Here is a 56,365-nt window from a genome sequence, read left to right on the forward strand (position 1 = left end):
ATGCTCCCCGCCCCTGAAATCATCGCACGGTCACAACGAGACACCTCGTAACACTGGGTGTCGCCTTAGCTCGTAACACTGGGTGTCCATTGACACATGGCCGCCAGCGCCTTGACCAGCCCGGTAAAGCGATGCCGCACTACGCGGTTGGCGGCCAGCTTGCGACGGTTGATCAGTTCGAAAGAATGGCTGACGAGCGTGAAAGTCTCCTGTCCGGCATCACGCGCGTGGCGGATGGCGGCCAGCATCTCGCCCAGCGAAAGCGCGGTGATCTGGGCATGGCGCTGTCCGCCGCCCATCGCGCCGATGCTGCCGACGGGGACTTCGATCACGCCCATATGCACCAGCGGGTCGCGGATGTGCGGGCCAAGGCTGATGCGGCAGGCACCGGTGCCCGCCATCGCCGGGCAATGGCTCGAATCGTAAGCAATACCGAGGCTGGCCAGCGCGCGCAGGGTATCATCATTCGCGCCGTAATTGCCCGCCCGGAACGCGACCGGCGCAGGCGCGCCTGCCGCCATCAGCACGGTGCGGGCATAATCGAGGATCTGGCATTGCTCCTCGAACGGAAAGTCGGCGAGGTTCTGGCCGGTGCGTTTGGAGGTGAGCGGATTGGCCTCGCCCGCCAGCCGCAGCCATTCGGAATGGCAATGCAGCTGCACATCCTGTCCGGCGGCCATGATGGGGCCGACAATATCTTCAATCGCGGCCACGCCCCACACCAGCGCGGGCATGGGATCGACGAAGAACACCGCTTTCTGGCCATGGCGGGCCAGCAGATCGAGCTTGTGCGCGATGCCGGCCGGGCCTTGCGGGGTATTGCACGCGATCGAGCGGGCGAAATTGTCCGCCCGGTCTGCCGCGCCCGGCCCGGTGTAAAGCCCTGAGGAATACTCGGTATCAATCGTGATGAAGGCCCGCGTCATGACCCGGGCGGTGTAGCGCAAGAGAGTTAAGACCGGGTGATGATGTCTCTTGGGACGTCAGATCCCGCCCGGCGTCACCGCATGGCCGTTGCTCGTGAGCCCCTGTGTCAGGTTGTCTGCGCAGGCCTTGAGATCGTCGGCGCTGACCGAGCGGATCACGAAATTGGCCCCGACCCGGCCTTCGCGGAAGAACGGGTAGGAGCCGATCTGGCAAGTGGCGTGTGCCGCTTCGGTCTGGCGCAGCAGGTCGGCGACTTCGCTTTCGGCGACCCAGCAGCCGAGCGTTTCGGAGAGCAGCGGCGCGCCGCCTTCCAGCTGGCCGGTCAGCGCGTCGAGCATCCCTGCCGTGATATGCGGCACGCCCGCCATCAGGAACAGGTTGCCGCGCCGGATGCCCGGCGCGCCCGACATGCGGTTGGGGATCAATTCCGACCCTTCCGGCACCCGCGCCATGCGCAAGCGGCCCTCGTTGAGGCCCCCGCGGGTTTCGTAATAGCGCTCCAGCAGCGCGCGGGCTTCGGGATGGATGACCACCGGCACGCCGAGCGCCGCCGCGACCGCGTCCACGGTGATGTCGTCATGCGTCGGCCCGATCCCGCCGGTGGTGAACAGGTAATCATAGGCAAGGGTGAGCGCGTTGACTGCCTCGACAATCCGCGCTTCCACATCCGGCACCACCCGCACTTCGGCAAGGCGGATGCCCTGCACCTGCAACCAGGTCGCGACCTGCGCGATGTTCTTGTCCTGCGTGCGGCCGGAGAGGATTTCGTCACCGATGACGATGAGTCCGGCGGTCCAGATTTTTTCGGGAGAAGTCATGGCGAAGGATTAGGGGAGAATGGCCCGCAGCAAAAGACTTTCGTCATTGCGAGCCGAAGGCGCGGCAATCCTTGGTCTGACCGTTCAGCACCCGCGCCGTCTGGTGATGGATTGCCGGGTCGCCTTCGGCTCCTCGCAATGAGGACAATCGCCTACTCCGCAGCCTCCAGCTGTTCCTCGCCGCGCTGCGCATTTGCGCCAGCCTTGGTAAAGGTCAGGATGCCATCGGTCAGCGGATCGTCCTTCATCCGCTTGCGATCGACCACATATTCCTGATTGAGCCGCCACGGATAGCTGACCGAATTGCGCGGCATGATATGCTTGCCGCGCTGGATATAGCCGGACGAGAAATCGAACACGTCATCCTCGGTGATCGCCGCCTCGCCCGCGGGCGTCAGCACCGGGGTGGCGATGGTCGTGCCGGTCTTGCGCATATGTTCGAGCACACGGCAGACGTAGTCCGAATTGATGTCGGCGCGCAAAGTCCAGCTGGCGTTCAAATAGCCGAACACCACCGCCAGATTGGGCAGGTTGGAGAACATGCAGCCCTTGTAATAGAACCGCTGGTTGAAGGCGACCGGATCACCATCAACGCTGATCGCGATCTTGCCGGCGACCGCCAGTTTCAGGCCCGTCGCCGTCACCACGATATCTGCTGGCAGGAAAGTGCCATCGGCCAGCCGCACGCCGCCCTTTTCGAATTTGGCGATCCGGCCGGTCACGACGTCCGCCTTGCCCGCCTTCATCGCGGTGAACAGGTCCTGATCGGGCACCAGACACAGGCGCTGTTCCCACGGGTTATAAGGCGGGGTGAAGGTCGCCTTGTCGTAATCGGGGCCCAGCGCCTCTTCGATCTTCTTGTAAAGCGCGTCCTTCACCTTCTGCGGGTTGTCGCGCGCCAGTTTGAAGCTGAAGTCCTGCATCTTGATGTTCTTGAACCGGGTCAGCCGGTAGGCGAGTTTTTCAGGCAGGATCGCCCGCAGGAAATTGGCGATGGCATCCTTGGCCGGGCGCGAGAACATCCACGTCGGCGTGCGCTGGAGCATGGTCACATGCGCCGCCTCGCGCGCCATCGACGGCACGATGGTCACCGCAGTCGCACCCGATCCGATGACGACGACATTCTTGCCCTTGTAATCCAGATCGTCGGGCCAGAACTGCGGGTGGAGCACTTGCCCCTCAAACTCGCCGAAGTCGAAGCCGGGATCATAGGCTTCATCGTAATCGTAATAGCCTGCGCCCAGATAGACGAAATTCGCCGTCATCTGCGTGCGCGAACCATCGGCCTTTTCCAGTTCGACATGCCAGCGCGCGTCATCATGCCGGAAATCGGCCGAGATGACCTTGTGGCCGAAGCGGATGTGCTGGCGGATGCCGCGCTCGTCCACGATCCGGTCAAGGTAATCGAGGATCGCGGGCGCATCGGCGATGCTCTTTTCATGACGCCACGGTTCGAAATCGAAGCCCAGCGTGTGCATGTCACTATCCGAGCGGATGCCGGGGTAGCGGAACAGATCCCACGTGCCGCCCAGGTTATCGCGCCGTTCGACGATGCAATAGGAATGGTGCGGGGCTTTCATCCCCATATGCGCGGCCATGCCGATCCCGGAAATCCCGGCACCAACGATCAGCACATCGAAATCTGCCACAGAGGGGTTTGACGGTGTTGCGAGCATGACGGGGCCTCTCTCCCTATTTTTTGACGATGTAACCACAGCGCCTGCGCAAAAGCGAGTCTTGAATAGCAAAGTGCAACTGAGTTTGAGCCGAGCGCTGTGAGGGGTGACGCATCGCCCGGTAACGTCTAGGCGGCGCATCATGACGATCCGCCATCACCTGCTCGCCTCCGCCCTGCTCCTTCCCGTCGCCGTGCCGCTGACCGCGCAAGACGAGGTGCCGCTGACCGATGACGCGCCGGAGGAGAGCGCCTTGGCCGACGAAATCATCGTCACCGGACGCGGGCTTGATGCGGCGCTGTCAACCGGGATCTATGCGACCACCACCATCGAGCGCGACGTGATTGTCGCCAGTCCCTCGGGCCGGATCGAGGACGTTCTGCGCGGGGTTGCGGGCTTCCAGCAGTTCCGCCGCTCTGACAGCCGGTCGTCCAATCCGAGCGCCCAAGGCGTGACCTTGCGCGCGCTGGGCGGTAACGCCACCAGCCGCGCGTTGGTGCTGCTCGACGGCGTGCCGCTGGCCGATCCGTTTTTCGGCTATATTCCGTTGTCGGCGATTGCGCCCGAGACGCTCGGCTCGATCCGGGTTACCCGCGGCGGCGGATCAGGGCCGTTTGGTGCAGGCGCGCTGGCCGGCACGATCGAGCTGGAAAGCGCCGGGCCCGATAGCATCGCGCCGGTGCTGGGCAGCGCTGCGATCAATGACCGGGGCGAGACTGAACTCTCAGGCGTCCTGACGCAAAGCCTCGGCCGCGGCTTTGCCACCGCCAGCGGGCGCTGGGACCGGGGCCAGGGGTTCTTCACCACGCCCGCCGATCAGCGCGTGCCCGCCACCGCGCGCGCCGCGTTCGACAGCTGGAATGCCGCGCTTCGCGCCGCGGCGCCGCTGACCGACACGGTCGAAGTCCAAGCCCGTATCGCCACCTTCCGCGACGACCGTACGCTGCGCTTTGCAGGTGCGGACTCCACCAGCTCAGGCGAAGAAGCCTCGATCCGCTTTGTCGGGCGGGGCGAATGGGCGTTTGATGCGCTGGCCTATGTCCAGACGCGCGACTTCAGCAACATTGTGATTTCCTCGACCCGCTTCACCCCCACGCTCGACCAGCGGCGCACGCCGTCCACCGGCATCGGCGGCAAGTTCGAGCTGCGCCCGCCGATCCTTGAAGGCCACGACATCCGCATCGGTGCCGACTACCGCCGCGCTGATGGCGAATTGCAGGAAGAAGCGCTGAACGCGGTCTCCGGAGCAATTACCGAGCGGCGGCGCGCGGGCGGGGCCACCAGCAATCTCGGCATTTTCCTTGAAGATGACTGGCAGATCGGTCCGCTGCTCATCAATGGCGGCCTGCGCGCCGACCGCAGCAGCATCACCGATGGTTTCTACCGCGCGATCAGCGCCAATGGCGTGCCGGTCAGCACGATCATCGCACCCGACCGCAGCGACTGGACGGCAAGCTGGCGCGCCGGGGCATCCTTCAATGCCACTCGCCGCCTTGATCTGCGCGCGGCGGCCTATACCGGCCTGCGCCTGCCGACGCTGAACGAACTCTACCGCCCCTTTGTGGTCTTTCCGGTGGTGACCGAAGCCAATGCCGCGCTGGAAAACGAACGGCTGGAAGGCTTCGAGGTGGGGTTCGACTGGCAACCCGTCAATGCGCTGGTGATGTCGGTCACCGCCTTCGACAACAAGGTGAAGAACGCGATCGCCAATGTCACCATCGCGCCCAATCTGCGCCGCCGCGAAAACCTGCCCGCGATTGCAGCGCGCGGGATCGAAGCGAACGCGGCGGCGAAGTTTGGGCAAATGAGCCTCGATGCCGGACTTGCCTGGACCGATGCCGAGGTGCGGGGTGAGGGCGCGTCGCTGGAGCTTGACGGCAATCGTCCCGCGCAAACGCCGGAATTCGCCGCCACGCTGACGCTTGGCTGGCAGCCGGCTGACGGCTGGCGGCTGGCAGGAACGCTGCGCCATGTTTCCACCCAGTTCGAGGATGACCGCGAAGCTGACCGACTCGCGCCGGCGACCACCTTGGACGTGTTTCTGGCCGCTCCGCTACGGGGTAACCTTGCTCTCGTGCTGCGGGCCGAGAATGTAACAGACGAGAAAATCATCACCCGCAACCAGGGTGGATCGATAGATCTTGGCGTGCCGCGCACGCTCTGGGCAGGATTACGCTACGGCTTCTGAGTGGATGGCGATGGCCGGGTAATAATCTTACGGCATTTACTGCAAATGCGAAGTCATGCTGCGTTGCAGCGAGTTATGTGGTATTTTTGCTACTGTCCCGCATAACTTGACTGCGACTCTTGTTAGGCCGCGTGACCCTGATAGGTTTCGGCTCGCTAACCCAAGTCCGGCACAAAGACCGGCTGGTATGTGGAGAGAGGGAAACCATGACGCGCAAGTTCGCAACATTCGCCTGCGGCCTGATGGCCTGCAGCGCTTTGACCACCCCTGCCTTTGCCCAAGATCAAGATAGCGGGGAACAGGCGACCCGCAACACCGACAACGTCATCATCGTGACCGCCACCCGCCGCGCGCAGGATGTGCAGGACATTCCGTTGGCGGTGACAGCCATTTCGCCGCAGCAGCTTGAAGCGCAGCGTGTGGTCAACATCCAGCAGATCGCAGCCCTCGCTCCCAGCTTTACCGCCAGTCAGGCGCAGCTTGCTTCGGGCTCGGTGGTGCTGCGGGTGCGCGGCATCGGGACAACCTCGAACAATATCGGCTTTGAAAGCGCGGTCGGCATCTTCATCGACGGCGCCTACCAGGCCCGTCCGGGCGTGGCGCTCAGCGAATTCGTCGATGTGGAGCGGGTTGAAGTGCTGCGCGGGCCGCAAGGCACGCTGTTTGGCCGCAACACCTCGGCAGGCGCGCTCAACATCACCAACGTCCGGCCTGATGTGACCGAATTCAGCGGCTTCGTGAACGCCGAATACGGCAATTTCGATGAAAAGAGCCTGCAAGGTGCGATCAACGTACCGATCGTCAAGGACACAGTCGCCCTGCGCCTGACAGGGGCCTACCGCGAACGGGACGGTTTCCTTGATGTGGTGAACCGGGCCGGCACCAAGGTCGGCGAGACCAATGATGTCGATCAGTGGCTGGTGCGCGGCCAGATTGGCTGGGATACCGAAAGCGGGCTGCGCGGGCGGATCATCGCTGATTATTCGAAGAGCAAATCAAGCTGCTGCGGTGCCATTGAACTGTATCAGTCGCCGCTGGTCACCGGCGGCGCCTATGCCGCCGTCGGCCTGGGTGCCAATGGCGGCAATGGGCAGCCTTCGGTTTCGCCCAATGCCCGCGATCAGGGTGCGTTCGAACAGGCGCTGGACAATCGCACGGTTTCGGCCAACTTCGCGCCGATCGCCGATATCGATAATTACGGGGTTACGGGCGAGCTTGAATTCCCGATCTCGGAAAACGCCGACCTGATCTTCATCGGTTCGTACCGCAAGTATCAGAGCTTCGAGAATTACGATTCCGACTTCACCGGCCTCGACATTTTCAACGTGCCCGGGCTTGACCTCGAAATCGACAACTGGACCGCTGAACTGCGCCTTCAGGGCGAGGCCGCAGAAGGCAAGCTTAACTATATGGTGGGCGGGTTCTATTCCGATGAAACGATCGATCAGTCGATCACCTTCACGCTGGGTCAGGACTTTGGCGAAAATGTCGGCGCGCTGCTGTTTGTTCCCACACAAGGACAGCTCGGCGCGAACCCGCTGACGGCGTTCACCGGTGTCGATCCGGCCGGAACGCGCACCACCAACCGCTTCCAGCAGGATGCCAAGAGCTACGCTGTCTTCACGCATAACTCCTTCGAGATCACCGACGGTCTCGAACTGACAGTGGGCGCGCGCTATTCGTGGGAAGAAAAGTCGGGCGGCTTCACGCAGACGGCAACCAACAACCGGATCTGTCCGGCAACGCTGGGTGCCCTCGGGATCATCCCTGCGGCGCTGCGCCCGTCGTTCATCGGCCTCGGCTGCTTTGGCTTCACAGCACCTGCCGACCTGCCGCAGGCTGCCGCCTTGCCGCTGGTGCGGACCTTCCAGTCGGACTTTGACGATGAAGAGCTGATCTACACCGTCAAGCTCGGCTACGAGTTCAGCCCGTTTGTGAGCAGCTATGCAAGCTTCACCCACGGTTACAAGGCGGGCGGGATCAACCTTGATACGACCGCAGCTGTCGCCGGCGCTGATCCGACCTTCCTGTCGGAAGAGGTTGATGCCTACGAAATCGGTGTGAAGGGGCAGACCCCCAATGGCGCGCTGACGGTCAATGTCGCGGCGTTCTATGAGGAGTTCAGCAACTTCCAGGTGCTGGAGTTCACCGGCACGGCCTTTGCGACCTTCAACGTGCCTTTGGCTGAAACCAAGGGCATCGAAGTCGAAAGCGTGATCCGGCCCACCGACGAGCTGACCTTCAATCTGGCGGCAACCTTCCTTGAAGCAACCTATCCGGATGATTGCGCCGGGACGCAGACATCGGTGCAGGTGCTGGCGCTGTGCGGCAACACGCTGACCAATGCGCCGCAGGTGGTCGCCTTGGCCGGGGCCATGTGGGAAAAGCCGATCAACGATTCGGTGGAGCTGTTCCTGTCAGGCCAGGTCCGCCTCGAAGGCGATCAGCGCACCTCGACTCAGGCGATTATCCTGCCGGGTGCTGCTGAAGTCGCGGCCAATGGCGGGCTCCAGCAGGCGATCGACAACGCGCCGCCGATCATCGCAGACATTCAGGATGGCAAGGCCTTCGTGAACCTGCGGGCGGGTTTGCGCTTCGGTGACGGCGCCTATGCGATCGAAGGCTGGGTCAACAACCTGACGGACGAAGTGGTGCGCGGGGTGACCTTCAACACCACCCTGCGCGGCAGTGGTGCGGCCAACTCGCGTTCGGCCTTCACCCTGCCGCCGCGCCAGTACGGCGTGACACTGCGCGCCCGGTTCTGAGGCGCGTCACAAGTTAGCTCCGAAAAAGGAGCGGGAGAGGAGGGCGATCCGGGCGACCGGATCGCCCTTTTCTTTTCCCGCAGTCCCTCCCCGTCCCGCGAGGGATGGGGAGGTGGCACCGCGCAGCGGTGACGGAGGGGTGGGACGTGCGGCTTACCCCTCCGTCACGCGCCCGCGGCGCGCGCCACCTCCCCATTCGCGGGGCGAACGGGGAGGGACTTTGGGGCCACGGAAAAGGCGGCCCGTTGCAGGGCCACCTCTTCCAAAAGCGATCATCGCGCCGGAACGGTCGCGCGAGCGACCGCAAGACTACGCGACTGCGCTCACATAGAACGCGCGATCAGCATCTTCATGATCTCGTTCGACCCGCCGTAGATCCGCGCGATGCGCGTATCGCGGTACATGCGGGCGATGGCGTAATCATTGATGTAGCCCGCGCCGCCGTGGAACTGGAGGCACTTGTCGACCACTTCGCTTTGCAGTTCGGTCACCCAGTATTTCGCCATGCTGGCGGTCGCAACGTCGAGCTTCCCTTCAAGCAGCTTGGCGATGCAGTCATTGACGAACACCCGCGCTGCCGTCCCGCGCGCCTTCAAGTCCGCCAGCACGAATTGCGTGTTCTGGAAGTCCCAGATCGTCTTGCCGAACGCCTTGCGGTTCTTGACGTAATCGACCGTGACATCGAGCGCCTTTTCGATCCCCGAAATGGCGTTCATCGCGATTACCAGGCGTTCCTGCGGCAGCTCGCCCATCAGCTGGTAGAACCCGCGCCCTTCCACACCGCCCAGCAGATTGTCGGCCGGGATGAAGACGTTGTCGAAGAACAATTCGCTGGTGTCCTGTGCATCCAGCCCGATCTTGTCCAGCTTCTTGCCGCGCTGGAACCCTTCGGCGCCGTCGGTTTCAAGCAGCAGCAGCGAGATACCCTTGGCGCCTTCCGCCGGATCGGTCTTGGCAACGACGATGATGAAATCGGCGAGCTGGCCGTTCGAGATCCAGGTCTTCGAGCCGTTCAGCCGGTAGCCGTTGCCATCCTTTAGCGCGGTGGTCTTGATCGATTGCAGGTCGCTCCCGGCATCCGGCTCGCTCATTGCGATCGCGCTGACGAGGTCGCCTGCCACCAGACGCGGCAGGTATTTCTGCTTCTGCTCCTCGGTGCCGTGGCGGACCAGATAGGGCAGGATAATGGTGTTGTGCAGCGAGGCACCGAAGCCGTCGACGCCGTGCTTGCCCTGCTGGTCGATCACGACCATGTCATGCCGGAAATCGCCGCCGTGGCCGCCATATTCGGTCGGCACCGAGACGCCGAGCAAGCCCGCTGCGCCCGCCTCGCGCCAGAATTCACGTTCGACCATCCCGTCCTCGCGCCACTTCTCGACCCGCTTTTGGGGCGCGTGTTGCATGTAGAACTTGCCGACCGCGTCGGCAAAAATGGCGATTTCTTCTTCTTCCATGAAGGCCGGCTGGGGCACATCGATGACGGGCATTGTGGATCCTCTCTCTCAAAACAAAGAACCGTTCGTGCCGAGCTTGTCGAAGCGCCGACTTTTTTCTGCGCCGGCGGCAAAGTGAAGTGCAGCCGTTGATCCTACGGATCAGCTTCGCTTCCGACAGGCTCAGGGCGAACGGAGAATTTTGCTACTTGCCCGTCCAGTTGGGCTTGCGCTTTTCGGCAAAGGCGGCTGCGCCTTCGCGGGCATCGTGGCTGACGAAGACCGGGCCGATCAGCGCGCCCTGCTTGGCGTAGCGCTCATCCATCGCCCAGCCTCGCGATTGCTTCATCACCTGCTTGGACACCTTCACCGCCAAAGGCCCGTTGGCAGCGATGCGGGCGGCCAGCGCCTTGGCGGCATCAAGCGCCGGACCATCGGTCACTTCGTTGATGAGGCCGAGGCTGTAGGCGCGGTTCGCATCGATAAAATCGCCGGTCAGCGCCAGTTCCAGTGCGATGCGTTCGGGGATCTGGTCGGGCAGCATCATCACGCCGCCCGCCGCCGCCACAAGGCCGCGCTTCACTTCGGGGATGCCGAACTTCGCGCCCGAATGGGCCACCACGAGATCGCAGGCGATCATCAGTTCAAGACCCCCGGCCAGCGCATAGCCTTCGACCGCGGCGATCAGCGGCTTGGCGGGCGGGGCCTGCACCACGCCGCCGAATCCGCGGCCTTCGACGCTGGGAGATTCGCCGCGCAAAAAGCCCTTGAGGTCCATCCCCGAACAGAAGGTGCCGCCTGCGCCGGTCAGGATGCCGACGCGCAGATCGTCTTCGGCATCCAGCCGGTCCATCGCGGCTGCGATCGCTTCCGACGCCGCCTTCGTCATGGCGTTCTTGGCTTCGGGGCGGTTGATGGTGACGATGAGGACACCGTCCTCGACTTCAGTCAGCACTTCGGGGGCGGTGGTGTCGCTCACGTCACTTCTCTCCTGTCAAAATTGTGATTGCATTTTGAAACGCAATTCTTGTGCGAGTGGTGCAGCCGGTTTACGGAGACGTCAACCGCAATTTCAATATGACGGAAGAGAGGATCATCATGGCTGAGGCTTACATCATCGACGCAGTGCGCACCCCGCGCGGGATCGGCAAGCAGGGCAAGGGCGCGCTGGCCGCTGAACATCCGCAGCATCTGGCAGCAACCGTGCTGAAGGCGATCAAGGATCGCAACGGGCTGGACACTGCGACGGTCGATGATGTGATCTGGTCGGTCAGCACGCAGGACGGAATGCAGGCGGGCGACATGGGGCGCATGGCAGCGCTCGACGCAGGCTTCGACATTACTTCGTCCGGCACGACGCTTGATCGCTTCTGCGGCGGCGGCATCACCAGCGTTGCGCTCGCCTCGGCGCAGGTGATGAGCGGGATGGAAGATTGCGTCATCGCCGGGGGCACCGAGATGATGAGCCTCACCGCCGCGATGAGCCAAGAGAAGATGCGCGCCGGGATCAAGCCGCCGATGATGGGCAGCTATAACGAGCGGCTACAAGCCGTGCACCCGCAGTCGCATCAGGGCATTTGCGGCGATGCGATTGCCAGCATGGAAGGCTTTACCCGCGAAGAGCTGGACGAGGTCGGCTACCGCTCGCAGCAGCGCGCCGCCGAGGCGATGGCCGCGGGCCGCTTCGCCAAGTCGGTGGTGCCGGTGGTGGCCGATGATGGCACGGTGCTGCTCGACCATGACGAGTATCCGCGCCCGCAGACCACCCGCGAAGACCTCGCCAAGCTCGAACCGGCCTTCCCCAAGATCGCCGACGTGCCGCTGGACGCCAATGGCACCACCTTCCGCAAGCTGATCAACCAGAAGTACCCTGATCTGGAGATCCAGCACTTCCACCATGCGGGCAACAGCTCGGGCGTGGTCGATGGCGCGGCGGCGGTGCTGATCACCTCCAAGGACTATGCGCAGAAGCACGGGCTGAAGCCGCGCGCGCGCATCGTCGCCACGGCCAACATGGGCGATGATCCGACGCTGATGCTCAACGCGCCGGTCCCTGCGGCGAAGAAGGTGCTGGCGAAGGCCGGGCTGACCAAGGACGATATCGACCTCTACGAAATCAACGAGGCCTTCGCGGTCGTCGCCGCCAAGTTCGTGCGCGATCTCGAGCTTGATTGGGACAAGGTCAACGTCAACGGCGGCTCGATTGCCTTGGGCCACCCCATCGGCGCGACCGGCTCGATTCTGATCGGCACCGTGATCGACGAGCTGGAGCGTCGCGGTGGGCGCTATGGCCTCGTCACGATGTGCGCGGCGGGCGGCATGGCGCCTGCGATCATCGTCGAGCGGGTGGACGGCTTTGTCGACTAACGTGCCAGATAACACCCCGGTCATCATCGGGGTGGGCCAATATTCGGAAAGGGTGGGCGAGCCGGGCTACGAAGCCCTCTCCTATATGGACCTCGCGGGCCGCGCGCTTGCGGGGGCGATTGCCGATAGCGGAGCGAGTGGGTCGGTGGCGGATGCCATCGACACCCTCGCTGCGATCCGCGCCTTTGAAATGTCGCGCCCGGATCGCAAGCCGCCTTTCGGCGCAGCGGACAATGTGCCTCGCGCGATTGCCAAGCGGGCGGGGGCGAACCCTGCGCGGGCGATTCTGACCACGACGGGCGGGCAGACCAACCAGCAATTGGTGGGCGAATTCGCCACTGCCATCGCGGCGGGAACAAGCCAGTGTGCGGTGATCGTCGGCAGCGAGGTGATCTCGACCGTGCTCGCGCTGTCGGCCAAGGGCGAAATCCCCGACTGGTCTGAAGCCATCGGCGGCGACTTCGAGGATCAGGGCTTCGGCGTCGACGAACTGATGGAGCCCGTCCTATTCATGCACGGCGCAAGCGGGGCGATCCCGCTTTATGCGCTGGCCGAGAACGCGCGGCGGCATAAGCTCGGGATGGGGCTGGAGGAATACCGGCTCGAAATCGGCAAGCTGTTTGCGCCTTTCACCAAGGTCGCGGCGGCGAACCCTCACTCGGCGGCTCCGGTGGAGCGCAGCGCCGAGGAACTCGCCACCGTCACCGACCGCAACCGCATCGTTGCCGAACCCTATCCGCGCATGACGGTGGCCCGCGATCAGGTGAATCAGGCGGCGGCGATCATCGTCGCCAGCGCTGGTCTCGCCCGCGCCTTGGGCGTGCCAGAGGACAAGTGGGTGCACATCCACGCCGTCACCGCCGCGACCGAGCTGAAGCTCTCGCAGCGGCCTGACCTCGCGGGTAACCCCGCCTCGCTCGCCAGCGTCGATGCGGCGCTGGCGCGGGCGGGGAAGTCGATCAGCGACATGCGCTACATCGACTTCTATTCGTGCTTTGCGATCCCCGTCTTCAACCAGTGCGACCACTTCGGACTGTCAGTCGACGACCCGCGCGGGCTGACGCTGACGGGCGGCCTGCCGTTCTTCGGCGGGGCGGGGAACAACTACTCGGCCCACGCCATCGCCGAGGCCGTACAGCGGGTGCGCGGCGACCGGGGCTCCTACGCTTTGGTGGGCGCGAATGGAGGGTGGATGAGCAAATACGCCACCGGCGTATACTCCACCGCGCCCGCCGACTGGTCCGCGAACGACCGCTTCGCCGTGCTCCGCAAGGCGACCGACAAGGTGCCGGTTGCGAAAGGCCCGGTCGATGCCGCAACGGTCGAGACCTACACCATTAACCGTGGCCCCAAGGGCGCCGAGGCGATCTTCATCGGCCGCTCCGACGCAGGCGATCGGGTGGTGGGCAATGCCGATCTGACTGACCCTGCCACGGCGGCGGCTTTCGAGGGTGGCGAGCCTTTCGGCGCACGATTGACCCTGGAGCAGGACGAACGCGGGCGCACGGTGGGGCGGGTCATAACCTAACCCGTTCGCCCTGAGCCTGTCGAAGGGCCGTACTTCACTTCATCTGTCAGCCAAAGAAGAAGTGCGGGGCTTCGACAAGCTCAGCCCGAACGGGATTGGGGAACAGTTCGATTGCCTCTGCCTTGCGCGAATCGTCCCTTTAGGGTAGATGGTTTCAATTGAAACTATCTCGCCAGCGGGGATTGCAGACATGAACGCGCCCACCCAAGACCTGTTCGATAACCCCGCCGGGCTCGACGGGTTTGAATTCGTCGAATTCTGCGCGCCGGAAAAGGGCGTGCTTGAGCCGGTGTTTGAAGCGATGGGCTTTACCCGTATCGCGCAGCATCGGTCCAAGGACGTGCACCTGTGGCGGCAGGGCGGCATCAATCTCATCGCCAATTACGAACCGCGCAGCGCTGCATGGTATTTCGCGCGCGAGCATGGCCCGTCTGCCTGCGGCATGGCTTTCCGCGTGCGCGATGCGGCCAAGGCCTATGACCACCTGATCGCCAAGGGCGCGGAGCCGGTCGCGGTGCAGACCGGCGTGATGGAACTGCGCATCCCCGCGATCCGCGGTATCGGCGGGGCGATCCTCTATCTGGTCGATCGTTATGATGGCGCGAGCGGCGGTAATGGCCTCACCATCTACGACATCGATTTCGAATATCTGCCCGGCGTGGACAAGCACCCCGTTGGCGCGGGCTTCCACACGATCGATCACCTGACCCACAACGTCTACACCGGGCGGATGAAGTACTGGGCCGATTACTACGAGACCCTGTTCAACTTCCGAGAGATCCGCTTCTTCGACATCAAGGGCGAATATACCGGCCTCACCTCGCAGGCGCTGACCGCGCCCGACGGCAAGATCCGCATTCCGCTCAATGAAGAAGGTGAAGGCGGCAAGGGCCAGATCGACGAGTTCCTGAAGGCGTTCAACGGCGAGGGCATCCAGCATATCGCACTGATCTGCGACGATCTGCTGGCCTGCTGGGACCGTCTCCAGAAACTCGGCGTCCCCTTCATGACCGCGCCGCCTGCGACCTATTATGCGATGCTTGACGAACGCCTGCCGGGCCACGGTGAGGATGTAGAGGCATTGAAGATGCGCGGCATCCTGCTCGACGGGGCCACGGAAGGGGGCCAGCCTCGCCTGCTGCTGCAAATCTTCGCGCAGGCGCAAGTCGGGCCGGTGTTTTTCGAGTTCATCCAGCGCAAGGGCGACGAAGGCTTCGGCGAGGGCAACTTCAAGGCCCTGTTCGAAAGCCTCGAACGCGACCAGATCATCCGCGGTGTGCTCAACGTCGAGGAACTGGCGGAGTAAACCTTTCTCGTCACCCTGAACTTGTTTCAGGGTCCATCCCTCGGCATCGAGCAGGGCTCACGGCGGCGCGATGGATGCTGAAACAAGTTCAGCATGACGAATATTTGGAGTGAAGGACCATGACCCACCCTGTTAACCTCGCCGGCATCCACCACGCCGCCTACCGCTGCAAGGATGCCAAGGAGACGGTGGAATGGTACGCCCGCGTGCTGGGCATGACCTACACCACCGCCTTTGCCGAGGATCACGTGCCATCCACGGGCGAATATGATCCTTACATGCACATCTTCCTCGATGCGGGGAACGGCAACATCCTCGCCTTCTTCGAACTACCGAACCAGCCGGCGATGGGCAAGGACCCGAACACGCCGGCATGGGTGCAGCATCTGGCGCTGAAGGTACCTTCGGAGGAAGCGCTGCTGGCGGCCAAGGCGCATATCGAGGCGCAGGGCATCGATGTGCTCGGCCCGACGCATCATGGCATCTTCAAGTCGATCTACTTCTTCGATCCCAACGGGCACCGGGTGGAACTGGCCGCCGATATCGGCACGGCCGAGCAATATGCCGAACTTGCCCGCGTCGCGCCTGTCATGCTGGAGGAGTGGTCGCAGACCAAACAGGCCCCGCGCCATGCCGATTGGCTGCATGAATTGGCCCGGGCGGAGCACGCGGCCAAGGCGTAAGCAGCGCTTTTGCCCGCGCTTATTGCTGCGCCGCTACTCGGGCGCGGGGCCGCAGCTCAAGCGGATTTCGCTCAGAGCAAGGTCATAGGTGATGCGCGAACATTGCGCGATCTGATCGCGGCCGATCCGGGTCAGCAGATCGGGTTTGCCGCGGCCCTTGCGCGCACTGACCAGGATCTGGTCCTTGTCGAAACGCGGATCGTTTGCGCCGATTTCGCCCACGCGCTTGGGATCGCCGTAATCCTCGACCCGCACCGCAAAGCGCTCCACCGCCAGATCGCCAAGCATGATCGGGGCGGCGATGCGCATCATCCGGGTTGGGCGTTCGACGGCAAAATCCAGCTCGGCCATCCCGTCGGTATCGGGTTCGAACCCGCCATCCTGATGGGTGGCAATGAAATTGGCGGTGGGCGCTGTGATCAGGTTTTCGGCCCGTTCGGGCACGAAAATCATCATCAACCGCTTTTTGCCGACGGTCACCTCGGTGCCAAGGCGGGTGTTGCCCGTGCCCCCGGCCCGCATCAAGGGGAAGCGCTGAACGCTCTCGCCCAAAACCGGCGGAGCAAGGGCAATCGTCACGCGCGCATAGGGCAGGTGATGGATGCCAATCACCCCATCGGCAGTGGCCGATGCGGTGCGGTTGGCCCAAGCGAGCGGCACTGACACCGGACCTTGGCCAAAATCTGCGAGCACCGGAGCGCCCTGTCCGGTTACCGAAACCGGGCCAAAGCGCCACTCGCGCCGGAATTGCGGGACCAGTCGCAGGCGTTCAGCCACACCGGGGTTGATGACCGGCGGTCCGAACGCCTCCGCGCTCACTTCCAGTTGCAACGGCACGCCGTTGATCGTGATAGCGATCAAAGAGCCGCTTTCGATCAGCAATTCTTCAGGCCACGGCGCCGGTGTGACAGGCGGGTCGGCCTGCTGGGCCGCGGCGTCGGCGGGTGCGACAATCCCGCCAAGCATCGCGGTCACACTGAAATGACACGCCGCCATTACCGCCACCGGCAAAAGCCGATACCGAGGGTTCAAATCCGAACCAGATTCGGAAGCGCATGTTCGCATGGCTTGTTGCGCCCTTCGGTTGTTCCCGCCGCGTCCACCCGAAGCGCCGGGCCAAAGCTATTTGCTGCGCCGCTGCTTGCGCCGTTCGTATTGCTTTTGGCGGATCAGTTCGGCGACTTCCACCACTTCGCCGCGTGAAAGCATCCACCAGATCGCGCACACAGTCCAGGCGATCAGCCCGGCGCAAAACAGCACAAGCCCATGAACAAACTCCGGCTGGTCCCCATAGGTTTCGGCATGCATGACAAACCATCCGACCAGGCCGGCGAGAAGCACCAACCATCCGCCCAATTGTGCCCAACCTTTCGCTCCGCGCGGAACGATGGTGAAGCTACCGGGGCCCCGTCGGTAGACGACGAAGGGCTTGTCAGAGTTGCGCATGATCCTCTCCTGCGGCCCGCACCAACATTTTTTGCGGGTCCACGATGGCGTGAAAGTAACACGGTTGTTGTTGTAAGCGCCCGTTGGACTGAGCGGTCAATATAAAATCTTTTTGTGAAAATACAGCGCTATCTTTGCCCTTATCCGCAATCGGAACGGTTACCGTCGCTGCTTGCGATCATGTGCGCGCTTCTGCCGGAGCAGGGCCTCGACATCAATCACCTCGGCCCGCGCTTTCATCCAGCGGATGCTGGCAAAACTCCACACCAGCACCGCGGCCAGATAGGCCGCCAGCGCGGCCCAGAATTCCGGGCGGCCTTCAAGGCTCTCGGCCACGATGGCGAAGGCAACCGTCGGCACCGCGAAGACCACCATCCACGCCGCAAATTGGGCCCATCCGGCCTTGCCCCGCGGCATGATGGTGAAGTTCCACGGCCCGCGCCGCACCATCACGAACGGCTTGTCTTGTTCACGCATCGCTTGTTCCCCTGGTTGCAGCGCCGGGCGGACGGCCGCGCCGCACCGCTTCACTTTTGCCAACCTTCACCCCGCGCCGCGCCAAGGCCTCGCGCAGCAGCACCTCGATCTCGGCGTTCACGCTGCGCAGGTCGGCATCGGCGAGGCGCTGGACCGCATCGTGCAGCGCCGGATCAAGGCGCAAGGGGAAGGCTTTTCTGGCAGGCATGGCAGGATCAGTAGAGCGACCCGGCGTTGACCACCGGCTGCGTGTCCCGTTCACCGCACAGCACCACCATCAGATTCGACACCATCGCCGCTTTGCGTTCGTCATCAAGATCGACCACGCCCCGCTCGCTGAGTTGGGCCAGCGCCATTTCCACCATCGTCACCGCGCCTTCGACCAGCTTCTTGCGCGCCGAGATCACCGCTTCGGCTTGCTGGCGGCGCAGCATCGCCCCGGCGATTTCGGGGGCATAGGCAAGGTGCGTGAGGCCGCATTCGTCCACGGTGATCCCGGCGACCGCCAGCCGTTCGATCAGGGCAGCGCGCAGTTCCACGCCCACTTCCTCGTGATTGCCGCGCAGGGTGATTTCGAGATGTTCGATATCGTCATAGGGATAGCGCGAGCCGATGGAGCGCACCGCCGCCTCGATCTGCGCAGTCACGAATTCGCGGTAGTCATCGACATCATAGAGCGCCTGCGCGGTGTCGGTGACGCGCCATACGACCTGGGCTGCCATTTCGATCGGATTGCCGCGCGCATCATTGACCTTGATGGTCTGCGAGATGACGTTGTTGGCGCGCACCGCGATCTTGCTGCGGGTCAGCCAGGGCAGCACCCAGCGCAGGCCCTCGTTGCGGTCGGTGCCCTTGTAGGCGCCGAACAGCTGGATCGCGGCAGCTTCGTTGGGGTTGATCATGTAAAAGCCGCAAAGGATCAGCAGGCCGATGAAGCCGGTGATGATCGCCCCGATCATGCGCACCGCATCCGGCTCGGCCAGGGCGACCGCGCCGATGAACTGCCAAGCCGCCGCCCCGACCAGCAGCAGCGCGACCAGCAGCATCACATAACCGCTCTGGGTAGAAGCCGGGATTTCGCGGCTGCGATTAAGGGCATAGGGTTCAGCAGAGGACATGACGAATCTCCATCGACGATATAATTATGATATCATATTTATGCCGACGGCAAGGATGGTCAAGCCGAATTCAGAGCCGGTGCCAGGCCGTTTGCATCGCCATCAGCCGATTGAAGGCCGCCTTCCGCGCCCGTCCGCCGATCCCTATTGCGAAGCTGCCGAAGGCACGGCGATCCGGCCATAGCGGATCGCCCGGTGCATCCGGCACAGCGCAGGTATCGAACAGGGTAATCGCCTCGTCCTTGGCCAAAGCAGCCACTCGGCGCATCAGCAACCGACCCGGCGCAAAGCTGCGGAACGCTTCGTCAAAGGCCATCTTGAAGCCATAGCCATGGCCGTCTGCAACCAGCCAGCTGGTCATCGCCACAATCCGTTCGTCCGCGATCAGGCTTGCCAGGCGGACGGCATGGCGCTTGTGTCCTTCGCGGATCACTTCGCGGAACAATCCGGTTGTCGCCTTGTGGCAGCCGATGGCGCTGTCGGCGCGCCCTTTCCATCCGGCGCGTTCCAGCGCGAGAAAGGCCGCCAACCAGGGTTCGCACGCCTCGGATTGCTGGTGCAGCACCAACGCCACCGGGCCGTGGGCTTGCGCGAGCTTGCGTTCCAGCCCGTCGAGCCGTTTGTTGAGCTTTTTCACATCGCTGTTGTTTGCATCGGCGGTTGCGTCACTGACAGGCCTGGTTGCGATCCGCGCCGGGCGCGTAAAGGTGTGGTGGCCATGCAGCGCGCGCCCCTGTTCGGCGCACAGGCCAATCAGGGCAAGGCTCGCCGGATCGGTCAGCGGCAGGGTGTCGATGTAAAGCGCCAGAGCCAGCCCCGGGTGCCGGTCGAAATGCGCCAACAAGGCTTGCCAGAAGGCTTTCTCCCCGCCGGCCCGGATCAGCGGCGTGCCAATAAACTGGTTGGCCGCATGCCATCCCTGCCAAGTGGGTGCTGGCCAGCGACCGATCTGCGGCTCCAGCGTCAAGGGCAGGGCGCCGAGCCATAGGCCTGCCGCGTTCTCGACCACTGCCAAGCGCAGCGACCGTTCGTGTCCGCAGTGGCGTAGCGCCGGTTCCATGAACCAGTCGGCCGCAAAGATGTTGCCCGGCGCGGCACTGGCAGTGAGGTTGGCCCAATGCCGCCGTGCCGACTGGCACAGGCTAGCCGGGCGGTGAAGCGTTACCCGCAGGTCGGATGCAGTGGCGAGCGTTGCGGTGGACGGGGCGTCCGGACTGGCAACCAGCAAGGTTTCATCAAACAGCTTCACAGCAGGCCCATCCTTTGACCGACCCGGCTGGCCGCAGCGCGCAGCCACGGGGCGTCAGCGCTGACCTGCGGATCATAGGCCCGCAGACCGAAGCGCCGCAGCAGCGGGTTGAGCGTAAGCGCATCGGCGACGGACCGGGTCTGGCGGCTTTGCCACGTTACGGAAAGCGAGATCGACGGCGCATCGCCCGCCCGCACCCAATGCGGCGCCGCATAGGGAACAAACAGCGCGTCGCCCGGCGCCAGCAGGTGCTGATCGCCCTTGGCGGCGTAATCGGGTTGCCAGTCGAGCATGTTTTCACCCGCCCGATGATAGCTCTCACGCTTGGCCAGATCGATGAAGGGCGGCGCGGGCGGATAGACGGCAAAAACCTTGTCACCCGCGATCTGGAACAGAATGTTGTATTCGGCATCGAAGTGGAACGGTGTGTGCGTGCCGGGTGCGGAGATGAAGACAAAGCCCTTGATGTCGCAGACCGGTCCCGTTGCCGGGCCAATCACCGGAGCCAGTTCGTGCAGCAGCCCTTCCAGCAAGGCGCGATAGGCCGGCAATTGTTCGATATAACGTAGCATGATCCACTGCGAAGCTACCCCGCCTGCGGCGATGGAATCGGCAGGGTGGGCATCATCGTCGAGCAGGCGGAAGGCTTCGCCATTGCCGGCATCATGCACCCGGCGTTCGACGTGCTGGCGCGGCAGGTCGCGCGCGGCCTGGGCCAGCGCAGGATAGGCGAGCAGTGGCTCTGCGGCGAGTTGGTGACGCAGGCGGCTCGCATCACGCGGATAGCGCGCGGCAAGCTGCGGCACCGAGGTGGGATTGATCAGCGACATGGATGCGGCCCTGTGCGTGAAATCTTGGCTCGATAACAGGGAATTAGCCCAATTGCGTGAAAGCCTCGTTAACGCAGGTGCCGGTCAGGCGGGCGTAGGCGCGGTCAGTAACCGCTCGCCTGCCCGTCTTTGCGCATCTCGGTCGCTCCGGTGTAAACGCCGGTCACCGGATCGCGGACAATCGCCTGATAGCCGCCAAAGGGGATGCCGGTGCTCTCGACCTCGACATTATGGCCCATCGCCTTCAGGGCTGCGACGGTCGCGGCCGGAATGCCGGGTTCAAGCTGCAACACGCCGAGCATATCGACCGGCGCGGTATCGGCAGGGCTGCCCGCCAGCGCATCGGTCGGCTGGCGGCCGCCATCGTGGTGCAGCCGCGCGGCATCGCCCGCTTCTTGCAAATTCATCCCGTAATCGACGAGGTTGATCAGCACTTGCACATGGCCTTGCGGCTGCATCCCGCCGCCCATCAGGCCAAAGCTCATCCACGGCTTGCCGTCCTTGCGGATGAAGGCCGGGATGATCGTCTGGAACGGGCGCTTGGCCGGGGCATAGGCGTTGGGGTGCGCGGGATCGAGACTGTAAAGCTCGCCCCGATCCTGGAACATGAACCCCAATCCATCGGCCACCAATCCGCCGCCCATCCCGCGATAATTGGACTGGATGAGACTCACCATCATCCCGTCCTTGTCGGCGACGGTGAGGTAGGTGGTGTCGCCTTCGCCTTCGAGTTTCGGGGCGATGAGCGCACCCGGGGTGAAGGCCGGCGTGGCACGCGCCGGATCGATCAGGGCGAAGCGCTGCTTGCCGTATGCATCGGACAGCAGTTCTGCGGGCACGCGGGCGAAGGCCGGATCGGCATAGAACCGCGCGGCGTCTTCAAAGGCGAGGCGCTTGGCTTCGGTGATGGTGTGGATCACCTCGGGGCTGCCGCGCTCCCACTGGCTGAGGTCCACATTCTTCAGAATGTTGACCATCTGGAGCGCCGCGAAGCCTTGCGAGTTCGGCGGCAGTTCGCACAACTCGTAACCCCTGCGGTATTCCACGCAGGCCACATCCACCCATGTGCTGTCATGCGCGGCGAAATCGGCGAGGGTGAAGGCGCTGCCCTGCCGCTGGAGGTAATCCACCATCGTGCGCGCGGTTGCGCCGGCGTAGAATTCGTCACGGCCGCCCTTGGCGATCCGCTCCAACGTGTTCGCCAGATCGGGATTGCGGAACATCTCGCCAGCCTGCGGCGCGCGGCCATCCTTGAAGTAGGTCGCCTTGGCATTCTCGAACTCGAACGGCGTGCGCGCCCGCTGGCGTTCGTAGTTCTTGAGCCCGCGGTCCAGATACATCGCGATCACCGGGGCGACCGGGTGGCCTTCGCGGGCATAGCGGATGGTGGGGGCCAGCACGTCAGCCATCGGCAGCTTGCCAAAGCGCGCGTGGAGATCAAACCATGCATCCACCGTGCCGGGGATTGTGACGGGCAGCACCCCCACAGGCGGCAGGCTGGTCGCGCCAGCGGGCAGCTTGGCCTTGAGCTGATCAAGCGTCTGGCCCGCTGGCGAGCGGCCCGATCCGTTGATGCCGATCAGCTGGCCGGTCTTGGGATCATGGACAATCGCGAACAGATCGCCGCCGATGCCGTTGCCGGTGGGCTCCATCAACCCGAGCGCCGCGTTGGCGGCAATCGCCGCATCGACGGCCGATCCGCCCGCTTTCAGGATATCGAGCGCAATCTGGGTCGCCAGCGGATGGGCGGTGGCGGCCATGCCGTGGGGGGCGATCACTGGACTGCGGCTCCACTGCGCGCCCACGGGCCGTGCGCCGGGGCCGATGCCGGAACTGGCTTCAGTCGTGCTGGTGGCGGGGTTGGCGGGCGCATCCTCGGCCAAGGCAGGGGCAGCGACGAGGGCGGTTGCGGCGAGCAGCAGGGGGGCGCGTTTGATCATGGGGCCGCACCCTAAGCCGCTCGTCGCGTCGCGCAAGGCCGTGTCGCTCAACCCAGCAGCATCACATTCATCAGCCGACCGGGCACCGCGAAGGCGGCAATGCCGGGGATCATCAGCGCGGTGAGGTAGGTGCGCACCAAATGGGCCTTGTGCGCCTTGATGTCCCCCTTGCGCGCCGTCGACATCACCTTCCAGGCGGCATGGAAGGTCAGCGGTACGAACAGGTGGATCCAGCTGAAAGTGCCGCTTGTCTGGATGAAGATCGCGGTGGTGGCGGTGATCAGCATCAGCACCAGCCAGACCTTGCCCAGCTGCTTGTGCAGCGGCGTGCCCTTCTTCGCCAGCAGCAGCCAGCCGCCGAGCGGGATCGTCGGCAGCACGGCGGCGACGTGGAGGATGATCGGCAGCTTGGCATAGGCCTCAATCCCCTCGACCATGCCGAGCGCCACCTTCCCCAGTGACACCACCACGGCAAAGCACATGGTGAAGCACGACAGGCTGATGGCGGTGCGGGCGACCGGGCCGATGTCGAAGCGGGTGGAAGCGGGACGGCGGGCGGCAAAGGGCAGGGTGATGGTGGTCATGGCGGGTCTCCTGAAGGGTGCAAGGTGGTTGCTGAGGACAGGATGCCGCCGGGCCATTCGCGGGCAATCGCCCTTGCGCCAATCGCCCGGGCGTTACGCGAAATGGCCGGAAAGCCGGTGATTTGCCACTTTACGAAGCGCGAACGGGCAGTCAGACCAGCGCCATGAACGCTCAGCCGGCCTCACCGCGACACGCGCTTTTGCGCCGGATCATCATCGATCTGGCGGCGATGGCCGTGATCGGGGTGTTCCTCGCCATTATCGGCCCGTTCGGCAGTATCGCCGCGCCGCTTCCCGAACGATTGGTGACATGGATCGGTTTCGCGTGGCTCGGCTATGCCTGCTACCGCCCGATGCAGGGCGTGGCCATGTGGGGCGAACGAACGCTGGCCCTGCCGCGCTGGGGCGTGCTCACGGCGGCAGTGCTGGTGGGCACAGTGCCGATGAGCGTTGCGGTCGTCGCGATCAACAGTGCACCATTGGGTAGCCTGCGCTGGCCCGGGCTTGAGGCGGCAATGGCGACCTATTTTTCGGTTCTGGTCATCGGCGGTGCGGTGACGCTCTTGTTCAATCTGGTGCAGGGCGGCGCGCGGGCGCCGTTGACCGAGGCGGTGACCGCGGCGGTGCCTGTTGCGGTGCCGGTGACCTTTGCGCCCGTCGCTCCGGCCGCAGCGCCGCTCAGCAACCCTTTGTTCGATCAGCTGCCACCGGAACTGGGCAGCGACATCATCGCGCTGGAGATGGAGGACCACTATGTCCGCGTCCACACCGCCCTTGGCTCGGCGCTGGTGCTGATGCGGCTGCGCGATGCGATGGCGTTGATCGGCGATTGTGAAGGCATGCAGGTGCACCGCAGCTGGTGGGTGGCGCGCAGCGCGGTGGAGGACGTGGTGCGCGACGGGCGCAACATCCGCCTGAAGCTGGCGCGCGGGATCGAAGCTCCGGTTGCCCGCGCGCAGGTTACCGCCTTGCGCGAGGCGCGCTGGATCTGACGCCCCCCCCAAAAACCGGCAATGAAAAAGGCCCCCGGCATCGCTGCCGAGGGCCTCTTTCTGGTCAGAGTGTCGCGGCGCTTCAGGCGTGATACTTGGCGTAGCTCACATCGAAGCGATCGGCGTTCATCACCTTGGTCCAGGCCGAGATGAAATCGCACACGAACTTGCCCTCGTTCCCGCTCTCGGCATAGACCTCGGCCTGCGCGCGCAGCATCGAGTTTGAGCCGAAGACGAGATCGGTGCGGGTCGCGCGCCACTTTTCCTCGCCCGTCGCGCGGTCCACGCCGACATATTCCTCGTCACCACTGTCATCGACCGGCGACCACTTGGTCCCCATGTCGAGCAGGTTGCGGAAGAAGTCCGGCGTGAGCTTGCCCGGGGTTTCGGTCAGCACGCCGATCCGGTGGCCGTGGTGGGCATGATCGCTCACCGCGCCCAGCGCCCGCATCCCGCCGACCAGCACCGTCAACTCCGGGATCGACAGGCCGAGCAGGTGCGCCCGGTCGATCAGCATCTCCTCGGTGCGGACCTGTGCCTTGGTCTTGAGGTAGTTGCGGAAACCATCGGCGAAAGGTTCCAGCGCTTCGAAGCTATCGGCATCGGTGTGCTCCTCGGTCGCATCGCCGCGGCCGCCCATGAACGGCACGGTGACGTCGAAGCCCGCATCCTTGGCCGCCTTCTCGACCGCTGCCGAACCCGCCAGCACGATCGCATCGGCCATGCTCAGGCTGCCGCGATGCGCCTCGATGGTATCGAGCACCTTCGAAAGCTCCGCCGGATCATTGACCGCCCACGAACGCTGCGGCTCCAGCCGGATGCGCGCGCCGTTGGCCCCGCCGCGGTGGTCGGAGTTGCGGTAGGTCGAGGCCGAGGCCCAGGCCGCTTTCACCAGCTCGCGCACGCTGAGGCCGCTGCTGAGGATCGCATCCTTGAAGCGGGCGACTTCGGCATCGGACGGCGTCGTGCCAGCCGGAACCGGGTCCTGCCAGATCAGCGTTTCTTCCGGCACTTCCGGGCCGAGGTAACGCACCTTGGGCCCCATGTCGCGGTGGCACAGCTTGAACCATGCGCGGGCAAAGGCATCGTCGAGCTGCTCCGGGTGCGCCAGGAACCGCTCGGAAATCTTGCGATATTCCGGATCGTTCTTGAGCGCCATGTCGGCCGTGGTCATCATCGTCGGCACGCGCTTGTTCGGGTCGCGCGCATCGGGAGCCAGATCTTCCGGATCGGGGTTGATCGGGGTCCACTGGTGGGCACCAGCGGGCGATTTCACCAGTTCGAAGTCGTACTTGAACAGGATGCGGAAGTAGTCGTGGCTCCAGGACGTCGGGTTGTTCGTCCAGCTGCCTTCGATGCCGGACGTGGTGATGTTGCCGCGGGCGATGTCGTCCGCGTCATTCAGCCAGCCGAAGCCCATCAGGTGCAGGTCTTCGCTTTCGGGCGCGCCGCCGAAGGTGTCAGACGGTTCTGCGCCGTGGGCCTTGCCGAAGGCGTGACCGCCCGCGGTGAGGGCAACGGTTTCCTCGTCGTTCATGGCCATGCGGGCGAAGGTTTCGCGCATGTCGCGGGCCATGCCCTCGGGGTCATGCGGGTTGCCCTGCGGCCCTTCGGGATTGACGTAGATGAGGCCCATCTGGATCGCGGCGAGCGGGTTTTCCAGCGCGCGGCCTTCCTTGGGCTGGATGCGGGTGGCAACGCCTTCGTTGACCCACTGTTCTTCCGTGCCCCAGTAGACTGACTCAGGCTCATAGACGTCCGCGCGCCCGCCGCCGAAGCCGAACACCGGGCCGCCCATCGATTCAATGGCGACGTTGCCGGTGAGGATGAACAGGTCAGCCCAGCTGATGTTCTTCCCGTACTTCTGCTTGATCGGCCACAGCAGGCGGCGCGCCTTGTCGAGGTTGCCGTTGTCGGGCCAGGAATTGAGCGGCGCAAAGCGCTGCTGCCCGCTGCCAGCACCACCCCGGCCATCACCCGTACGGTAAGTACCCGCCGCGTGCCAGGCCATGCGGATGAAGAACGGGCCGTAATGCCCGTAATCGGCCGGCCACCACGGCTGGCTGTCGGTCATCAGCGCGGTCAGATCAGCCTTCAGCGCGTTGTAATCGAGCGCGTTGAACGCCTCGGCGTAATCGAAGTCTTCGCCGTAAGGGTTTGCGCTTTTGCCTTGCTCGGTCAGGATGTCGAGCTGCATTGCCTGCGGCCACCAATCGCGGTTGGTACGGCCCAGCAGATTGCGCATGTCCATGCTGCCGTGGAACGGGCAACCGCTGATATCTCCGGTTTTTGCGTCCATGATATATCTCCTCTCGGGTTCAGACTCGCGGTCGTACGCGAAGCCTATGGAGGGAAGATGACCCTTTGCCGACGGTGCGTCCAATCGATTAATGCGGAAGATTTGATTGAGTGGAGCGATTAATTCAGCCTGCCGCACAAACAAAACGGGCCCCCGCACAGGGAGCCCGTTTGTGTATCGTTGGGCGGCTGGGATGTTACGCGGCCTGCGCCACTTCCTCGACCGGCTCGTTGCGGATCAGGAAGTCAAACGCCCCCAGCCCCGCCTTTGCGCCTTCGCCCATGGCCACCACGATCTGCTTGTGCGGCACGGTGGTGCAATCGCCTGCTGCATAAATTCCGGGCAGGTTGGTTGCGCCGTGATCGTCGACGATGATTTCCCCGAATTTCGAGAGGCTTAGGTCTGTCTCGCGGAGCCATTCGGTGTTGGGAACGAGACCGATCTGCACGAACACGCCTTCCAGCGCGATCCGCCGTTCGGTTCCGTCTGCCCTATTTTTGACCACCAATCCGTTGACCCGCGTACCATCACCCAACACCTCGGTGGTCTGGCCGTTGGTGATGATCTCGACATTCGGCATCGAGCGCAGCTTGCGTTGCAGCACTTCATCCGCGCGCAGCTTCACGTCGAATTCGATCAGCGTCACATGGCCGACGATTCCGGCGAGATCGATCGCCGCTTCGACGCCGGAATTGCCGCCGCCGATCACCGCGATGCGCTTGCCCTTGAACAGCGGGCCATCGCAGTGCGGGCAATAGGCCACGCCCTTGTTGCGATACTCCGCCTCGCCCGGCACGCCGAGGTTGCGCCAGCGCGCGCCGGTCGACAGGATCAGCGAGCGCGCCTTGAGGCTCGCGCCATTGGCCATCACGACTTCATGGAAGCCGCCGACGTCCTTGGCGGGCTTGAGTTCGACCGCGCGGGCCAGGTCCATCAGGTCGATTTCGTACTCGCCGACGTGCTTCTTGAGGCTGTCGGTCAGCTTGGGGCCTTCGGTGTAAGGCGTGCCGGGGAGGTTCTCGATCCCGAGCGTATCCATCAACTGGCCCCCGAACCTTTCAGCGGCGATGCCAGTCCGAAAACCCTTGCGCGCGGTATAGACCGCCGCTGCCGCACCCGCCGGGCCGCCGCCGATCACCAGCACCTCGAACGGGGCCTCGGCGGCGAGCTTCTCGGCCTGCTTGGCATCGGCATTCTTGTCGAGCTTCGACAGGATTTCGGCCAGCTCCATCTTGCCGTTGTAAAACGGCTCGCCGTTCAGGAACGTCGCGGGCACCGCCATGATATCGCGGCGCTCGACCTCGTCCTGGAAGGTGCCGCCTTCGATCAGGGTCGCGGTGATGCGCGGGTTTTCGAGGGCCATCAGGGTCAGCGCCTGCACCACGTCGGGGCAGTTGTGGCACGACAGCGAGAAGAACATGTCGAAATTGTAATCGCCTTCGAGTGCGCGGACCTGTTCGATCAGATCCGCATTGACCTTGGGCGGATGGCCACCGGCCCACAGCAGCGCGAGCACAAGCGAAGTGAATTCATGGCCCATCGGCAGGCCCGCAAAGCGCACCCACTTTTCCGCGTCGGACGCGCGGCGGATGACGAAGCTGGGCTTGCGATCATCGGTGCCGTCAAAGCGCGCGGTGACGAGATCGTGCAGCCCGGCGATCTGTACGATCAGCTGACGGGTCTGGCGCGACTTCTCGCTGTCATCAAGGCTGGCGACCAATTCGATCCCTTCGCGAAGGTTCGCAAGGTAGGTCTTGAGCTGGGCCTGCATGGCTGCGTCGAGCATGAGTCTTTTTCCTTCGTCATTGCGAGGAGCCCCGCAAGGGGCGACGTGGCAATCCATGGACAGACTGAACCTACGGTGAGAATGTCAGACCATGGATTGCCACGTCGCCTCCGGCTCCTCGCAAGAACGAGGAAGGGGCATGGGGTTAAGTAACGCGGGACCGGACAGCGCTTGCCCCGAAAGGGGGAAGGGGCGGGCGCATCCGGTCCCGGCTACGACCCGAGGGCGTCGCGGCTCTCGGGATTTGTCAGTCAGCGCAGGGCGTGGGGGAGGGGGAGAGCCCCGCGCTGACCGAAAGTGTACCGCTTAGATCTTGCCGACCAGATCGAGCGAGGGGGCCAGCGTGTCGCTGCCTTCTTCCCACGCCGCCGGGCAGACCTGACCGGGGTTGGCGCGCACATACTGCGCAGCCTTGATCTTGCGGGTCAGTTCATTGGCATTGCGGCCCACGCCTTCGCAGGTGATTTCCATGATCTGGATCACGCCGTCCGGATCGACGACGAAGGTCGCACGGTCAGCAAGGCCCGAATCCTGACGCAGCACGCCGAACTGGTTCGACAGCACGTGGTTCTGGTCACCCAGGAACGGGAAGGTCAGCTTGCTGATCTTGTCCGAATTGTCGTGCCAGGCCTTGTGGCTGAAATGCGTGTCGGTGCTGACGGCGTAAACTTCCACGCCCATCGCCTGAAGCGTGCCGTACTTTTCGCCCATGTCTTCCAGCTCGGTCGGGCAGACGAAGGTCCAGTCGGCCGGATAGAAGAAGAACACCGACCACTTGCCGGCGAGATCGGCGTCGGTGACGTCGAAGAAGTCCTTGCCGGCCTGGAATGCGGTGGCCTTGAACGGCTGAAGGGTCGAACCGATGATACCCATGGGAGTTTTCCTTGTGTTGGGTTGAGAGGTGGGTGGGGTGAACTTGTCATGCCCAGATAGGATGTTTTGCGCTGCACAAAAGTTGATTGTTGCGATTGCGAAGATCGCTTTTATCAATCAGTAGCGATGGAACCAATCGGATTTGGCGTTCAGGCTCGCGTAGCGGTTAGTCCGCTTTTGGAGGGTGGCGGCTGATTTCGCTATGACTGCACGTGGGTGGAAAGGCGAATGGCTGCTTTATCGTGACGCGATGCGCGCAACCCTTCTGCCTACTCTTCCCTGGAAGTTTTGACCTCCGACCTAACGGCAGCCGCCGCGATGTCATTGTAGACCCGCCGTGCGGATGAATTCTGCGAGGCGTTGTAGAGTTCGGCCACCAATGCCTTATCGAATGCTGTCATTTCGATGGGGGGATCGGCATCCTCGAAAAGAGACAGGATTGTCTGAACGGGAGTCGGCCCGCCGTCTGGCGGTGCGCCCGTGCCGATTAGCGTGCGCATGGTCACATAGTCGGCCAGTTGAGCAAGCGTCAGCCCCTCCGCAGCCTCGCGAGCAACTAGCACAGTGGCTCCGGTAATTTCAATCGTGATGAGCGGGTCGGTCTTGGATTTGGGCGGAGGGTCGATGCGGGTCATCTCACCGATGACTTGTGGTTGACCATAGAAGTCGCGGACTTCAACTCGATTCCATGCCCGCACGGGGCCTGCTTCGGATAGAACCCGCTCCCGCTCGCGGGCGGCCAAATGAGCCAGCTGCGGAGATTCGTCGGACAGCCATTTTTCTGGTGGCCCCGCAGCAGGGGACATGAATGCGATCAAGATCGTCGGCGTGCATTTCGGGTCGTCATTCGCACCAACACCCAATGCACGTGCGTTCTGCCGTATGCGCTCGGCAATCGCTTCGGCATCAGCGGGGGCGAGACCGCGAACTTGTGGGCATACCGGGAAGAAGAATCTCGCTATCGGGTGATGCATCCGCGGCGGTCGCACAATTTGCTTTGTGAATTCACGCAACTCCTGCCGACGTTCGCTCTCAGTCGCTGGGGGCCTCACTATGATAGTGGTTCCCGCGGGGCTGCTTTCGGCAGCGGGAGCATCTGGCGGCGCGGCCAACGCAGCGGACGTTCCCGCCAAGGTAATTGCCAAGGGGATGACGCCAAACCACATACCCTTAATCATAAGCGTCTGGTGAAAAGACGTAAATTGGATTCTATGGCCCTAATGACCGCTTCGGGGTCGCCACCCGAACGGCAGGAATTTTTCAGAAGCGAGGCAAAGCCGCCACCCAGATTACCCCACCTGCCCCCGGTGCAGCAGCTTGTGGTCAGCCAGCACCAGCGCCATCATCGCTTCGACCACCGGCGTGCCGCGCAGGCCGACGCACGGATCGTGGCGGCCCTTGGTGACCACTTCCACCGCCTCGCCCGCCGAGTTGATCGACTCCACGGGGGTGAGGATCGATGAGGTCGGCTTGAACGCCACCCGGCACACCACCGGCTGCCCGGTCGAGATGCCGCCCGCCGTGCCGCCCGCGTGGTTGGCGAGGTATTCGGGCTTGCCATCCGCTCCGGGGCTCATCCGGTCGGCGTTCTGTTCCCCGGTCAGGCGCGCGGCTTCGAAGCCGTCCCCGATCTCGACGCCCTTGACCGCGTTGATGCTCATCATCGCGGCGGCCAGATCGCTGTCGAGCTTGGCGTAGATCGGCGCGCCCCAGCCCGCCGGCACACCGGTCGCGACGCATTCGACCACCGCGCCCAGCGATGATCCAGCCTTCCGGGCCTCGTCGACCTTGGCTTCCCAGCGCCTGGCGGCTTGCGCGTCGGGGCAAAAGAACGGGTTGCGGGCGATCTCGGCATAGTCGATTTGCGCAGGGTCGATCCGGTCGCCGCCTAGTTCGCACACGTAGGCCACGATGCTGACCTCGGGGATCACCAGCCGCGCCACCGCGCCAGCCGCGACCCGCGCCGCAGTCTCGCGCGCGGAGGACCTGCCGCCGCCGCGATAGTCGCGGATGCCGTATTTGGCGTCATAGGCGTAGTCGGCATGGCCCGGACGGTATTGCTGCGCGATGGCGCTGTAGTCTTTCGAGCGCTGGTCGGTGTTCTCGATGTGCAGCGCAATCGGCGTGCCGGTGGTCTTGCCCTCGAACACCCCCGAAAGAATGCGCACCAGATCATCCTCGCGCCGCTGCGTGGTGAAGCGGCTGGTGCCCGGCTTGCGCGCGTCCATGAAAGGCTGGATGAAGGCCTCAGAGATCGCGAGGCCCGGCGGGCACCCGTCGACCACTGCGCCCAGCGCAGGCCCATGACTTTCGCCCCAGGTGGTAAAGCGCAGCACGCGCCCGAAGGTGTTCCAGCTCATGGGAGTGCCATCTGGCGCAAGTGTGGGCATCTGTCCATAAAGGCTGGACGCTTGGGCCACCTTGCGGCACGAACAAACCATGATCGCCAAACTTTCAGGCAGGCTCGACAGCACGGGCGAGGACTGGGCCATCGTCGATGTCGGCGGGGTGGGTTACCTCGTCCAGTGTTCCAGCCGCACGCTGTCGGCGCTGGGATCGGTGGGGGAGTTCTGCACCGTCCACACGCAAATGCAGGTAAGCGAGACCGACATGCGCCTGCTCGGCTTTGCCGACAGTGCGGAGCGCGACTGGTTCCGGCTGCTGACCGGGGTGCAGAGCGTGGGCAGCAAAGTGGCGCTGGCGATCCTTTCGGCGCTCTCGACCGGCGAATTGCGCGAGGCTTGCGGTAAGGGCGATGCGGCCATGGTGACACGCGCCAACGGGGTCGGGCCGAAGCTGGCGGCGCGGATCGTCAACGAGTTGAAGGACAAGGCCGGCGGAATGCCCGGCGGCTCAGGCGGGTTTGCGATTGGCGCGGCGGCGGCGCCCGCTGGCAGTGTCGGCGCGGACGCGGCAAGCGCGCTGGAGAACCTCGGGTTCAAGCCCGCGGTCGCGGCGCAGGCGGTGGCGCGGGCGCTGGAGGAACTGGGTGAAGGCGCGAGCGAAGGCGACCTGATCCGCGTGGCGCTGAAGAAGGCGGCGGGGTGATGTTTGCCTCCCACTCTCGTCATGCTGAACTCGTTTCAGCATCCATCATGCCATCAGCGCAGGTCGATGGGCGGCAAGCCCAACCCCACCGCCAGATCATGCCAATCGGGGTTCTCGCTTGCGATCAGGTTGACCTTCCACTGCCGGTGCCAGCGCTTCAGCTGCTTTTCGCGCAGGATCGCCTGCTGCATGTCGCCAAACAGCTCGTAGCGGACGAGGTGGTGGACCTTGTGGCGGCTGGTGAAGCCGGGGACCACGCCATTCCGATGCTGGCACAGCCGGCCGACAAGGTCGCTGGTGACGCCGATGTAGAGCGTGCCATGCCGCTGGCTGGCGAGGATGTAGACGCAGGGCTGGCGCTCTTGCCGCATGAACCTGAGACTGCGTCACGATGGATGCTGAAACAAGTTCAGCATGACGAGTTTTCAGAGGTTTGCGCAATTCATCGTCATCCTGAACTTGTTTCAGGATCCATGGCACGGACCATCGCAGTGTTTGGATGTTGGTCATGAGGCGGGCATTGCTTGCTTCGGCCATCTTCATCGGAGACATGTTCGCAGGTGCATGGCTTGACGATTGGCTCGACATCGACACTTGCCTCGACCGGGGCGGCGCATGGGATTACCAGCGCGACACGTGCAGGTATCAATGACTGACCCCCTCCACACCCCCACCCGCCAGCCCGGCGATCAGGACGCAGCCCTGCGTCCGCGCCGGCTCGCCGAATTCGTCGGGCAGGAAGCGGCCAAGGGTAACCTCGCGGTCTTCATCGCGGCGGCGCGCGCGCGCGCGGAGGCGATGGATCATACGCTGTTCTTCGGCCCCCCAGGCCTCGGCAAGACCACGTTGGCGCAGATCATCGCGGGCGAGCTTGGCGTCGGCTTCCGCGCAACTAGCGGCCCCGTCATCGCCAAGGCGGGCGATCTGGCTGCGCTGCTCACCAATCTCGAACCGCATGACGTGCTGTTCATCGACGAGATCCACCGCCTGTCTCCCGTGGTCGAGGAAGTGCTCTACCCGGCGATGGAGGACCGTGCGCTTGACCTGATCATCGGCGAAGGGCCGAGCGCCCGTTCTGTCCGCATCGACCTGCCGCCCTTCACCCTGATCGGGGCGACCACCCGCCAAGGCCTGCTGACCACGCCGCTGCGCGACCGTTTCGGCATTCCCGTCCGCCTCAATTTCTACACGCATGAGGAATTGGAGCGCGTCGTCACCCGCGCCGCAGGGCTGCTCGGCCTCGCGATCCAGCCCGATGGCGCGCATGAAATCGCCCGCCGCAGCCGCGGCACGCCGCGTGTGGCAGGCCGCCTGCTGCGCCGCGTGCGCGACTTTGCCGATGTCGCGGGCGCAGCCAGCGTCACGCGCCACGTGGCCGACGAAGCGCTGACCCGGCTGGAGATCGACCGGCTGGGTCTGGACGCGATGGACCGGCGCTATCTCACCATGATCGCGACCACGTACAAAGGCGGCCCGGTGGGGATCGAGACCCTCGCAGCGGGCCTCGCCGAACCGCGTGACACGGTGGAAGAGGTGGTCGAACCCTATCTGATCCAGCTCGGCCTGATCGCGCGGACAGCGCGCGGCCGGGTGCTGAACGATGGCGGCTGGGCGCATCTCGACATGGCCCCACCCAGAGAATCACCCCCGATCCAGTCAGGGCTGTTCGAAGACTGAGTCAGGGGCGAGGCGTTAACGTTACGGCTAACGCACCCCCCGTTTTCGGTGCCAGTTCGGGACAGCGACCCCGAAAATCCCCGATTCCCGAGCGATTCCGGACAGCTTGCCGTCACTGGCATGGTTAACCCGATTGCCCGTGCTGCGCTTCTGGCATCAAAAGAGCACTGGATTTGGGGAAGTCGCGGTTGGTCCGCTGGCATGCCCACAAGTGAACAGGGTAACCGACTATGTCGCTCAAACTGGCCATCGCGAAGCTTTCCGCCGCCGCTGCGGGTGTCGCCTTGTTGCAAGGCGGTGCCGTGCGCATGGCTGAGCCGATGAATACGGACGCGCCGGACTTTTCGACCAATATCGACGGCAAGCTGGTGCAGGTCGATCCCGTCACTGGCGCGCGCTACATCAAAACGCGCGAGCGCGAGATTCCCATGCCGGAACAACGCCGCCGCCGGATTGTCGAGCGCACGATCGAATGCCAGCCGGTTGGTCCGGCAGGGACGGTGGTTGCGGCAAGTGCGCCGGCGGGCGCCACGCAGGCCTATTTTGACGCCAACGAATGTCCGCCGATTGCGCAGGTGGCCTATATGCCAGCGCCGCTCCCGCCGCTTCCTCCGATTTCCGGCGGCGGTGGCCCCGGTGGCGGGTTTGGCGGCGGCTTTGGCGGCGGCCTCGGCTTTGGCGGCGGTGGCGGCTTCTTCGGCGGGTTCTTTGGCGGCGGCGGATCGGGCGGCGGCGGGTCGGTTTCGACCACCACCACGACATCGACCTCGGGCGGGGGCGATGGCTCGAACGGTGGGACCAATGGCGGTTCCAATGGCGGGTCGAGCGGTGTCGTGATCGATATCGACATCGACAATTCCACGACCTCGTCTTCGGGCCAGATCAGTTCGTCCACTGGCCAGGTGTCGACCTCGACGTCGACCGGTCAGGTTTCTTCGAGCACGGGTCAGGTGTCGTCCTCGGGCAATGTTTCGTCCTCCACGGGTGCAGTGTCCACCAGCACGGGTACGGTTTCGAGCTCGTCGGGCAATGTCAGCACATCGACCGGCTCGGTGACATCGTCCGGGTCGTCGTCGTCGTCTTCGTCGTCCAGCTCCTCATCGTCGTCGTCGTCTTCGTCATCCTCGTCGGGTGGTAGCAGCGGCAAGCCGGGCGGTGGCCATCCGGGGACGACCTCGTCGGGCGGATCGAGCGGAAGCTCTTCATCATCCTCGTCGTCCTCCTCGTCGGGCAGCAGCGGTTCGTCGTCGGGCGACATGACCAGCAGCACCAGCACCAGCGGTTCCTCGTCGTCGTCCTCCTCCTCGTCTTCGAGCAGCAGTGGTTCGTCTTCGTCGGGTAGCAGCGGGTCTTCGGGGTCATCGGGCAGCAGCAGCTCTTCCGGCAGCAGTTCGTCCTCGTCCTCGTCCTCCTCGTCTTCGAGCAGCAGCTCGTCATCGTCGGGCGGGCATGATGTGCCCGCGCCGCCGATGACCGTGCTGTTCGGTCTCGCCGCTGCCGCGGTTCTGGGACGCCGCAAGTTCCTGGGCTAAGGTCAAAAGGATAGGCCAAATGAAAAGGGCGGCCTGTGATGGGCCGCCCTTTTGCGTTGTGCTCAATCTTCGAGATGTTCCGGTTTATCGACCGGAAGCCCTTGCGCTTCCCACGCCAGCATCCCGCCATCGAGATGTTGAACCGGGCCGCCAATCGCGGCGGCAAGCTGCTGCGCTGCAATCGCCGAGCGTCGTCCGGAGCGGCAATACAGCACCACTTCGCGCCCGTCGGAAAGATCCAGCTTGGCCGGATCGAATTGGTCGAGCGGGATGTGTTCAGCCTCTGGGATAATGCCGCTATCCACCTCGGCCTGCGTGCGGACATCGATGACGCGCACGTTGCCGGCCTCGATCCGCGCCCACAGGTCGGCCGGGGTAACAGGCTGGACCGGCGCCGGGGGGGCGGCGGGCGCAGTGTCATCGGCCCCGGTCGCCGCCATCGCCAGTTCAAAGCCGATCGGCGCGCCCGATCCGCCCCGCTGCTCGTCCGCCGCGCCGCGATCGCCCCCGCAGGCCGCCAGAGCCAGAAGCGCTGGCACAAGCGGCATTGCCGGAGCGAGCAAAAGAGCGCGGCGAGCGGGCGTCATGCGTTCCTTTATGCCGCAAGCTTGCGCAGAACGTAATGGAGAATTCCGCCGTGGCGGTAATATTCCATCTCGTTTGCGGTATCGATCCGGCACAGCGCGGTGAAGCTGAACTGCGTGCCGTCCTCGCGGGTGACGTCAACGGTGACGTCCTGACCGGGGGTGAGATCGGCAAGGCCGCGGATCGAGAAGGTGTCGGTTGCGCTGAGGCCGAGGGTGGCGCGGGTGTCGCCTTCCTTGAACTGGAGCGGCAGCACGCCCATCCCGACGAGGTTGGAACGGTGGATACGCTCGAAGCTTTCGACGATCACCATCCGCACGCCCAAGAGGATCGTGCCCTTGGCCGCCCAGTCGCGGCTGGAGCCGGTGCCGTATTCCTTGCCGCCGATGACCACCAGCGGCGTGCCGTCTTCCTTGTGCTTCATTGCCGCGTCGTAGATCGGCATGGTCTCGCCCGCGTAGGTCGAGAAGCCGCCTTCGACGCCCGGCACCATTTCGTTCTTGATGCGGATGTTGGCGAAGGTGCCGCGCATCATCACTTCATGGTGGCCGCGGCGCGAGCCGTAGGAGTTGAAGTCCTTCTTGGCGACCTGGTTGGCCATCAGGAACTTGCCGCCCGGGCTGTCTTCCTTGATCGAACCGGCCGGCGAGATGTGGTCGGTGGTGACCGAATCGCCGAGGATCGCGAGCGGCTTGGCATCGACGATGTCCATGATCGGCGCCGGGGTCATGGTCATGCCCTCGAAATAGGGCGGGTTGGCGACATAGGTCGAACCGGCGCGCCACTGATAGGTGTCGGACGGTTCGACGGTGATCGCCTGCCAGTGCTCGTCACCGTCATAGACGTTGGCGTAGCGGCTGACGAACATCGAGCGGTCGATATTGGCAGCGCGGTTTTCCGCGATTTCGGCGTTGGTCGGCCACAGATCGGCGAGCATCACGTCATTGCCGTTCTGGTCCTGCCCGATCGGGGTGGTGGTGATGTCCTCGGTGACCGTGCCCTTCAGCGCATAGGCCACCACCAGCGGCGGCGAAGCGAGGAAGTTGGCACGCACATCGGGCGAGACGCGGCCTTCGAAGTTGCGGTTGCCCGACAGCACGGAGGCGGCAACGATGTCATTGCCGTTGATCGCGGCGCTGATCGGCGCGGCGAGCGGGCCGGAATTGCCGATGCAGGTGGTGCAGCCATAGCCGACGAGGTCGAAGCCGACGGCGTCGAGGTGGGTCTGAAGGCCCGACTTCACCAGGTAATCCGTGACCACCTGCGATCCGGGGGCGAGGCTGGTCTTGACCCAGGGCTTGGGCTTGAGGCCCTTCTCGTTCGCCTTCTTCGCAACCAGACCGGCGGCGATCAGCACGTCGGGGTTGGACGTGTTAGTGCAGGAGGTGATCGCGGCGATCACCACGTCGCCATCGCCGATGTCGTGGCTCGCGCCTTCGACGCCCACGCGGGCGGCGGCGGACTTGCCATAAACCTTGGACAGGTCAGCATTGAACAGGTCGTCGACTTCCTGAAGGATCACCTTGTCCTGCGGGCGCTTCGGCCCGGCGAGGCTGGGGACGACCGCGGCCATGTCGAGGCTGAGGGTCTTGGTGAACACCGGCACATTGGCCGGATCAAACCACATGCCCTGCGCCTTGGCATAGGCTTCGACCAGCGCGATGTTCTCTTCGCTACGGCCGGTGAGGCGCAGATAATCGAGGGTCTTGTCGTCGATGCCGAAGAAACCGCAGGTCGCGCCGTATTCGGGCGCCATGTTGGCAATGGTGGCGCGGTCAGCGAGCGTGAGGTTGGCAACGCCCGGGCCGTAGAACTCGACGAAGCGGCCCACGACGCCGACATTGCGGAGCATCTGCACGCAGGTTAGCACGAGATCGGTCGCGGTCACGCCTTCGGCCATTGCGCCTTCAAGGTAGAAGCCCACCACTTCGGGGATCAGCATCGACACCGGCTGGCCAAGCATCGCGGCCTCAGCCTCGATCCCGCCGACGCCCCAGCCCAGCACGCCGAGGCCGTTGATCATGGTGGTGTGGCTGTCGGTGCCCACGCAGGTGTCAGGATAGGCGACCATCACGCCGTCCGGGCCTTCCGAAGACCACACCGCCTGCGCCAGATGCTCAAGGTTCACCTGGTGGCAGATCCCGGTGCCCGGGGGCACGGCGGTGAAGTTCTTGAAGCTCTTGGAGCCCCACTTGAGGAAGTCGTAACGCTCGGCATTGCGCTCGTATTCCAAGGCCATGTTGGCTTCCATCGCCTTGGGATGGCCGAATTCGTCGACCATCACCGAGTGGTCGATGACGAGGTTGACCGGTACCAACGGATTGATCTTGGCGGTGTCACCGCCCAGCTTCTTGATGGCGTCGCGCATCGCCGCAAGATCGACCACGCAGGGGACCCCGGTGAAGTCCTGCAGCAGCACGCGCGCCGGGCGGTACTGGATTTCCTCGCCCGTGGTGGGGTTCGCCTGCCAGTCGACCACCGCCTGGATATGCTCGCGGCCCACGGTGAACCCGCCGTCTTCAAAGCGCAGCAGGTTTTCCAGCAGCACCTTCATCGAGATCGGCAGCTTGCTGATGTCGCCCAACGCTTCCGCGGCCTTTGCCAGCGAGTAATAGGCGTACTGCTTGCCGTTAACGTCAAGCATCTGGCGCGTGCCGAGCGAATCCTGGCCGATTGCGGTCATGGGAGGGTTCCATCCTTATGATTAGACCCGCCCCCGATCCACACGAAGATAGTCTTCAGGGGGCGCGGTTTTCGTGGGTCGCACTGCGCTGTCTCGCGCGCGAGGTCAAGGGGGGTTCCCCTAGGACAATCGTCTCAGGTCGTCGCTGCTGCGGGGCGCTCCGGGCGGGTGGCAAGCCAGCAGCCGGTAACGATCAGCGCGGTCCCCGCCAGCGTCGGCCATGTCACCGCCTCGCGGAAGAACAGCCAGCCGAATGCGGCGGCCCAGACGAAACCGGAATATTCGGTCGGCACCAGCGCGCTGGCCGGCGCGCGGGCATAGGCCCATGCGATCGCCAGCGATCCCGCCACCGTCAGCGCGCCCGCCGCCAGCAGCGGCACCAGGGCGTCGCCCGAGGGCGTCTCCCACAGGAACGGGGCGAGCGTCAGCAACACCAGCCCGCCGATCCCGCTATGAAAGGTCGCGATCTCCAGCGGCCCGGCCACCTGTGCCTGGCGCCGGATAACGATGAAATTGTAGGCATAGAGCAGCGCCGAGACGAACAGCGAGGCCACGCCCAGCGCGGCGCCTTCATCAAACGCGCCCTGTCCGATCCGTCCGCCGACAATCACCAGCGTGCCCGCAAAGCCGAGCACGCTCGCCCCGATCGCCGCGCGGCTGATCACCTCGCCCAGCAGAACACGCGCCAGATAGAGCGCGATCAGCGGGGCGATGAAGCTGAGCGCGATAGCCTCGGCCAACGGCAGCAGGGTCAGCGCGTAAAAGAAGGTCAGCGCCATGAAGGCCGACACCACCCCGCGCGTCAGGTGCAACATCCATACCGCGCGCGATGGCATGGCCGGCCCGCGTGACAGCCAGACAGGGGCAATCAGCGCCGCGCCGATGAAAGCGCGCAGCACAGTGGCCATATAGGCGCCGATCATCAGCGCTGCCTCTTTCATGAACGCATCCATCAGGGACAGGAAACCCACCCCGGCCAATGCGGCGGCGAAGGGCAGCAAAGGGTGGCTGCGAAACGACATGCCCACGCCCATAAGTGCCGCGGGGCAAAAGGTCACGCCGGGGCCACGCCGATTGTGGTCAGAGTGGGAACATTAATCCAGGTGAAAGCCAAGGTGGTTGATAGGGGCATGGCGCTGCGCGTAGAGTTATTCCGACGAAGGCGGCGCCGGTCTGTGGCCGGCACGGGGCAATAAAGGCGATACGAATGATCAGGTTTCCGGGTAAACTCGCGTGCGGAGCGGCTGTCGCGGCGCTTTTGACCACCGCTGCACCCGCACAAAACGGTGCGCGCGCACAGGCTACAACCGTGCCCGGCAGCCAGCAGCGCAGCAGCCCTGCGCCTTTGCAACTGCCCGCCCCAACGCCGACGCCCACGACCGCCCCCACGCCCGGCGCGCCGACCGCGCCCAAGCCATCGGAAGCCTTCACCCAGGCGTTCCCGCAGACCGTGTCCGAACCCGTCGTGCAGGCCGAAGCCCCCTTGGTGCAGGTCTGGACCAAGGCGCAGGCTGCACAACTGGTCAGTGTGATCGAAGCGATCGGCGCCGAAGGGCTTGACCCGGCGGATTATGATCTGGAGCCGCTCAAAGTGGCGCTGGCTTCCGGCACGCCCAAGGAATTGAACGAACTTGCCTCGCAAAGCTTTGTCTGGCTGGTGGAAGACCTGCGCGACGGGCGCACGCCGATGGACGCGCGCGAACAATGGTTCGTGGTCGATCCTGATCGCGATCTGTACCGCACGGGCAATGTGCTGGCCGATGCCCTGATGTCAGGCGATATCGCGGGCACGCTGATGAAGCTTAATCCGACCCATCCCGATTATGCCCGGCTGAAGACCGAATTGGCGAACACGCCTGCCAGCAACACCGCCAAGCGCAAGCTGATCCGCGCCAATATGGACCGCTGGCGCTGGCTGGGACGGGATCTTGGCTCGCAATACCTTATCACCAACGTGCCCGAGTTCCAATTGCGGCTGACGGTCAAGAACCGCATCATCAGCTCGTATCGCACGATCGTTGGCAAGCCTGGGCGCACCGCTACCCCGCAGCTGGCCGAAATGGTCGAGGGCGTGGTGTTCAACCCGACGTGGACAGTGCCGCAGTCGATCGTGAAGGGCGAGGGGCTGGGCGCCCGCGCGCTCGCCAATCCCGCCTGGGCCAAGCGCAATGGCTATGTGGCGACCAAGGGGGCCAATGGTTTTATCACGGTTGTGCAGCAGCCGGGGCCGGGCAACTCGCTTGGGCAAATGAAGCTCGAAATGCCCAACCCGCACGCGATCTTCTTTCACGACACGCCGTCACGCCACCTGTTTGCCAACGAATCGCGCGCGCTTTCGCATGGCTGTGTGCGCACCGAACGCGCGCTGGAACTCGCCATGACGATGGCGATCCTGGGCAAGGGCGCAACCAAGGAGGAGGCGATCGCGATCTCAACCTCGGGCAAATACACCAAGGTCGCGTTGGAAAAGCAGTGGCCTGCCTACATCACCTATTTCACGATGGCCTCGGACATCAATGGCGAGATGGCGACCTTCAAGGACATCTACGGCCGCGACACCAAGGTTCTGGCCAGCCTCGACAAGCCGCGCGTGCGCAACCGCAGCACCTTGCCGACCGACGAGGTGATCGTGATCGAGGACGATTTGCAGGATAGCTAGGGGCGGGCACCACCGCCCGGTACCGCCACCCGGCACTAGGGCCTAGAACGCGCTGGAGGTCGTGCCCGTCCGATAATCCAGCGGCGCACGCTCGATCATCGCCAGCTCCGGCACGGGCTGGATGCTCCCGTCCGCTTCCAACCCCAGCGAATCGGCGAACAACAGGCGCCCGCCCGACAGGTGCATCAGCGCCATTCGGAACTGTTCCTCGCCCATCGCAAAGCAGCCATTTGAGCGTCCCAGCCGGCCCCATTTGTCGAGATGGGCCGGTTCGGCATAATCGGCGCGGTGCATCACGATGTAGCGGCGCAAGGCTGCCTCGTTGCTGTAATCAAGTCCGCCGAGGCGCACCGACGTGCCATAGCGGCCCTTGTACCATTCCCACGTGACATAGGCGCCGCGGCTGGTGGCGTTTGACCCTTCCGTGTTGCTGAAGGCCTTGAGCCATCCGTCGTGCTGGGGGTCTGATCCCATGCCGTGGCTGACATGATAGGATTGCACTTCGGAACGCTCCAGGTTCACGAAGTGAAACCGCGGCTTGGCCGAATGCAGCCCGAAATCGGCGATGCCGACGATGTCATGCTTCCAGATCGCATTGCCTGCGCGCAGCAGTTCCCGCTTGGCGATGTCGAACAACATGCGGTCACGCGGCGTGCCGGATGCGGCGGACGCAAACAGGCGGGATGGCAGCGCCAAGGCTGCACCCACTGCCAGAGTGCCCTTCAGAATGTCGCGCCGCTTCATCAATGTGCAACGTAAACCGCCTCGACGCGGTTCCCAATACGGGCCGCAACGGTTCATCGCAGCTATGGGTCAGTTCGTAGGGGAAGGTGCGGGAAACGCGCTGTTTGCCTCGGCCATGGTCAGCATGGAGGCGGCATGGCGGGCGGCGACGATGCGCGGATCATCGCCATAACCGCCCCCCAGTGCAGAGGCGATGGGCAGGGCGCGGCGCCGCGCTTCGCCGATCACATAGCGATCACGCAGCGCCAGCCCCGCATCGGTCAGCGCCAACCGCCCGAGCTTGTCGTCGTGGTGCGGATCGACCCCTGCCTGATAGAGCACAACGTCGGGCGCAAAATCGGCGAAGACTTGCGGCAGGTGGCGGGTAAGCGCAGCCATATAGCCATCATCATCCACCCCGTCCGGCAGACCGACATCAAGGCTGGAGCGCGCTTTTCGCACCGGAAAGTTCTTCTCGGCATGGAGCGAGAGGGTGAAGATATCCGCTCGCCCCGCTGTGAGGCTGGCCGTGCCATCCCCCTGATGGACGTCAAGATCGACAATCAGCACGCGGGTTGCGTGCCGTTCCGCGATCAGGCGGTTGGCGGTCACGGCAAGGTCGTTGAACACGCAATAGCCTGCGCCCGTGTCGTGCAGCGCGTGGTGGCTGCCGGCGGCGGAATTGGCGGCATAGCCGTGCACGCGGGCCAATTGCGCGGCCAGCCAGGTGCCGCCGCTGGTGTGGCGCACGCGGGAGGTGATGGCGGGAGTGACGGGAAAGCCGATCCGGCGTTCCTTCTCGCGCGGCACCTCGGCCCGGAACACCTGATCCACGTAATCGGGGCAATGCACCGCTTCGAGCCATTCGCGCGGGCAAGGCTCGGGCGCGTGCTCGGTAATGGGCGCGCCGCTGGCCCGCAGCTCTTCCATGACGAGATAGTATTTATCGAAGCGGAAGGTGCCGCGATCCGGCCGGGGCGCCATGTAGTCGGCATGGTGCACGACGTGGAGCATGGCAGATCAGATCCAGCCCGAATGTTGGGCAAGGATCTTGCAGCCCAGGGCGATCAGAATAACTCCGCCCGCCCGTTCTGCCCAGGTGCCCCAGCGGTCCCCCGCGCTGCGGCCCAGCAACACGCCCGCACCGCTCATGGCGAAAGTGACCAGACCGATCAGGGCAGCGGCCAGCAGGGGTTCAACGCCGAGCGTGGGGAGCGTGATCCCTGCCGCCAATGCATCGACACTGGTTGCCACGCCGGCCACGATCAGCGCCCTGCCGGTGAGCTTGCGCGAGGCTTCCTCCTCCCCAACATGCCCCCGCAGCATCCGCAGCCCGAGGAATGTCAGCAGCCCAAAGGCGATCCAATGGTCGATCGCCTCGACAAGCCCGAGAGCCACGGCCCCGATCCCCCAGCCCGCCAGCGGCATCAGCGCCTGAAACACACCGAAAGTGAACGCGATAGCCAGCCCGGCGCGCAGCGAAGGCCGGAACCGCGCGCCCTGCGTCAAGGCCACGGCAAAGGCGTCCATCGCCAGCGCGAATGCAAGAAGCAGGGCAGCGATCATGGGGCAGGCGGCGCGGGAGCCTCGGCCAGAGCGGCGAGTTCGGCGTAAATGGCATCATCGCTGCGGCTGGCGGCGTTGCGCCAGCTTGCGGCGGTGTCCGGGTTCAGCAGCTTGCCATCGGCGGTCAGCGCCAGCAGGGCCGGCGTGCCAGGAACATCGGCAAGACCAAAGCGCCCCGCGATATCAAGATTGCGGCCCTCACCCGTCTGCGGCACACCGACGTCGACGAACACAACCTCGTAAGCCTGCGTGGTCAGCGCGGCAAAGCGCGGAGTTTCCAGCCAGCCGGCGAGTGCGCGGCTATCGTGGCACCAGTTCGCGCCCATCACCAGCAGCACGCGCTTGCCGTTGACCTTGGCGCGGGCGAGCGCGGCGTCGACGTCAGCGGTGGCATCGGCGGCGGCGGAATAGGCACGCGCTTCGGGATGGGCCGGAGCGGCATCGCCCGTCGTCGCGCAGGCGGCCAGCGCCAGCGCCAGAATGGCGGCAATCGCAGGCCGGATCACTCTGCGGCTTCGGCAGGTGCTGCGTGGGGATCGAAGGCGGTCGCTTCGCCTGCTTCGATGGCCGCGGCCTTTTCCTCGACCAGCCGGACGATGTGATCGAGCATCGCCTCGTCATCGATCGCGTGGGCTTTCATGCCGGACAGATAGACCATGTGCTTGCCATTCCCGCCGCCGGTGAGGCCGATATCGGTCTCGCGCGCTTCGCCGGGGCCATTGACCACGCAGCCGAGCACCGAGAGGCTCATCGGGGTCTTGATGTGTTCGAGACGCTTTTCCAGCGTTTCCACTGTGCGGATCACATCGAAACCCTGCCGCGAGCAGGACGGGCACGACACAACCCGCACGCCGCGGGTGCGCAGGCCCAGGGCCTTGAGCATGTGGTAGCCGACCTTGATCTCTTCTTCCGGTTCCGCTGACAGCGAAACGCGGATGGTGTCACCGATGCCCGCCCACAGCAGGCTGCCCATGCCGATGCTCGATTTGACCGTGCCGCCGATCAGCCCGCCCGCTTCGGTGATGCCTAAGTGCAGCGGGCAATCGACCGTTTCGGCCAAGCCATGATAGGCCGCGACCGCAAGGAACACGTCGCTGGCCTTCACCGCCACCTTGTATTCGTGGAAATCGTGGTCTTGCAACAGCTTGATGTGATCGAGCGCAGATTCGATCAGGGCTTCGGGGCAGGGCTCGCCGTATTTTTCGAGCAGGTCCTTTTCGAGGCTCCCCGCGTTCACCCCGATACGGATCGCGCAGCCATTGGCCTTGGCGGCACGCACGACTTCGGCAACGCGGCTCGCCGAACCGATATTGCCCGGATTGATGCGCAGGCACGCCGCGCCTGCATCGGCCGCTTCCAATGCGCGCTTGTAGTGGAAATGGATGTCGGCAACGATGGGAATGCGCGCGCCGCGGGTGATCTTCTTGAAATCGCGGGTCGATTCTTCCGTCGGGCAGGACACGCGGATGATGTCCGCGCCCACTTCCTCGCACCGCCGGATCTGGTCGAGCGTCGCGCGCACGTCCTCTGTCGGGGTGTTGGTCATGGTTTGCACGGTGATGGGAGCATCACCGCCTACGGGGACATTCCCCACCATGATCTGGCGCGATTTGCGCCGTTCGATCGTGCGCCACGGACGGATGGAAGACATATCGCGGCCTATAGTCGTTCAGACGCGGCGGGGCAATGACCAGCGGGGCATCCGGGCCGGGTTCGATTAACTGCAAATCTGCAAAACGTCGCATATCGAGGCATCGCGACATTTGGTCATTCGTGAAGGCGTGGCCGCAAGGTATTTGTTACCAATCGAAGGCAAAACAAGACAGCGCGGGGGCAAGGCGCGGCAGCACGGGACAGGACCATGATCAAATTCAGCGATTTCTGGGAGGCTGGCCTTGAACTTGCGCAGTCGCGCGCGCTGCGCATCGCGCTGATTTGCGTGATCCCCTATGCCTGCGTGCTGGTGGGACTGGATGTGGCGGCCCATTACGGCGATGCCACCGGCGCCGCGCTGCCGACGCAGTTTTTCATGTCGCAGGATGGTTCGTTCGCGGAATTTCTCGAATATTCGCTGACGTCGGCTTGTGCGGTTCTGCTGCTGCTTGTGTGGTTGCGCACCCGCGGCGCAGTCTATCTGACCAGTGCGATCCTGTTCGCGTGGCTGACGCTTGATAACTGGGGCGAGGTGCATGAGCAGCTTGGCTTTGTGTTTGCTGCCGACATGCCAATCTTCGCCTGGCTGCCGGTGCATCCCAATCATCTTGCTGAAACGGCGGTGTTCGGGATGGTGGGTGTGGTGTGGCTGGCGGGAATGCTGATGGCGCTGCGTCCGGACAACATCCGCGCAGCGGTCCACGGCTTGCTGATCGCCATGTGCATCGGCGGCGCGGCGGTGTTCGGTGTGGTGGTCGACATGGTAACGTCCTGGGGTGAACACGCGCCCGCGGTGCTCAATCTGCTCGCCTTCATCGAGGACGAAGGCGAGTTTGCGATGATTATCGCCATGTTCGCCGTGAGTGTCGCGATCTTCGACGTCGAGACGCGGCGGATCAAGGCTCTGCCCGGCCGCGGCGACGGACTGCGCACCGCCAGCGCTTGACTTGCCTTACCGGCGCGGCACTCTGGCAAAACCCGAGGGAGATGCCATGCTGACCGACAGTTCCAGCGCGCTGCGCAGCGCCAGCCCAAGCGTGCTGATGCGCGTCATCAAATTCGTGATTGCGCGCAGCAAACCGGTGTTTCCGCATGATGCGGCAGGCTTCGACAAGGCCATGACCGGGCGTCGCCTGCCACAAGATGCGCCGATGCCCGAGAGCTTCCGCAAGCGCTTTGTCATCGAAGAGCGCGATCTTTTGGGCTCGCGGGTCGTGACCTTGCACCCCAAGAGCGGCCCTGGCGGATGGCACATGCTGTATTTCCACGGCGGCGGGTTCGTGCAGCCGATGTTCAAGGTCCACTGGCCGCTGGTCGCCGAAATGGTGAAGGCCTGCGGGATCAGCGTCACCGTGCCGCTGTATCCGATGGTGCCCGAGGCGCCCTATACCGCGCAAGATCGCCTCGCTGATGCTGTTTATGCAGACCTTGCGGCGCGCCACGATCCTGCGCGGATCATCCTCAATGGCGATAGTGCGGGCGGGCATATGGCGCTGGCGCTGGCGCTCAGGCTGGCGAACAGCGGTGGGCCAATGCCGGGCAAGCTGGCGCTGTTTGCCCCGTGGCTCGATCTCGGGCTGGCAGACCCTGCGATTGCTGCGGTCGAGCCGCATGACCTGATGCTCAAGATCGGCACCCTGCGCGCCTGCGGGGCGCTGGTGGCAGCAGGCCGCGCGGTGGATGATCCTGCGGTCAGCCCGCTGTATGCCGCGCCAGAAGTGCTGGCGCAGCTGCCCCCGACCCGCATCTGGACCGGGCGGCACGACATCTTCATCGTCGATTCGCGGTCGTTCCTGGGCAAGCTGCGGGCCGCCGGCGTGGACGCCAAGCTCTACGAATACGAGGCCGCCCCCCACGTGTTCATGGCGATCCTGCCAACGCGCGAGGCGAAGGATGTGATCGGCCTGCTGCGCGAATTTCTCGCAGACTAGGTCGGAAACTTCGCCCCGGTCAGCTCCTCGCTCAGCTTCCACAGCTGGTCGGCAAAGCTGGGGTTGAGCGCGTAGGATCGCACCCCGCCACTGGCCGATTCGTCGTCCACTTCGGCGATGTGGCAATCCTCGCAATAGACCCCGCCCCTGCCTTCGAGTTCAGGAGCGGTCGCCGCCCAGCAGCTGGTCGCGGCGCCTTGGGGGATGGTCTTCCACTGAAAGCCCGTGTCGCGCGACGTGATCCGCGCCATCAGCGCATCGCGCATCTCGGGTGTCATGTGGCGGCCCAGATTGGTCTCGATCCCGCCCGGATGCACCGCATAGGCATGGATGCCCATTACTGCATAACGCTGCTCAATTCCGACCGAAAACAGCACATTTGCGGTCTTGGACTGACCATAACTCGCCCACGGATCGTAGGGGCGCTGCGCGAAATTGGGGTCGTCGAAGTGCATCGGTGCCATATGGTGCCCGCGGCTCGACAGGTTGACGATGCGCTTGGCAGTGCCCCGTTCGATCAGCGGCATCAGTTCGGCCGTCAGTGCGAAATGGCCGAGGTGGTTGGTGCCGAATTGCCGTTCGAACCCGTCGGCGGTGTGCTCGAACGGGCAGGCCATCACGCCCGCATTGTTGATCAGCAGATCGATTTTGCCGAACCGCTGGCGCGCGCGAGACGTCGCGGCACGGATGCTTTCGAGCGAGGCGAGATCGACCGTGATCGTATCAAGCCGCGCCTCAGGCTCGGTCGCAATGATCGCTGCGGCGCTTTCGTCCAGCTTGTCCTGATCGCGCCCGGCCAGCACCACATGCGCGCCGTGGACCGCCATCGCGCGGGCGGTTTCCTGGCCGAGGCCCGAATTGGCACCGGTGATGAACACGGTCATCCCCGACAGGTCGACGCCTTCCAGCACCTCGTCCGTGGTACTCGCCCAGCCGAATGCGGTCATGGTGTCTCTCCTGCTTGAAGCTTGCACTCGTAAAGGAATTCCGGATCCAGCTGTTCGCCCACCGGAAAGGTGATGTCGGCAATCTTGGCAAAGCCATAGCGCTGATAGAACCGCTGTGCGCCGTAGTTTTCGGCATAAACCGACAGCAGGACCGCATCGTGCGACCGCGCGCGCGCGACGCCCAGCGCCCAGTCCATCAGCCGCGCGCCGATGCCGTGGCCGGTGTGGGTGGGCAGGGCGTAAAGCTGACCCAGCTCGATCGGGTTACGCGCGTCCGAATAGCCCGCGAATTTGGTCGGATAGCGAAGCTTGCAGAAGGCAACCAGCGCGCCGTCATCCTCGACCAGACAATGGGTGCAGCTGTCGCCCGCAATTTCGGCCGCGACGGCTTGCGGATTGTGCACCTCGGCCAGGAAGGCTGCGAGGTCTTCGGGGCGGTAGAGATCGCCGAAGGCAGCGACAAAGGTTTCTGCGCCCAGCCGGGCAAGGGCGGGCGCATCGGCGAGGGTGGCGGGGCGGTAGATCATGCCGCTGCCTAGCGTGGACGAAGCGTGCTGTTAAGCTGGCGAAACGGTCAGCGACGCGTTACACCCCTCGTCCATGAACAAACTGATCGCAGCACTCACTCTCGCCCTGGCCCCCACCGCTGCTCTGGCCCAAGACGCCGCGCCCGAAGCGCCCAAGTGGTCGATTGCGATCCACGGCGGGGCAGGAACGCTCGACCCCAAGGCCATGACGCCGGAAAAGCGCGCCGAGTACGAAGCTGCGCTTCAGGTCGCGCTCGATGCCGGAGCGAAGGTGCTGGCCGAGGGCGGCAGCGCGATGGACGCGGTGAAGGCGGCGATCATCCCGATGGAGGATTCACCGCTGTTCAATGCGGGCAAGGGCGCGGTGTTCACCTGGGAGGGGACCAACGAGCTCGACGCCTCGATCATGGACGGCCGCGATCGCTCAGCCGGGGCGATTGCCGGGGTGAAGACGGTGAAGAACCCGATCCTCCTCGCAGACACCGTGCGCACGCAGAGCGAGCACGTGATGCTGATGGGTGCGGGCGCGGAGGCCTTTGCAGTCGAGAAGGGCTTTGCCGTCACCCCGCCCGAATATTTCGCCACCCCGGCGAGGGCCGAAGCGCTGGAGCGGCTGAAGGCGGAGAAGCTCTCGGCGCTGGATGTCGACCACAAGTTCGGCACGGTGGGCGCGGTGGCGCTCGATCAGAACGGCAATCTGGCGGCGGGCACCTCCACCGGCGGGATGACCGGCAAGCGCTGGGGCCGCGTGGGCGATGCGCCGGTGATCGGCGCAGGCACCTATGCGGATAACCGCGCCTGTGCGGTGTCGGCGACTGGGTGGGGGGAGTATTTCCTGCGGGTCGGTGTGGCGCATGAGATTTGTGCGCGGCTGCGGGCTACCAACGAAGTGAAAGTCGCCTTGGCGGATGACGACGCTGCCAATGACGGCGTCCGCACCGAGGAAGCCCAATATATCGCCGACGCCGTGATGGCCGATGTGGCGAGCCTCGGCGGCGATGGCGGGGTGATCCTTGTCACGCCCGAGGGTCACGCGATCTTCAGCTTCAACACCACCGGCATGTATCGCGGCCGCGCGACCAGCGGCGGGGTGCGCGAAGTAGCGATCTTCGGCGGCGAGGAGAAGGCTTCGGCCACGCCGGATCATTGATTTGAACCCGTTCGTGCTGAGCTTGTCGAAGCACCGCCTTTCTCTTCGAACAAGCGTCGAAAAAAGGACGGCCCTTCGACAAGCTCAGCACGAACGGGTTTGGGTCGACCCGATCAATAAAGCTTGCCGATAACCGGCAACCCCCGCTCCGGTTCAGCGAATTCCTTGATGATCCGTCCGATCCGCGACAGCGCCAGTTCGGCGCGGGCCTGCATGTCATCCTCGGCCTGACGCGCGCGGAAATAGCAGGCGAAGGTGATGGGCGGCTCGCCTTTGGGCCCTTCGGCGAACCCGATATCGACGTAGTTGTATTCGGTGCCGATCAGCCCGCTGCTGCCGGTCTTGTCGCCCGCGGCCCAGCCTTGGGGGAGGCCTGCGCGCACGCGCTTGAGGCCGGTTTCGGTGGCGACCATCCAACCTTTCAGCTCCGCTCGCTCGGCGTCCGGCAATACGTCGCCGTAAACGATCTTCGCCACGGTGCGTGCCATGGCCGCAGGGGTCGCGGTGTCGCGGAATTCGGCCGGGGGGACGAGGTTCATCTCCGGCTCGTAACGGTCGAGGCGGCTGACATCATCGCCGATGCTGCGCCAGAAAGCGGTCAGTGCCGCTGGGCCGCCCAGCTCGCGCAGCAGGATATTGGCCGCCGGATTGTCCGAGGTGGTCTGCGTCGCCCGCGCCAGTTCGCGCAAACTCGCGCCGCTTGCCATGCGTTCGGTGGTGAACGGGGCGTGGGCGATCATGTCGGCCTGCGTCCACATCACCCGCCGGTCGGCGTCGATCATCCCTGCTGCGTGGCGTTGGAGCAGCAGCGCGGCGAGGGAGAATTTGAAGGATGAGGCATGGCCGAACCGCCGGTCGGCGTTAAGGCCCACCGACATCCCGCTTCGCGTATCGTACAATTCCGCGCCCAGCGTGCCGTTGCCTGCCGCCTCGATCAGCCGCAGCTCAGCGGCCAACCGCCCCAACGGGCTCTGGTCGGGCGGAATGCAGGCGCTCGCGCCCAGAGCCAGCGAGCCGCCGATGAAACCCCTTCTGCCTATCATCATGAGAACTTGTCCGCTTTGCGTTTGCCGAACCGCATGTCACTCTCCAGCTTGGCGCGCAACTGCGCATAGAAGGCTTCGAGGAAAGCCCGTTCATCGCCCGCACCGGGATCCCAGCCGATCTTGCGGCAGATTGCGGCGTGAACGGCGCTGAGCGCGTCCGGTTCTCCGGTGCGCAGGATCCGCTCGAGCGTCTGAAGCTCTTTCTCGCCGTAAATCGCCAGCTCAGCCGCGCCGAAATCATAGCGCGCCCCGGTCACCTCGCTCGCGCCTTCGACGGCGGCAGCGCCCTGCGCTGAAAGTACGGCGGCCAGTTTGGTGCGCGGCCGGGCCACCACCCAGGTGCCCGCGATGATGTCGCCCGCCCGCAAGCTGTCGCGGTTGAAGAACGGGAACAGCAGGAACAGCGCGAACCACCCCGTCAGCACCCAGCCCAAGACACCAATGTCCTGATCGGCCTCGGCCAGCACTATCAGAACGAACAGCGCCACCAGCGGATAGAAAATCTCGATATCGCGCAGCAGGTTGCGGGCGATCACCGCTTCCGGGGTCAGCCGCGCACCGCCGCGTGCAGCAATGCGGATGCCGGTGATGCGCTTGCCCAGCGTGGCCCCGCGCGGCCCCAGTTCCTGCACCAGAAAATAGCCATACCAGGTGCAAAACACGATCAGCGCCAGCACAATGCCCAGAAATTCGAGCGCGCCGCCCGTCAGATTGCCCGGATCAAACGCGGTGCCGCTCAGCACCCCGTCGGAAATCCACCGCAGCGCCAGCTGAAAGACGAGCAGGCTGATGCCGATAATCATCACGTCGATCACCAGCGCGCCGGCACGCGCCCCGCGTGAGGCGAGGGTGATCGGCAGCAACAACCCCTCGGGCGTGGTCAGCATCCGGGTGCGGCGGTCGCCGGGGCGCGCGGTCATCGCAGCGCGTCCTGCGCCGCGTCGCCAGCCGGAACACCGGGCCGATAAAGGACGAAATAGGCCAGCCAGAACAACAGCATCGTGCCCCCAATCAGGAACCGGCTGGCGGTGCCTTCAACCAGCTGGCGGGGGAAGGCCTCAAGCAGCGCGGCCACCACCATCATGATAACCACGCCGACCATCACCACGGCGGATCGGCGCCCGGCTGCCGCCGCTGCATCCAGCACCGGTAAATCGCCCGGAAAGGCCATCGCCCGCCCGATATGCAGCCCCGCCGCGCCTGCCAGCAGGATGCCGAACAATTCGGTGGTGCCATGAACGCTGAGCCATGCGGCCAGTTCCACCACCAGCCCTTGCGTGTCGAACAGCCACAACAATGCGCCCAGCAGCGCCAGATTATGCACCAGCAGCAGCAGCGACGGGATGCCGAAGGCAAAGCCCAGCGCAAAGGCCAGAATGCACACCGCCGAATTGTTGCTGAACAGCTGGGCGGCAAACCCGGCGAGCCCGGCGGCGCTTTCCTCGTTGCCGAGGGTGGCGAGCAACTGGTCGCGGCTGGCACCCGGCACGCGGGGCTCGCCCGGCCGGGCGGGGAACAAGCGGTAATACCACGCCTCGTCGCCGGCCACGAGCAGCCAGCCGACCACTGCGCCGGCCACCATCACGAACAGCGCAATACAGATATCGAGCCACAGCGCGCGCACCGCGCGGCTCCATCCGCCCAGCAGAAACCCGCGCAGCCAGCGCGCAAACCCCTGACGCGGGCCATAGACCTGAAACCACGCCCGCTGCACCAGCGCTTCGAGATAGGCGAGCGTGGCCGCATCAAGGCTCGTCTCGCGCGCCACCGAAAGGCTGGAGGCCGCGGTCCGGTACAAGGCGGGCAGCGCGATCAGATCATCGTCAGCGATGCGCCGCAACCCGCCGCGCTCCATCCGCGCGACAATATCCTCAAGCCGCCGCCACTCGCCCTCGCGCTCCAGCCGGAAGCGGTCGGAACGCAGCGCCGCGCTTTCGATATCGGGCGGAGCGGTAACAGCCCCGCGACCGAACCAGGCGGAGAACACAGGCGCCTTCATCCGCCCATCACCCGATGGCCTCGCTGCCCCGGATCGCCAGATAGCGGTCGATCAGGCGCGGGCCGATGGATTGCCACGGGGCTTCGAGCACGTCGATCCCTGCCCGCCGCAGCCGTGTCAGCACCAGTTTGCGCTGCTGCGCGATGCTGTCGGCGGTGACCGCGCGGGCCAGGGTCGCAAGATCGCCGGGCGATTGGGCGATCACCGTTTCGACTTCGGTATCGGTCATGGTGACGAACAGGACGAGATGCTTGCGCACCAGCCGCCCCAAGCTTTCGACCATCAGTTCGGCCGCGGTCGGATCGGTGAAATCGGAAAACACCACCACCAGCGAACGGCGCTGGAGCTTGGCGGTCAGCGTCGCCAGCGCCAGGGTGAAATTGGGCTCGACCGCGTCGTAATCCAGCCCGGCGGCCGCGCTTTGCAAGCGGTGGAAGGCGCGCGGTTCGGCGATGAAGGGGGTCATGATCTGCGGCCGCCGGGCAAAGCCGAACAGCGCGACCTTGTCCCCGCCTTTCAGCGCAACATAGGCGCAGGTCAGCGCTGCTGAGACCGCCCGGTCGATCCGTGGCAGGCCGTCCACCGGCTCGCACATCGCTTGCCCGCAATCAAAGGCGAACACGATCTGGTTGTTCCGCTCGCTCTCGTTCTCGCGCGCAAACAGGCGGGTGTGGCGCGCGCTGGCTTTCCAGTCGATGCGGCGGCGGTCCATCCCGGCTTCGTATTCGCTTAAAGCCTCGAACTGGGTGCCTTCGCCCCGGATGCGGCGGTTGATAAGGCCGATCTGGGCGTTGCGTAGAAAGGTCTGCAAATCGGGCGAGCGCACGGGCGAGAGGTCGGGCCAGATGCGCACCGCTTTGTCCAGCGCCCGTGTCTCCTGCCGCGCGCCAAGGCCAAGCGGGCCGTGCCACTTGAGCCAGGCCGCCGTCATCGGCGCGGTTCCGCGCCGGGCCGGGCTGACATCGATGGTGCCTTGCCATTGCCCGCCATCGGATGAGCGCCCCACCGGAATGATCGCACGCCCCTGCGCCGCCAGCCGGGGATCGCACGCCAGCGCGGCTGTCGCCCTGCCGACCCCTGCCCTGCCGAACCGTGCATGGGCGGTGATGCGGGTGGGCTGGCCAATCTCGGTATCGGCCGGGGCCTCGATCCCCCAGCGCAGCACCGGCCCTGCCAAGCCGGCGTCGATCACCACCAGCATCAGCAAGGCGGCCCCCAGCAGCGGCGCGATCACCCATGCGCCCGGCGCGGTGGCGGCAATCACGACGGCCACGGGCGCAAGCCCCGCCGCGATCCACGCCGCGCGCTCGGTCGGCACCAGCGGCATGTTCAGGCGGGGGAGAGCGAGGCGCGCCATCGGGTCAGCGCGGCGCTTCGGTCGCTTCGACCAGATCGGCGACCAGCGCTTCCATGCTGCGGCCATCGATTTCCGCCGCGGGGCTGAGCGTCAGGCGGTGGCGCAGCACCGGCACGGCAAGCGCCTTCACGTCATCGGGGATGATATAGTCGCGCCCTTCCAGCGCCGCGCGGGCGCGGGCTGCGCCGGCCAGCAACACCGCCGCGCGCGGGCTTGCCCCCACGGTGAGTGCGGGGTGATCGCGGGTGGCGCGGATCAGGCGCACAACATAGGCGGTAATCTCGTCCGCCACCGTCACCTGCGCCAGTGCGGCGCTGGCAGCGGTGATCCCGGCGGCGTTGGTGACAGGGGCCACCCCCAGATCCGCGGGCCGCTGCGGGCCGGAGCGCTGGCCATAGGTGGCAACGATCCGCGCTTCTTCGTGTTCAGTCGGGTAGGGCACCAGCAGCTTGAACAGGAAGCGGTCAAGCTGGGCTTCGGGCAGGGGATAGACGCCCTGATTTTCGATCGGGTTCTGGGTTGCGATTACCATGAAGCGTTCCGGCAAGGCGTGGGTTTCGCCGTCCAGCGTCACCCGGCGTTCCTGCATCGCTTCCAGCAACGCGGCCTGCGTTTTGGGCGGGGTGCGGTTAATCTCGTCCGCCAGCAGCAGATCGCAGAAAATCGGCCCGCGCGTCAGCGTGAACTGGCTGCTCTGGAAGTTGAACAGGTTCGACCCCAGAATGTCGCCCGGCAGCAGATCGGGGGTGAACTGGATGCGCCCGAAATCGAGCCCCAGTGCGGTCGCGAAGGCATTGGCAAGGAAGGTCTTGGCGGTGCCCGGCGGGCCTTCCAGCAGCACATGCCCTTCGCTCAGCAAGGCGACCAGCAGCATGTCGACCATATCGTCCTGCCCGACAATCGCCTTGGCGATTTCGGCGCGGATCGCATCGGCAAGGCTGCGGACATGGTCGAGTGTCATCGTCATCGGGTGAGTGTTCCTGTGGAAGCTGGCTCGGAAAGCTTGGTGTGCAGATCATCGAGGCCCTGTGCGGCCGCCAGAATGTCGGCGGGTTTGCGGGCCGATTCGAGCCGCGCGGCGCGGCGGGTGAAGGGTTCTTCGGCTGGCAGGCGGCGCGCCAATGCGGCATCGATTGCGGCGCCATCTGCCCGCGCAAGTCCCAGCTTTTCCGCGATGCGCCGGGCCGACAGGGCGGCATAGGGCGCACCCAGCAGCCCGAATCGCTGCGCGCGCACGATCAGTCCTGCGCCGTTGGCAATCAGCTGGCGCTTGCCAAAGGCGATGTCGGGGCCAGCAGGCGCGGCTGGCGGGCCGAAGCGCTGAAACGCGCGCCAGCCGACGATCAGCAGCGCGGCGATCAGGCTCAAGGTCGCGGCGAGGAACGGCGGGCGGAAGGCGAGGGTCAGCAGGTTCTCGCTCGCGCCAAAGCCGTTCAGGGTCATGTCGAAGGTAACGATGTCGGTCCCGCTGTCGCCCGCCAAGGTGTCCACCAGCGCAATGGCAGCCGCCGCGCGGGCCGGATCGGCGAGGCCGTAATTGTTGGCAAGGTCAGGATCGGCCAGAAAAATGACCGGCTGCCCGCCTGCGCCGCCGGACTGGGGTGCGGTCCGGAAGGCGAGCGTTCGTCCGTCCGCACCGGTGATCAGAACGTCGTGACTGGCGGCAGGCTCGGCATAGAGCATCGCCGGGGTCGGCAGAGTGCCGGCGTGGCCCATGCCCTGCCAGCGCGCCGCCGCGCCGCCATCCTCGCCGCCGGTCAGCTTGTGATCGAAGCGATAGGGCAGGGGCAGCTTTTCCGGCCAGCCGCTGGCGATCGGCGCGCCCAGCATCACCCAGCCGCGCTTGAACTTGCTGCGCGCTTCTTTGGGCAGCCGATCAGTCGGCGCCATGGCCAGCCATTTCGGCAGGATCACCAGCGTCGGGCCCAGGGCCGAGCGCGCCTTGAGTATACCTGCGATGTCGTCAGCATCGGTATAGGCGGCAGGCGCAATCACCA

The 56,365-nt window shown here is 64.7% G+C and carries 52 protein-coding genes (1 of these 52 cut by a window edge); 14 read left to right on the forward strand and 38 right to left on the reverse strand.

Annotation, left to right across the window (positions count from 1 at the left end; translation table 11 throughout):
• Positions 1 to 65: 65 nt before the first annotated feature.
• Both C0V72_RS09285 and C0V72_RS09290 read right to left on the reverse strand, forming a co-directional pair.
• On the reverse strand, positions 66 to 926 hold the full coding sequence (locus tag C0V72_RS09285; protein ID WP_143704556.1) for a polysaccharide deacetylase family protein: 861 nt from the start codon (positions 924 to 926) through the stop codon (positions 66 to 68).
• A gap of 57 nt (positions 927 to 983) precedes the next feature.
• Complete coding sequence (locus C0V72_RS09290; RefSeq protein WP_101793858.1) at positions 984 to 1,745, reverse strand: competence/damage-inducible protein A; 762 nt, start codon at positions 1,743 to 1,745, stop codon at positions 984 to 986.
• A 19-nt stretch (positions 1,746 to 1,764) separates the two neighbouring features.
• Here C0V72_RS09290 and C0V72_RS16730 point away from each other — a divergent pair, with 19 nt between their 5' ends.
• The gene (locus C0V72_RS16730; RefSeq protein ID WP_267893430.1) at positions 1,765 to 1,887 is read left to right on the forward strand and encodes a hypothetical protein; all 123 of its coding nucleotides are present in this window, start codon (positions 1,765 to 1,767) and stop codon (positions 1,885 to 1,887) included.
• A gap of 10 nt (positions 1,888 to 1,897) precedes the next feature.
• Here the strand turns inward: C0V72_RS16730 and C0V72_RS09295 are convergent, their stop codons facing one another.
• Positions 1,898 to 3,421, reverse strand: coding sequence for a flavin-containing monooxygenase (locus C0V72_RS09295; RefSeq protein ID WP_101793859.1), 1,524 nt, complete (start codon positions 3,419 to 3,421; stop codon positions 1,898 to 1,900).
• Positions 3,422 to 3,563: 142 nt separating this feature from the next.
• Between C0V72_RS09295 and C0V72_RS09300 the strand changes: the two genes are divergently transcribed.
• Complete coding sequence (locus C0V72_RS09300) at positions 3,564 to 5,609, forward strand: TonB-dependent receptor plug domain-containing protein (RefSeq protein ID WP_101793860.1); 2,046 nt, start codon at positions 3,564 to 3,566, stop codon at positions 5,607 to 5,609.
• 206 nt (positions 5,610 to 5,815) lie between these two features.
• A complete protein-coding gene (locus tag C0V72_RS09305; RefSeq protein WP_233999872.1) occupies positions 5,816 to 8,374 on the forward strand; it encodes a TonB-dependent receptor in 2,559 nt (852 codons plus the stop codon).
• 323 nt (positions 8,375 to 8,697) lie between these two features.
• On the opposite strand, the gene C0V72_RS09310 is transcribed toward C0V72_RS09305, so the two are convergent.
• Both C0V72_RS09310 and C0V72_RS09315 read right to left on the reverse strand, forming a co-directional pair.
• Positions 8,698 to 9,861, reverse strand: a complete 1,164-nt coding sequence (locus tag C0V72_RS09310; protein WP_101793861.1) for an acyl-CoA dehydrogenase family protein — start codon at positions 9,859 to 9,861, stop codon at positions 8,698 to 8,700.
• 151 nt (positions 9,862 to 10,012) lie between these two features.
• Complete coding sequence (locus C0V72_RS09315; RefSeq protein ID WP_101793862.1) at positions 10,013 to 10,786, reverse strand: crotonase/enoyl-CoA hydratase family protein; 774 nt, start codon at positions 10,784 to 10,786, stop codon at positions 10,013 to 10,015.
• A 119-nt stretch (positions 10,787 to 10,905) separates the two neighbouring features.
• Between C0V72_RS09315 and C0V72_RS09320 the strand changes: the two genes are divergently transcribed.
• The 4 genes from C0V72_RS09320 to C0V72_RS09335 all read left to right on the forward strand — a co-directional run bounded on the left by C0V72_RS09320 (position 10,906) and on the right by C0V72_RS09335 (position 15,691).
• Complete coding sequence (locus tag C0V72_RS09320; protein WP_101793903.1) at positions 10,906 to 12,174, forward strand: acetyl-CoA C-acetyltransferase; 1,269 nt, start codon at positions 10,906 to 10,908, stop codon at positions 12,172 to 12,174.
• Position 12,175: 1 nt separating this feature from the next.
• A complete protein-coding gene (locus C0V72_RS09325) occupies positions 12,176 to 13,702 on the forward strand; it encodes an acetyl-CoA acetyltransferase (RefSeq protein WP_101793863.1) in 1,527 nt (508 codons plus the stop codon).
• A gap of 190 nt (positions 13,703 to 13,892) precedes the next feature.
• Positions 13,893 to 15,008, forward strand: coding sequence for a 4-hydroxyphenylpyruvate dioxygenase (gene hppD, locus C0V72_RS09330; protein ID WP_101793864.1), 1,116 nt, complete (start codon positions 13,893 to 13,895; stop codon positions 15,006 to 15,008).
• A 119-nt stretch (positions 15,009 to 15,127) separates the two neighbouring features.
• Positions 15,128 to 15,691, forward strand: a complete 564-nt coding sequence (locus C0V72_RS09335; protein ID WP_101793865.1) for a VOC family protein — start codon at positions 15,128 to 15,130, stop codon at positions 15,689 to 15,691.
• 33 nt (positions 15,692 to 15,724) lie between these two features.
• On the opposite strand, the gene C0V72_RS09340 is transcribed toward C0V72_RS09335, so the two are convergent.
• The 9 genes from C0V72_RS09340 to C0V72_RS09380 form a co-directional block, all read right to left on the reverse strand.
• Positions 15,725 to 16,666, reverse strand: a complete 942-nt coding sequence (locus tag C0V72_RS09340; protein WP_143704557.1) for a hypothetical protein — start codon at positions 16,664 to 16,666, stop codon at positions 15,725 to 15,727.
• Positions 16,667 to 16,813: 147 nt separating this feature from the next.
• Positions 16,814 to 17,137 (reverse strand): hypothetical protein, encoded by a 324-nt coding sequence (locus tag C0V72_RS09345; RefSeq protein WP_143704558.1) that lies wholly within the window; start codon positions 17,135 to 17,137, stop codon positions 16,814 to 16,816.
• A gap of 159 nt (positions 17,138 to 17,296) precedes the next feature.
• The gene (locus C0V72_RS09350; protein WP_101793868.1) at positions 17,297 to 17,614 is read right to left on the reverse strand and encodes a hypothetical protein; all 318 of its coding nucleotides are present in this window, start codon (positions 17,612 to 17,614) and stop codon (positions 17,297 to 17,299) included.
• Positions 17,607 to 17,822, reverse strand: coding sequence for a toxin-antitoxin system HicB family antitoxin (locus C0V72_RS09355; protein WP_101793869.1), 216 nt, complete (start codon positions 17,820 to 17,822; stop codon positions 17,607 to 17,609). The genes C0V72_RS09350 and C0V72_RS09355 overlap by 8 nt, the downstream gene beginning before the upstream one ends.
• A gap of 7 nt (positions 17,823 to 17,829) precedes the next feature.
• Positions 17,830 to 18,732, reverse strand: coding sequence for an SPFH domain-containing protein (locus tag C0V72_RS09360; RefSeq protein WP_101793870.1), 903 nt, complete (start codon positions 18,730 to 18,732; stop codon positions 17,830 to 17,832).
• Positions 18,733 to 18,802: 70 nt separating this feature from the next.
• Positions 18,803 to 19,981: a GNAT family N-acetyltransferase gene (locus C0V72_RS09365; RefSeq protein ID WP_101793871.1), complete on the reverse strand. Its 1,179-nt coding sequence runs from the start codon at positions 19,979 to 19,981 to the stop codon at positions 18,803 to 18,805.
• A complete protein-coding gene (locus C0V72_RS09370) occupies positions 19,978 to 20,811 on the reverse strand; it encodes a JmjC domain-containing protein (protein WP_101793872.1) in 834 nt (277 codons plus the stop codon). Before C0V72_RS09370 ends, C0V72_RS09365 begins: the two co-directional genes overlap by 4 nt.
• 104 nt (positions 20,812 to 20,915) lie before the next feature.
• On the reverse strand, positions 20,916 to 22,751 hold the full coding sequence (locus tag C0V72_RS09375; RefSeq protein WP_101793873.1) for a gamma-glutamyltransferase family protein: 1,836 nt from the start codon (positions 22,749 to 22,751) through the stop codon (positions 20,916 to 20,918).
• Between the two features lie 47 nt (positions 22,752 to 22,798).
• A complete protein-coding gene (locus C0V72_RS09380; RefSeq protein ID WP_101793874.1) occupies positions 22,799 to 23,335 on the reverse strand; it encodes a DUF2306 domain-containing protein in 537 nt (178 codons plus the stop codon).
• Between the two features lie 164 nt (positions 23,336 to 23,499).
• Between C0V72_RS09380 and C0V72_RS09385 the strand changes: the two genes are divergently transcribed.
• A complete protein-coding gene (locus C0V72_RS09385; RefSeq protein ID WP_101793875.1) occupies positions 23,500 to 24,327 on the forward strand; it encodes a LytTR family DNA-binding domain-containing protein in 828 nt (275 codons plus the stop codon).
• 82 nt (positions 24,328 to 24,409) lie between these two features.
• On the opposite strand, the gene katG is transcribed toward C0V72_RS09385, so the two are convergent.
• The 5 genes from katG to aroC form a co-directional block, all read right to left on the reverse strand.
• Positions 24,410 to 26,626: a catalase/peroxidase HPI gene (gene katG, locus C0V72_RS09390; protein ID WP_101793876.1), complete on the reverse strand. Its 2,217-nt coding sequence runs from the start codon at positions 26,624 to 26,626 to the stop codon at positions 24,410 to 24,412.
• Between the two features lie 196 nt (positions 26,627 to 26,822).
• Positions 26,823 to 28,412, reverse strand: a complete 1,590-nt coding sequence (ahpF, locus tag C0V72_RS09395) for an alkyl hydroperoxide reductase subunit F (protein WP_101793877.1) — start codon at positions 28,410 to 28,412, stop codon at positions 26,823 to 26,825.
• A 306-nt stretch (positions 28,413 to 28,718) separates the two neighbouring features.
• Positions 28,719 to 29,285: an alkyl hydroperoxide reductase subunit C gene (gene ahpC, locus C0V72_RS09400; protein WP_101793878.1), complete on the reverse strand. Its 567-nt coding sequence runs from the start codon at positions 29,283 to 29,285 to the stop codon at positions 28,719 to 28,721.
• 269 nt (positions 29,286 to 29,554) lie between these two features.
• The gene (locus C0V72_RS09405) at positions 29,555 to 30,298 is read right to left on the reverse strand and encodes a hypothetical protein (protein WP_143704559.1); all 744 of its coding nucleotides are present in this window, start codon (positions 30,296 to 30,298) and stop codon (positions 29,555 to 29,557) included.
• A gap of 276 nt (positions 30,299 to 30,574) precedes the next feature.
• Positions 30,575 to 31,645: a chorismate synthase gene (gene aroC, locus C0V72_RS09410; RefSeq protein WP_101793880.1), complete on the reverse strand. Its 1,071-nt coding sequence runs from the start codon at positions 31,643 to 31,645 to the stop codon at positions 30,575 to 30,577.
• A 79-nt stretch (positions 31,646 to 31,724) separates the two neighbouring features.
• Here aroC and ruvA point away from each other — a divergent pair, with 79 nt between their 5' ends.
• Positions 31,725 to 32,333: a Holliday junction branch migration protein RuvA gene (ruvA, locus tag C0V72_RS09415; RefSeq protein WP_101793881.1), complete on the forward strand. Its 609-nt coding sequence runs from the start codon at positions 31,725 to 31,727 to the stop codon at positions 32,331 to 32,333.
• Between the two features lie 53 nt (positions 32,334 to 32,386).
• On the opposite strand, the gene C0V72_RS09420 is transcribed toward ruvA, so the two are convergent.
• On the reverse strand, positions 32,387 to 32,704 hold the full coding sequence (locus C0V72_RS09420) for a GIY-YIG nuclease family protein (protein ID WP_101793882.1): 318 nt from the start codon (positions 32,702 to 32,704) through the stop codon (positions 32,387 to 32,389).
• Between the two features lie 277 nt (positions 32,705 to 32,981).
• On the opposite strand from C0V72_RS09420, the gene ruvB reads away from it, so the two are divergent.
• Positions 32,982 to 34,010, forward strand: a complete 1,029-nt coding sequence (gene ruvB / locus C0V72_RS09425; RefSeq protein ID WP_101793883.1) for a Holliday junction branch migration DNA helicase RuvB — start codon at positions 32,982 to 32,984, stop codon at positions 34,008 to 34,010.
• A gap of 580 nt (positions 34,011 to 34,590) precedes the next feature.
• Here ruvB and C0V72_RS16215 read toward each other — a convergent pair.
• The 5 genes from C0V72_RS16215 to C0V72_RS09445 form a co-directional block, all read right to left on the reverse strand.
• The gene (locus tag C0V72_RS16215) at positions 34,591 to 34,905 is read right to left on the reverse strand and encodes a hypothetical protein (RefSeq protein WP_143704560.1); all 315 of its coding nucleotides are present in this window, start codon (positions 34,903 to 34,905) and stop codon (positions 34,591 to 34,593) included.
• Positions 34,906 to 34,956: 51 nt separating this feature from the next.
• Positions 34,957 to 35,529: a hypothetical protein gene (locus tag C0V72_RS16520; RefSeq protein WP_199797787.1), complete on the reverse strand. Its 573-nt coding sequence runs from the start codon at positions 35,527 to 35,529 to the stop codon at positions 34,957 to 34,959.
• Positions 35,530 to 35,604: 75 nt separating this feature from the next.
• Entirely contained in the window at positions 35,605 to 36,129 is a 525-nt protein-coding gene (locus C0V72_RS09435; protein WP_101793884.1) for a rhodanese-like domain-containing protein, read from the reverse strand.
• Between the two features lie 8 nt (positions 36,130 to 36,137).
• Positions 36,138 to 38,810, reverse strand: a complete 2,673-nt coding sequence (gene acnA / locus C0V72_RS09440) for an aconitate hydratase AcnA (protein ID WP_101793885.1) — start codon at positions 38,808 to 38,810, stop codon at positions 36,138 to 36,140.
• A 134-nt stretch (positions 38,811 to 38,944) separates the two neighbouring features.
• Complete coding sequence (locus C0V72_RS09445) at positions 38,945 to 39,832, reverse strand: DMT family transporter (protein ID WP_101793904.1); 888 nt, start codon at positions 39,830 to 39,832, stop codon at positions 38,945 to 38,947.
• A 185-nt stretch (positions 39,833 to 40,017) separates the two neighbouring features.
• On the opposite strand from C0V72_RS09445, the gene C0V72_RS09450 reads away from it, so the two are divergent.
• A complete protein-coding gene (locus tag C0V72_RS09450) occupies positions 40,018 to 41,469 on the forward strand; it encodes a L,D-transpeptidase family protein (RefSeq protein ID WP_233999873.1) in 1,452 nt (483 codons plus the stop codon).
• A gap of 42 nt (positions 41,470 to 41,511) precedes the next feature.
• Here C0V72_RS09450 and C0V72_RS09455 read toward each other — a convergent pair whose 3' ends face one another.
• From C0V72_RS09455 to ispG, 5 genes are all read right to left on the reverse strand, one after another.
• Positions 41,512 to 42,213: a murein L,D-transpeptidase catalytic domain-containing protein gene (locus C0V72_RS09455; protein WP_101793886.1), complete on the reverse strand. Its 702-nt coding sequence runs from the start codon at positions 42,211 to 42,213 to the stop codon at positions 41,512 to 41,514.
• A 69-nt stretch (positions 42,214 to 42,282) separates the two neighbouring features.
• On the reverse strand, positions 42,283 to 43,206 hold the full coding sequence (locus C0V72_RS09460) for a histone deacetylase family protein (protein WP_101793887.1): 924 nt from the start codon (positions 43,204 to 43,206) through the stop codon (positions 42,283 to 42,285).
• A gap of 6 nt (positions 43,207 to 43,212) precedes the next feature.
• On the reverse strand, positions 43,213 to 43,758 hold the full coding sequence (locus C0V72_RS09465) for a manganese efflux pump MntP (RefSeq protein WP_101793888.1): 546 nt from the start codon (positions 43,756 to 43,758) through the stop codon (positions 43,213 to 43,215).
• Positions 43,755 to 44,264 (reverse strand): thioredoxin family protein, encoded by a 510-nt coding sequence (locus tag C0V72_RS09470; RefSeq protein ID WP_101793889.1) that lies wholly within the window; start codon positions 44,262 to 44,264, stop codon positions 43,755 to 43,757. The genes C0V72_RS09465 and C0V72_RS09470 overlap by 4 nt, the downstream gene beginning before the upstream one ends.
• Positions 44,261 to 45,409, reverse strand: a complete 1,149-nt coding sequence (gene ispG / locus C0V72_RS09475; RefSeq protein ID WP_101793890.1) for a flavodoxin-dependent (E)-4-hydroxy-3-methylbut-2-enyl-diphosphate synthase — start codon at positions 45,407 to 45,409, stop codon at positions 44,261 to 44,263. Before ispG ends, C0V72_RS09470 begins: the two co-directional genes overlap by 4 nt.
• Positions 45,410 to 45,619: 210 nt before the next feature.
• Between ispG and C0V72_RS09480 the strand changes: the two genes are divergently transcribed.
• Positions 45,620 to 46,357, forward strand: a complete 738-nt coding sequence (locus tag C0V72_RS09480; RefSeq protein ID WP_101793891.1) for a hypothetical protein — start codon at positions 45,620 to 45,622, stop codon at positions 46,355 to 46,357.
• Positions 46,358 to 46,403: 46 nt separating this feature from the next.
• A complete protein-coding gene (locus C0V72_RS09485; protein ID WP_101793906.1) occupies positions 46,404 to 47,342 on the forward strand; it encodes an alpha/beta hydrolase fold domain-containing protein in 939 nt (312 codons plus the stop codon).
• Here the strand turns inward: C0V72_RS09485 and C0V72_RS09490 are convergent.
• Together C0V72_RS09490 and C0V72_RS09495 are read right to left on the reverse strand one after the other, a co-directional pair.
• A complete protein-coding gene (locus tag C0V72_RS09490; protein ID WP_101793892.1) occupies positions 47,339 to 48,289 on the reverse strand; it encodes an SDR family NAD(P)-dependent oxidoreductase in 951 nt (316 codons plus the stop codon). The genes C0V72_RS09485 and C0V72_RS09490 overlap by 4 nt on opposite strands.
• Entirely contained in the window at positions 48,286 to 48,816 is a 531-nt protein-coding gene (locus tag C0V72_RS09495) for a GNAT family N-acetyltransferase (RefSeq protein WP_101793893.1), read from the reverse strand. The genes C0V72_RS09490 and C0V72_RS09495 overlap by 4 nt, the downstream gene beginning before the upstream one ends.
• A gap of 73 nt (positions 48,817 to 48,889) precedes the next feature.
• On the opposite strand from C0V72_RS09495, the gene C0V72_RS09500 reads away from it, so the two are divergent.
• Positions 48,890 to 49,966: an isoaspartyl peptidase/L-asparaginase family protein gene (locus C0V72_RS09500; protein WP_101793894.1), complete on the forward strand. Its 1,077-nt coding sequence runs from the start codon at positions 48,890 to 48,892 to the stop codon at positions 49,964 to 49,966.
• Positions 49,967 to 50,079: 113 nt separating this feature from the next.
• Here C0V72_RS09500 and bla read toward each other — a convergent pair whose 3' ends face one another.
• The 6 genes in view from bla to C0V72_RS09530 are tightly spaced (at most 7 nt apart) and all read right to left on the reverse strand, a layout consistent with a single transcriptional unit that may run on beyond the window.
• On the reverse strand, positions 50,080 to 51,009 hold the full coding sequence (gene bla, locus C0V72_RS09505) for a class A beta-lactamase (RefSeq protein ID WP_233999874.1): 930 nt from the start codon (positions 51,007 to 51,009) through the stop codon (positions 50,080 to 50,082).
• Positions 51,009 to 51,932, reverse strand: coding sequence for an RDD family protein (locus C0V72_RS09510; RefSeq protein WP_101793896.1), 924 nt, complete (start codon positions 51,930 to 51,932; stop codon positions 51,009 to 51,011). The genes bla and C0V72_RS09510 overlap by 1 nt, the downstream gene beginning before the upstream one ends.
• Positions 51,929 to 53,011, reverse strand: a complete 1,083-nt coding sequence (locus C0V72_RS09515) for a stage II sporulation protein M (protein WP_101793897.1) — start codon at positions 53,009 to 53,011, stop codon at positions 51,929 to 51,931. The genes C0V72_RS09510 and C0V72_RS09515 overlap by 4 nt, the downstream gene beginning before the upstream one ends.
• Before the next feature lie 7 nt (positions 53,012 to 53,018).
• On the reverse strand, positions 53,019 to 54,368 hold the full coding sequence (locus C0V72_RS09520; RefSeq protein ID WP_101793907.1) for a DUF58 domain-containing protein: 1,350 nt from the start codon (positions 54,366 to 54,368) through the stop codon (positions 53,019 to 53,021).
• A gap of 4 nt (positions 54,369 to 54,372) precedes the next feature.
• On the reverse strand, positions 54,373 to 55,335 hold the full coding sequence (locus C0V72_RS09525) for an AAA family ATPase (protein ID WP_172438972.1): 963 nt from the start codon (positions 55,333 to 55,335) through the stop codon (positions 54,373 to 54,375).
• Positions 55,332 to 56,365 carry the 3' portion of a DUF4350 domain-containing protein gene (locus C0V72_RS09530; protein ID WP_101793898.1) on the reverse strand. 256 nt of this gene lie beyond the right edge of the window, so 1,034 of the gene's 1,290 nt are visible here — the last part of the coding sequence; the start codon falls outside the window, past its right edge — the gene reads right to left on this strand; its stop codon occupies positions 55,332 to 55,334. Before C0V72_RS09530 ends, C0V72_RS09525 begins: the two co-directional genes overlap by 4 nt.

Source organism: Porphyrobacter sp. TH134 (genome assembly GCF_002855495.1).
Taxonomy (GTDB): Bacteria; Pseudomonadota; Alphaproteobacteria; order Sphingomonadales; family Sphingomonadaceae; genus Erythrobacter.

Excerpts from the sequence above, each read along its gene's own strand:
- C0V72_RS09285 (WP_143704556.1), bottom strand. The coding sequence starts at position 926 with ATGACGCGGGCCTTCATCACGATTGATACCGAGTATTCCTCAGGGCTT.
- C0V72_RS09290 (WP_101793858.1), bottom strand. The coding sequence starts at position 1,745 with ATGACTTCTCCCGAAAAAATCTGGACCGCCGGACTCATCGTCATCGGT.
- C0V72_RS16730 (WP_267893430.1), top strand. The coding sequence starts at position 1,765 with ATGGCCCGCAGCAAAAGACTTTCGTCATTGCGAGCCGAAGGCGCGGCA.
- C0V72_RS09295 (WP_101793859.1), bottom strand. The coding sequence starts at position 3,421 with ATGCTCGCAACACCGTCAAACCCCTCTGTGGCAGATTTCGATGTGCTG.
- C0V72_RS09300 (WP_101793860.1), top strand. The coding sequence starts at position 3,564 with ATGACGATCCGCCATCACCTGCTCGCCTCCGCCCTGCTCCTTCCCGTC.
- C0V72_RS09305 (WP_233999872.1), top strand. The coding sequence starts at position 5,816 with ATGACGCGCAAGTTCGCAACATTCGCCTGCGGCCTGATGGCCTGCAGC.
- C0V72_RS09310 (WP_101793861.1), bottom strand. The coding sequence starts at position 9,861 with ATGCCCGTCATCGATGTGCCCCAGCCGGCCTTCATGGAAGAAGAAGAA.
- C0V72_RS09320 (WP_101793903.1), top strand. The coding sequence starts at position 10,906 with ATGGCTGAGGCTTACATCATCGACGCAGTGCGCACCCCGCGCGGGATC.
- hppD (WP_101793864.1), top strand. The coding sequence starts at position 13,893 with ATGAACGCGCCCACCCAAGACCTGTTCGATAACCCCGCCGGGCTCGAC.
- C0V72_RS09335 (WP_101793865.1), top strand. The coding sequence starts at position 15,128 with ATGACCCACCCTGTTAACCTCGCCGGCATCCACCACGCCGCCTACCGC.
- C0V72_RS09345 (WP_143704558.1), bottom strand. The coding sequence starts at position 17,137 with ATGCGCAACTCTGACAAGCCCTTCGTCGTCTACCGACGGGGCCCCGGT.
- C0V72_RS09350 (WP_101793868.1), bottom strand. The coding sequence starts at position 17,614 with ATGCGTGAACAAGACAAGCCGTTCGTGATGGTGCGGCGCGGGCCGTGG.
- C0V72_RS09355 (WP_101793869.1), bottom strand. The coding sequence starts at position 17,822 with ATGCCTGCCAGAAAAGCCTTCCCCTTGCGCCTTGATCCGGCGCTGCAC.
- C0V72_RS09360 (WP_101793870.1), bottom strand. The coding sequence starts at position 18,732 with ATGTCCTCTGCTGAACCCTATGCCCTTAATCGCAGCCGCGAAATCCCG.
- C0V72_RS09370 (WP_101793872.1), bottom strand. The coding sequence starts at position 20,811 with ATGTCGCTGATCAATCCCACCTCGGTGCCGCAGCTTGCCGCGCGCTAT.
- C0V72_RS09375 (WP_101793873.1), bottom strand. The coding sequence starts at position 22,751 with ATGATCAAACGCGCCCCCCTGCTGCTCGCCGCAACCGCCCTCGTCGCT.
- C0V72_RS09380 (WP_101793874.1), bottom strand. The coding sequence starts at position 23,335 with ATGACCACCATCACCCTGCCCTTTGCCGCCCGCCGTCCCGCTTCCACC.
- C0V72_RS09385 (WP_101793875.1), top strand. The coding sequence starts at position 23,500 with ATGAACGCTCAGCCGGCCTCACCGCGACACGCGCTTTTGCGCCGGATC.
- katG (WP_101793876.1), bottom strand. The coding sequence starts at position 26,626 with ATGGACGCAAAAACCGGAGATATCAGCGGTTGCCCGTTCCACGGCAGC.
- ahpF (WP_101793877.1), bottom strand. The coding sequence starts at position 28,412 with ATGCTCGACGCAGCCATGCAGGCCCAGCTCAAGACCTACCTTGCGAAC.
- ahpC (WP_101793878.1), bottom strand. The coding sequence starts at position 29,285 with ATGGGTATCATCGGTTCGACCCTTCAGCCGTTCAAGGCCACCGCATTC.
- aroC (WP_101793880.1), bottom strand. The coding sequence starts at position 31,645 with ATGAGCTGGAACACCTTCGGGCGCGTGCTGCGCTTTACCACCTGGGGC.
- ruvA (WP_101793881.1), top strand. The coding sequence starts at position 31,725 with ATGATCGCCAAACTTTCAGGCAGGCTCGACAGCACGGGCGAGGACTGG.
- C0V72_RS09420 (WP_101793882.1), bottom strand. The coding sequence starts at position 32,704 with ATGCGGCAAGAGCGCCAGCCCTGCGTCTACATCCTCGCCAGCCAGCGG.
- ruvB (WP_101793883.1), top strand. The coding sequence starts at position 32,982 with ATGACTGACCCCCTCCACACCCCCACCCGCCAGCCCGGCGATCAGGAC.
- C0V72_RS09435 (WP_101793884.1), bottom strand. The coding sequence starts at position 36,129 with ATGACGCCCGCTCGCCGCGCTCTTTTGCTCGCTCCGGCAATGCCGCTT.
- acnA (WP_101793885.1), bottom strand. The coding sequence starts at position 38,810 with ATGACCGCAATCGGCCAGGATTCGCTCGGCACGCGCCAGATGCTTGAC.
- C0V72_RS09445 (WP_101793904.1), bottom strand. The coding sequence starts at position 39,832 with ATGTCGTTTCGCAGCCACCCTTTGCTGCCCTTCGCCGCCGCATTGGCC.
- C0V72_RS09450 (WP_233999873.1), top strand. The coding sequence starts at position 40,018 with ATGATCAGGTTTCCGGGTAAACTCGCGTGCGGAGCGGCTGTCGCGGCG.
- C0V72_RS09455 (WP_101793886.1), bottom strand. The coding sequence starts at position 42,213 with ATGAAGCGGCGCGACATTCTGAAGGGCACTCTGGCAGTGGGTGCAGCC.
- C0V72_RS09460 (WP_101793887.1), bottom strand. The coding sequence starts at position 43,206 with ATGCTCCACGTCGTGCACCATGCCGACTACATGGCGCCCCGGCCGGAT.
- C0V72_RS09465 (WP_101793888.1), bottom strand. The coding sequence starts at position 43,758 with ATGATCGCTGCCCTGCTTCTTGCATTCGCGCTGGCGATGGACGCCTTT.
- ispG (WP_101793890.1), bottom strand. The coding sequence starts at position 45,409 with ATGTCTTCCATCCGTCCGTGGCGCACGATCGAACGGCGCAAATCGCGC.
- C0V72_RS09480 (WP_101793891.1), top strand. The coding sequence starts at position 45,620 with ATGATCAAATTCAGCGATTTCTGGGAGGCTGGCCTTGAACTTGCGCAG.
- C0V72_RS09485 (WP_101793906.1), top strand. The coding sequence starts at position 46,404 with ATGCTGACCGACAGTTCCAGCGCGCTGCGCAGCGCCAGCCCAAGCGTG.
- C0V72_RS09490 (WP_101793892.1), bottom strand. The coding sequence starts at position 48,289 with ATGACCGCATTCGGCTGGGCGAGTACCACGGACGAGGTGCTGGAAGGC.
- C0V72_RS09495 (WP_101793893.1), bottom strand. The coding sequence starts at position 48,816 with ATGATCTACCGCCCCGCCACCCTCGCCGATGCGCCCGCCCTTGCCCGG.
- C0V72_RS09500 (WP_101793894.1), top strand. The coding sequence starts at position 48,890 with ATGAACAAACTGATCGCAGCACTCACTCTCGCCCTGGCCCCCACCGCT.
- bla (WP_233999874.1), bottom strand. The coding sequence starts at position 51,009 with ATGATAGGCAGAAGGGGTTTCATCGGCGGCTCGCTGGCTCTGGGCGCG.
- C0V72_RS09510 (WP_101793896.1), bottom strand. The coding sequence starts at position 51,932 with ATGACCGCGCGCCCCGGCGACCGCCGCACCCGGATGCTGACCACGCCC.
- C0V72_RS09515 (WP_101793897.1), bottom strand. The coding sequence starts at position 53,011 with ATGAAGGCGCCTGTGTTCTCCGCCTGGTTCGGTCGCGGGGCTGTTACC.
- C0V72_RS09520 (WP_101793907.1), bottom strand. The coding sequence starts at position 54,368 with ATGGCGCGCCTCGCTCTCCCCCGCCTGAACATGCCGCTGGTGCCGACC.
- C0V72_RS09525 (WP_172438972.1), bottom strand. The coding sequence starts at position 55,335 with ATGACGATGACACTCGACCATGTCCGCAGCCTTGCCGATGCGATCCGC.